General features: G+C 70.8%; 48 protein-coding genes, 2 tRNA genes and 2 pseudogenes. 12 read left to right on the top strand and 40 right to left on the bottom strand.

The annotated features are described in order from the left end of the window. Positions 1-69 precede the first annotated feature (69 nt). The 10 genes from GTY56_RS08480 to GTY56_RS08435 all read right to left on the bottom strand — a co-directional run bounded on the left by GTY56_RS08480 (position 70) and on the right by GTY56_RS08435 (position 10,301). Positions 70-435: a hypothetical protein gene (locus tag GTY56_RS08480; RefSeq protein WP_161364060.1), complete on the bottom strand. Its 366-nt coding sequence runs from the start codon at positions 433-435 to the stop codon at positions 70-72. A 51-nt stretch (positions 436-486) separates the two neighbouring features. After that, positions 487-1,314, bottom strand: coding sequence for a shikimate dehydrogenase (locus GTY56_RS08475; RefSeq protein WP_161364057.1), 828 nt, complete (start codon positions 1,312-1,314; stop codon positions 487-489). 11 nt (positions 1,315-1,325) lie between these two features. Next, positions 1,326-3,053, bottom strand: coding sequence for an endolytic transglycosylase MltG (gene mltG / locus GTY56_RS08470; protein ID WP_161364055.1), 1,728 nt, complete (start codon positions 3,051-3,053; stop codon positions 1,326-1,328). Between the two features lie 121 nt (positions 3,054-3,174). Next, the gene (gene ruvX, locus GTY56_RS08465; RefSeq protein WP_107458321.1) at positions 3,175-3,639 is read right to left on the bottom strand and encodes a Holliday junction resolvase RuvX; all 465 of its coding nucleotides are present in this window, start codon (positions 3,637-3,639) and stop codon (positions 3,175-3,177) included. Between the two features lie 17 nt (positions 3,640-3,656). After that, the gene (gene alaS / locus GTY56_RS08460; protein WP_161364054.1) at positions 3,657-6,326 is read right to left on the bottom strand and encodes an alanine--tRNA ligase; all 2,670 of its coding nucleotides are present in this window, start codon (positions 6,324-6,326) and stop codon (positions 3,657-3,659) included. Beyond that, a complete protein-coding gene (locus GTY56_RS08455; RefSeq protein WP_033309654.1) occupies positions 6,326-6,679 on the bottom strand; it encodes a hypothetical protein in 354 nt (117 codons plus the stop codon). Before GTY56_RS08455 ends, alaS begins: the two co-directional genes overlap by 1 nt. A 9-nt stretch (positions 6,680-6,688) precedes the next feature. Then, positions 6,689-7,129: a DUF948 domain-containing protein gene (locus GTY56_RS08450; RefSeq protein ID WP_161364051.1), complete on the bottom strand. Its 441-nt coding sequence runs from the start codon at positions 7,127-7,129 to the stop codon at positions 6,689-6,691. Between the two features lie 177 nt (positions 7,130-7,306). After that, the gene (rpsD, locus tag GTY56_RS08445) at positions 7,307-7,921 is read right to left on the bottom strand and encodes a 30S ribosomal protein S4 (RefSeq protein WP_010046470.1); all 615 of its coding nucleotides are present in this window, start codon (positions 7,919-7,921) and stop codon (positions 7,307-7,309) included. Between the two features lie 314 nt (positions 7,922-8,235). After that, positions 8,236-9,588 (bottom strand): AAA family ATPase, encoded by a 1,353-nt coding sequence (locus tag GTY56_RS08440; RefSeq protein ID WP_161364049.1) that lies wholly within the window; start codon positions 9,586-9,588, stop codon positions 8,236-8,238. 56 nt (positions 9,589-9,644) lie between these two features. Then, positions 9,645-10,301: a vitamin K epoxide reductase family protein gene (locus GTY56_RS08435; protein WP_161364069.1), complete on the bottom strand. Its 657-nt coding sequence runs from the start codon at positions 10,299-10,301 to the stop codon at positions 9,645-9,647. A gap of 141 nt (positions 10,302-10,442) precedes the next feature. Here GTY56_RS08435 and GTY56_RS08430 point away from each other — a divergent pair. Both GTY56_RS08430 and GTY56_RS08425 read left to right on the top strand, forming a co-directional pair. Then, positions 10,443-11,066, top strand: a pseudogene (locus GTY56_RS08430) (ATP-binding cassette domain-containing protein); the annotation flags it as partial. Next, positions 11,062-11,283 (top strand): annotated as a pseudogene (locus GTY56_RS08425) (ABC transporter permease); the annotation flags it as partial. The pseudogenes GTY56_RS08430 and GTY56_RS08425, both read left to right, overlap by 5 nt. A gap of 74 nt (positions 11,284-11,357) precedes the next feature. Here GTY56_RS08425 and hisS read toward each other — a convergent pair. Both hisS and GTY56_RS08415 read right to left on the bottom strand, forming a co-directional pair. Further along, positions 11,358-12,620 (bottom strand): histidine--tRNA ligase, encoded by a 1,263-nt coding sequence (gene hisS, locus GTY56_RS08420; RefSeq protein ID WP_107458313.1) that lies wholly within the window; start codon positions 12,618-12,620, stop codon positions 11,358-11,360. 11 nt (positions 12,621-12,631) lie between these two features. Next, positions 12,632-13,339, bottom strand: a complete 708-nt coding sequence (locus GTY56_RS08415) for an MBL fold metallo-hydrolase (RefSeq protein ID WP_161364047.1) — start codon at positions 13,337-13,339, stop codon at positions 12,632-12,634. A 167-nt stretch (positions 13,340-13,506) separates the two neighbouring features. Between GTY56_RS08415 and GTY56_RS08410 the strand changes: the two genes are divergently transcribed. Together GTY56_RS08410 and GTY56_RS08405 are read left to right on the top strand one after the other, a co-directional pair. Then, on the top strand, positions 13,507-14,352 hold the full coding sequence (locus GTY56_RS08410) for a peptidylprolyl isomerase (RefSeq protein WP_161364045.1): 846 nt from the start codon (positions 13,507-13,509) through the stop codon (positions 14,350-14,352). A gap of 137 nt (positions 14,353-14,489) precedes the next feature. After that, positions 14,490-15,719 carry a DUF349 domain-containing protein gene (locus tag GTY56_RS08405; protein ID WP_161364043.1) on the top strand — a complete coding sequence of 410 codons (1,230 nt, stop codon included), beginning with the start codon at positions 14,490-14,492 and terminating at the stop codon, positions 15,717-15,719. Positions 15,720-15,793: 74 nt separating this feature from the next. On the opposite strand, the gene relA is transcribed toward GTY56_RS08405, so the two are convergent. The 15 genes from relA to pgsA all read right to left on the bottom strand — a co-directional run bounded on the left by relA (position 15,794) and on the right by pgsA (position 31,134). After that, the gene (gene relA / locus GTY56_RS08400; protein WP_161364041.1) at positions 15,794-18,316 is read right to left on the bottom strand and encodes a GTP pyrophosphokinase; all 2,523 of its coding nucleotides are present in this window, start codon (positions 18,314-18,316) and stop codon (positions 15,794-15,796) included. Between the two features lie 193 nt (positions 18,317-18,509). Next, entirely contained in the window at positions 18,510-19,049 is a 540-nt protein-coding gene (locus tag GTY56_RS08390; protein ID WP_161364039.1) for an adenine phosphoribosyltransferase, read from the bottom strand. Then, positions 19,046-20,158: a protein translocase subunit SecF gene (gene secF / locus GTY56_RS08385; protein WP_161364037.1), complete on the bottom strand. Its 1,113-nt coding sequence runs from the start codon at positions 20,156-20,158 to the stop codon at positions 19,046-19,048. Before secF ends, GTY56_RS08390 begins: the two co-directional genes overlap by 4 nt. 1 nt (position 20,159) lies before the next feature. Continuing rightward, positions 20,160-21,914 (bottom strand): protein translocase subunit SecD, encoded by a 1,755-nt coding sequence (gene secD / locus GTY56_RS08380; RefSeq protein ID WP_161364035.1) that lies wholly within the window; start codon positions 21,912-21,914, stop codon positions 20,160-20,162. Between the two features lie 132 nt (positions 21,915-22,046). Then, positions 22,047-22,532 carry a preprotein translocase subunit YajC gene (gene yajC, locus GTY56_RS08375; RefSeq protein ID WP_161364033.1) on the bottom strand — a complete coding sequence of 162 codons (486 nt, stop codon included), beginning with the start codon at positions 22,530-22,532 and terminating at the stop codon, positions 22,047-22,049. Positions 22,533-22,717: 185 nt separating this feature from the next. Next, complete coding sequence (ruvB, locus tag GTY56_RS08370) at positions 22,718-23,788, bottom strand: Holliday junction branch migration DNA helicase RuvB (RefSeq protein ID WP_161364030.1); 1,071 nt, start codon at positions 23,786-23,788, stop codon at positions 22,718-22,720. Positions 23,789-23,810: 22 nt separating this feature from the next. Further along, entirely contained in the window at positions 23,811-24,416 is a 606-nt protein-coding gene (gene ruvA, locus GTY56_RS08365; RefSeq protein ID WP_033309639.1) for a Holliday junction branch migration protein RuvA, read from the bottom strand. Further along, positions 24,413-24,952 carry a crossover junction endodeoxyribonuclease RuvC gene (ruvC, locus tag GTY56_RS08360; protein ID WP_161364028.1) on the bottom strand — a complete coding sequence of 180 codons (540 nt, stop codon included), beginning with the start codon at positions 24,950-24,952 and terminating at the stop codon, positions 24,413-24,415. The genes ruvA and ruvC overlap by 4 nt, the downstream gene beginning before the upstream one ends. 105 nt (positions 24,953-25,057) lie before the next feature. Then, on the bottom strand, positions 25,058-25,810 hold the full coding sequence (locus GTY56_RS08355; protein ID WP_033309637.1) for a YebC/PmpR family DNA-binding transcriptional regulator: 753 nt from the start codon (positions 25,808-25,810) through the stop codon (positions 25,058-25,060). A 48-nt stretch (positions 25,811-25,858) separates the two neighbouring features. Beyond that, positions 25,859-26,467, bottom strand: a complete 609-nt coding sequence (gene pdxT, locus GTY56_RS08350; RefSeq protein ID WP_161364026.1) for a pyridoxal 5'-phosphate synthase glutaminase subunit PdxT — start codon at positions 26,465-26,467, stop codon at positions 25,859-25,861. A 13-nt stretch (positions 26,468-26,480) separates the two neighbouring features. Then, complete coding sequence (gene pdxS, locus GTY56_RS08345; RefSeq protein ID WP_030843057.1) at positions 26,481-27,386, bottom strand: pyridoxal 5'-phosphate synthase lyase subunit PdxS; 906 nt, start codon at positions 27,384-27,386, stop codon at positions 26,481-26,483. 136 nt (positions 27,387-27,522) lie between these two features. Then, a complete protein-coding gene (locus GTY56_RS08340; RefSeq protein ID WP_161364024.1) occupies positions 27,523-28,065 on the bottom strand; it encodes a LemA family protein in 543 nt (180 codons plus the stop codon). Positions 28,066-28,307: 242 nt separating this feature from the next. Continuing rightward, entirely contained in the window at positions 28,308-29,471 is a 1,164-nt protein-coding gene (locus GTY56_RS08335) for a glycosyltransferase (protein ID WP_161364022.1), read from the bottom strand. After that, on the bottom strand, positions 29,468-30,376 hold the full coding sequence (locus tag GTY56_RS08330) for a phosphatidylinositol mannoside acyltransferase (protein ID WP_161364020.1): 909 nt from the start codon (positions 30,374-30,376) through the stop codon (positions 29,468-29,470). Before GTY56_RS08330 ends, GTY56_RS08335 begins: the two co-directional genes overlap by 4 nt. After that, complete coding sequence (pgsA, locus tag GTY56_RS08325) at positions 30,373-31,134, bottom strand: phosphatidylinositol phosphate synthase (RefSeq protein WP_202509896.1); 762 nt, start codon at positions 31,132-31,134, stop codon at positions 30,373-30,375. Before pgsA ends, GTY56_RS08330 begins: the two co-directional genes overlap by 4 nt. Positions 31,135-31,352: 218 nt before the next feature. Here pgsA and GTY56_RS08320 point away from each other — a divergent pair, with 218 nt between their 5' ends. Continuing rightward, the gene (locus GTY56_RS08320; RefSeq protein ID WP_161364018.1) at positions 31,353-33,551 is read left to right on the top strand and encodes an elongation factor G-like protein EF-G2; all 2,199 of its coding nucleotides are present in this window, start codon (positions 31,353-31,355) and stop codon (positions 33,549-33,551) included. A gap of 171 nt (positions 33,552-33,722) precedes the next feature. After that, positions 33,723-35,390 carry an AbeC-like domain-containing protein gene (locus GTY56_RS08315; protein WP_161364016.1) on the top strand — a complete coding sequence of 556 codons (1,668 nt, stop codon included), beginning with the start codon at positions 33,723-33,725 and terminating at the stop codon, positions 35,388-35,390. Positions 35,391-35,533: 143 nt separating this feature from the next. On the opposite strand, the gene GTY56_RS08310 is transcribed toward GTY56_RS08315, so the two are convergent. The 4 genes from GTY56_RS08310 to GTY56_RS08295 form a co-directional block, all read right to left on the bottom strand. Beyond that, a complete protein-coding gene (locus GTY56_RS08310) occupies positions 35,534-36,091 on the bottom strand; it encodes an HIT family protein (protein ID WP_161364015.1) in 558 nt (185 codons plus the stop codon). Positions 36,092-36,157: 66 nt separating this feature from the next. Then, entirely contained in the window at positions 36,158-38,134 is a 1,977-nt protein-coding gene (gene thrS, locus GTY56_RS08305; protein ID WP_161364013.1) for a threonine--tRNA ligase, read from the bottom strand. 92 nt (positions 38,135-38,226) lie between these two features. Then, the gene (locus tag GTY56_RS08300) at positions 38,227-39,456 is read right to left on the bottom strand and encodes a hypothetical protein (RefSeq protein ID WP_161364011.1); all 1,230 of its coding nucleotides are present in this window, start codon (positions 39,454-39,456) and stop codon (positions 38,227-38,229) included. After that, a complete protein-coding gene (locus GTY56_RS08295; protein WP_161364009.1) occupies positions 39,453-40,019 on the bottom strand; it encodes a DUF4365 domain-containing protein in 567 nt (188 codons plus the stop codon). Before GTY56_RS08295 ends, GTY56_RS08300 begins: the two co-directional genes overlap by 4 nt. Before the next feature lie 169 nt (positions 40,020-40,188). Between GTY56_RS08295 and GTY56_RS08290 the strand changes: the two genes are divergently transcribed. Then, complete coding sequence (locus GTY56_RS08290) at positions 40,189-40,917, top strand: 3'-5' exonuclease (protein ID WP_161364065.1); 729 nt, start codon at positions 40,189-40,191, stop codon at positions 40,915-40,917. 68 nt (positions 40,918-40,985) lie between these two features. Here the strand turns inward: GTY56_RS08290 and GTY56_RS08285 are convergent. Both GTY56_RS08285 and GTY56_RS08280 read right to left on the bottom strand, forming a co-directional pair. Continuing rightward, positions 40,986-41,057, bottom strand: a tRNA-Val gene (locus GTY56_RS08285). Positions 41,058-41,096: 39 nt separating this feature from the next. Next, a complete protein-coding gene (locus GTY56_RS08280; protein WP_161364007.1) occupies positions 41,097-41,543 on the bottom strand; it encodes an SRPBCC family protein in 447 nt (148 codons plus the stop codon). A gap of 97 nt (positions 41,544-41,640) precedes the next feature. Between GTY56_RS08280 and GTY56_RS08275 the strand changes: the two genes are divergently transcribed. The 4 genes from GTY56_RS08275 (at position 41,641) to GTY56_RS08260 (ending at position 47,574) form a co-directional block, all read left to right on the top strand. Then, positions 41,641-44,025 carry an SCO7613 C-terminal domain-containing membrane protein gene (locus tag GTY56_RS08275; protein WP_237524448.1) on the top strand — a complete coding sequence of 795 codons (2,385 nt, stop codon included), beginning with the start codon at positions 41,641-41,643 and terminating at the stop codon, positions 44,023-44,025. Positions 44,026-44,128: 103 nt separating this feature from the next. After that, positions 44,129-45,790, top strand: coding sequence for a helix-turn-helix domain-containing protein (locus tag GTY56_RS08270; RefSeq protein ID WP_161364003.1), 1,662 nt, complete (start codon positions 44,129-44,131; stop codon positions 45,788-45,790). 249 nt (positions 45,791-46,039) lie between these two features. Next, entirely contained in the window at positions 46,040-47,356 is a 1,317-nt protein-coding gene (locus tag GTY56_RS08265) for a type III PLP-dependent enzyme domain-containing protein (RefSeq protein ID WP_161364001.1), read from the top strand. Between the two features lie 11 nt (positions 47,357-47,367). Continuing rightward, positions 47,368-47,574 carry a hypothetical protein gene (locus GTY56_RS08260; protein WP_161363999.1) on the top strand — a complete coding sequence of 69 codons (207 nt, stop codon included), beginning with the start codon at positions 47,368-47,370 and terminating at the stop codon, positions 47,572-47,574. Between the two features lie 54 nt (positions 47,575-47,628). Here GTY56_RS08260 and GTY56_RS08255 read toward each other — a convergent pair whose 3' ends face one another. The 7 genes from GTY56_RS08255 to GTY56_RS08225 form a co-directional block, all read right to left on the bottom strand. After that, a complete protein-coding gene (locus GTY56_RS08255; RefSeq protein ID WP_161363997.1) occupies positions 47,629-50,373 on the bottom strand; it encodes an exo-rhamnogalacturonan lyase family protein in 2,745 nt (914 codons plus the stop codon). 116 nt (positions 50,374-50,489) lie between these two features. Then, the gene (locus tag GTY56_RS08250) at positions 50,490-51,080 is read right to left on the bottom strand and encodes a hypothetical protein (protein ID WP_161363995.1); all 591 of its coding nucleotides are present in this window, start codon (positions 51,078-51,080) and stop codon (positions 50,490-50,492) included. Positions 51,081-51,087: 7 nt separating this feature from the next. After that, positions 51,088-52,014 (bottom strand): carbohydrate ABC transporter permease, encoded by a 927-nt coding sequence (locus tag GTY56_RS08245; RefSeq protein WP_161363993.1) that lies wholly within the window; start codon positions 52,012-52,014, stop codon positions 51,088-51,090. Continuing rightward, positions 52,011-53,018, bottom strand: a complete 1,008-nt coding sequence (locus GTY56_RS08240) for a carbohydrate ABC transporter permease (protein ID WP_161363991.1) — start codon at positions 53,016-53,018, stop codon at positions 52,011-52,013. Before GTY56_RS08240 ends, GTY56_RS08245 begins: the two co-directional genes overlap by 4 nt. Next, positions 53,018-54,307 (bottom strand): extracellular solute-binding protein, encoded by a 1,290-nt coding sequence (locus GTY56_RS08235; RefSeq protein WP_161363989.1) that lies wholly within the window; start codon positions 54,305-54,307, stop codon positions 53,018-53,020. The genes GTY56_RS08240 and GTY56_RS08235 overlap by 1 nt, the downstream gene beginning before the upstream one ends. Positions 54,308-55,960: 1,653 nt before the next feature. Then, a tRNA-Val gene (locus tag GTY56_RS08230) sits at positions 55,961-56,032 on the bottom strand. A gap of 46 nt (positions 56,033-56,078) precedes the next feature. Continuing rightward, complete coding sequence (locus GTY56_RS08225) at positions 56,079-56,537, bottom strand: TIGR02611 family protein (RefSeq protein WP_161363987.1); 459 nt, start codon at positions 56,535-56,537, stop codon at positions 56,079-56,081. A gap of 191 nt (positions 56,538-56,728) precedes the next feature. On the opposite strand from GTY56_RS08225, the gene GTY56_RS08220 reads away from it, so the two are divergent. Beyond that, positions 56,729-57,142 (top strand): SsgA family sporulation/cell division regulator, encoded by a 414-nt coding sequence (locus GTY56_RS08220; protein WP_004002642.1) that lies wholly within the window; start codon positions 56,729-56,731, stop codon positions 57,140-57,142. Positions 57,143-57,318 lie beyond the last annotated feature (176 nt).

Below are 57,318 nucleotides of genomic sequence, written 5' to 3'. Positions count from 1 at the left end.
CGGGTGCGCGGCCCGGTCCGCCGTCTCCGATCCTCCCACGCCGGGGCCGCCTCCCCGGCGGCCGGTCCATCAAGCGGACGCGTTCGCGGACGGGCCGTCGGCCTGACGCTGCTGCGGCGCGTACGCCCCGAGGAAGTCGGCACCGCTCGGCTGCTGCACGGAACGCTCCGGCTGCGGCACGGCCTGCGGGGGTGCGTACTCCCCGAGGTAGTCCGCTCCGCGTCCCTGCCCGTACTGGGCCGCCGCGTGGACGGGCTGTCCGGTGCGGACGGCACGCCGGTGGGCGATCTTGCGCTTGATCTTGACGCCCCAGGACGCCACGACGGCGAGCACGATCAGGGCGAGCACCGTGATCTGCACCCAGTCGGGCAGGAACCCGAGCAGGGACTCGAATATCTGGGACTTGACGGATGCCTGAGGCAGGCCTGCGGACATGACGGACGTTCCCCTCCCCTGTTCCGCCCCCTGCGGAACCGAGAGCGGATCTTATCGGTCGGCCAGCGCCCGCTCGCCCGCTTTTCGCATGGCGTCCAGGGGCGCCGGAGCCAGCCCCGTCATCTGCTCGACCTGGAGCACGGCCTGGTGCACCAGCAGGTCGAGACCGCTGACGACGGCACCGCCGTACGCCGACCAGCGGGCTGCCAGGTCGGTCGGCCAGGGGTCGTAGAGAACGTCGAAGAGGGCTGCCGGGCGCTCCGGCACGGACCGGGCGAGGGCGTCGGTGACACCGGCCGGCGTGGTGCTGATCACCAGAGGGGCGCGCAGGGCCTGCTCGGCGTCCGCCCAGTCGGCGACACGGACGGAGACGTCGAGCCGCTCCGCCCACTGCCGCATCTCGGCCGCCCGGGCCTCGCTGCGCACGTACACGGCGATCTCCCCCGGGCAGATCCGGGACAGCGCGGCCAGCGCGGAGGAGGCGGTGGCGCCGGCGCCGAGGACGGCGGCGGAGCCGACCTCCTCGATGCCGTGCTCGCGCAGGGCGGCGACCATGCCGGGGATGTCGGTGTTGTCCCCGACCCGGCGCCCGTCCTCCCTGAAGACGACGGTGTTGACGGCGTCGACCGAGGCGGCGGTCTCGCTGATCCCGTCGAGCAGCGGGATCACGGCCCGCTTCAGCGGCATGGTCAGCGAGAGCCCGGCCCACTCGGCCCCGAGCGTCTCGAAGAACGCGGGCAGCCCGCCCTCGTCGACCTCGAACCTGTCGTACGTCCAGCCGGCCAGGCCCAACTCCTGGTAGGCAGTGCGGTGCAGGACCGGGGAGAGGGAGTGGGCGATCGGGGAGCCGAGTACGGCGGCCCGGCGTGCTGCGGCCATCAGGGTTTTCCTCAGTTGTTCCGCGAGGCGTTGAACTGGTCGACCAGCTTCTGGTGTTCGGCGTTCGTCTTCGTGAACTTGCTGGTCTTGCCGTCGAGCGAGATGAAGTAGTACCAGCCGTCGTCCGTCGGCTTGAGGGCGCCCTTGATGGCGTCCTCGCCCGGGTTGTCGATCGGACCGGGCGGCAGACCCTTGTGGAAATACGTGTTGTACGGGTTGTCGTACGTCCGCAGCTCTTCCAGAGTCAGGTCGATCTTGCTCTGGTTCTTGATGTAGTTGTAGGTGGAGTCGAACTCCAGCATGCCGTTGGTCTGCGGGTTCGCCGGCTTCATGCGGTTGTAGACGACCTCGGCCATCTTGCGGAAGTCGGCGTGGCTGGTGCCCTCAGCCTGGACAAGGCTGGCGATCGTGATGAGCTGCCACGGGTCTTCGAGTCCGAGGCTCTCGGCCTTCTTCTCGACCCCGAGCTTCTCGTACGTCACGGTGGCCCGCCGGACCATCTGCTTCAGGACGGCCTCGGGCTTCTGCCCCTCGCTCACGCCGTAGCTGGAGGGGTAGAGGAAGCCCTCCAACGGGTCCTTCACCTCGGCGTGGTTCTGCGCCCATGCGGGCAGGCCCAGCTTCTTGTAGTCCTTTTTGGCGACCGCGGCGGTGGTGCCGTCCTTGACCTTGAGGCGCTTGTCGATGAGCCGGTAGATGTCGGCGTTGCGCTTGCCCTCCGCGATGATCAGATTGTCGCGGCTCTTGGGACTGAGCATCAGTTCGACCGCACTGTCGGCCGACATTTGCTTCTGCAGCGTGTACACACCGGCTTGGATCGCCCGGCCGTCGGGGTTGTCCGCCTGGGCCGAGACAAAGGCGTCGACGCTCTTGACCACACCGGCGGACTTCAGCGCCCGCCCGATCGCGTAGCCGTCCGCGCCCTCGGGGATCTCGACGGACACCTGCTGCCCGTTCCCCCCGCCCGCGAAGTCCGGAGCGTCGCCGAAACGATCCTGGTAGAACTGGTAGCCGAAGTAGCTGACACCGGCCAGGCCGCCGCCGAGGATCACGACGACCAGCAGGCAGGCCATGCCGTTGCGGCGCTTCTTCGGTTTGCCGCCGCCGCGCCCGCGCTTGTCGTCGCGCCCGCGGCGCTCCCCCGGCTCGTCGCCGTCGTCATCGTCGTCGCCGCCCGCGAAGAAGGCGTGTTCGCCCTGGTCGGGGCCGGGATCCCAGTCGGTCGCCGGTTCCTGGGCGGGCTCCTGAGCGGGCTCGACCCCGCGCCGGCCGGGCGGCTCCGGGGGTGGGTACGCGTCGGGCGTGCCGTAGTAGTCCTGCTGGCCCCCGCCGTACGAACCGGCCTGCTGCCCGTACGGATCTCCCGGGTCGCCGGGGTACGAGGCCTGCTGGTGGGGGTCGTTGGCCCAGCCGCCGGTGTCGTACTGCTGCTGGTGGTAGCCCTGGGCCTGCTGGTGTCCGGGGTCCTGCTGGCCGGGGTACTGCTGGTGCCCGTGGGCCTGTGCCGCGTACTGCTGGTCGTACGGGTACTGCTGCTGCGCCTGGCCGTATCCGGCCTGGTCGCCGGTGCCCCAGTCGCCGTACTGCTGCTGCGGCTGCTCTGGATAGTGCTGCGGCTGGCCGCCGTAGGGGGGCTGCTGACCCTGATGGGCCTGCTGCCCGCCCCATCCGCCGTCCCCGTACAACGGGTCCTCCGGATGCCACGGTTCGGAGCCTTGGCCCCGGCCATACTCAGTCATCGATCCCCTAGAGCCGCGAGGCGGCGGTCGCGCGGCTTCCGGCTCGGCTCCCGTCCCGCCTCTTGCTGTGCGGCGGCTGTTCGAATGCCGCCGCATCGCGCGGAACGTTACCGTATCGCGATCAGATGACCACTTCGACGCCTTCGCCGGGTGCTTTACCTGACACCCGTTCGGATTCGAGGGCTTGTTGCAGGATGACGACTGCCGCTGCCTGGTCGATGACGGACCGGCCCTTCTTGGACTTCACGCCTGAGGCGCGCAGTCCCTGACTTGCCGTCACCGTTGTCATGCGTTCGTCGACGAGTCTCACCGGAATCGGGGAGATCATGCGGGCCAGTTCCTGGGCGAAGCCCCGGACCTTGACCGCGGCCGGGCCCTCGCCCCCCTTGAGGGAGCGCGGAAGACCGACCACGACCTCCAGGGGCTCGTACTCTTCGACGAGTTGCTTCAACCGTCGCTGAGCTGCGGGGATGTCACGCCCCGGGACCGTCTCCACCGGGGTGGCGAGGATCCCGTCGGGGTCGCACGAGGCGACCCCGATGCGGGCGTCCCCGACGTCGATCGCGAGTCGACGTCCTCTGCGCATGCTGTCCGACCCGTCTCTTACTTGGCGGTCTCGGTGACCAGGCGCTCCACGGCGTCCACGGCGTCACCGATGGCGGCCGGGTTCTGGCCGCCGCCCTGGGCGACGTCCGGCTTGCCGCCACCGCCGCCGCCGAGGGTCTTGGCGGCGGTGCGGACCAGGTCGCCGGCCTTGAGGCCACGCTCGCGGGCGGCCTCGTTGGTGGCGATGACCGTCAGCGGCTTGCCGTTCGCCACCGTGAACAGGGCGACCACGGCAGCCCGTCCGCCCTGGATGCGTCCGCGCACGTCAAGGACCAGCTTGCGCAGGTCGTCGGCGGTCGTGCCGTCCGGGACCTGACCGGTCACGACGGCAACGCCACGGATGTCCTTGGCGGACTCGGCGAGACCGGCGGCGGCCTGGAGGACCTTCTCGGCGCGGAACTTCTCGATCTCCTTCTCGGCGTCCTTCAGCTTGCCGAGCATGGCGGAGACCTTCTCCGGGAGCTCCTCCGGGCGGCCCTTGATCAGCTCCTGGAGCTGGGCGACGACCGTGTGCTCGCGGGCGAGGAAGTTGTAGGCGTCCACGCCGACCAGGGCCTCGATGCGGCGCACACCGGAGCCGATGGAGGACTCGCCGAGCAGCTTCACCAGGCCGAGCTGGGCGGTGTTGTGCACGTGGGTGCCGCCGCACAGCTCCTTGGAGAAGTCGCCGATGGTCACGACGCGCACGCGCTCGCCGTACTTCTCGCCGAACTCGGCGATGGCGCCCTGCTTCTTGGCCTCGTCGATGCCCATGACGTCGGCACGGACGTCCAGGTCGCGGGCGAGCACCTCGTTGATCTTCTGCTCGACGTCGGTCATCACGGCCGTCGGGACGGCGGACGGGGAGCCGAAGTCGAAGCGGAAGCGGCCGGGCTGGTTCTCGGAACCGGCCTGGGCGGCCGTCGGGCCGAGGGCGTCGCGCAGGGCCTGGTGGGTCAGGTGGGTGGCCGAGTGGGCGCGGGCGATGGCCTTGCGGCGGCGGTCGTCGATGGAGGCGTGGGCCTTGGCGCCGACGGTCACCTCGCCGACCTGCACGACGCCCTTGTGGACGTAGACGCCCGGGACCGGCTTCTGGCAGTCGCGGATCTCGATGACGGCACCGGAGTCGACCTTGATCCTGCCGGTGTCGCCGATCTGGCCGCCGCCCTCGGCGTAGAACGGGGTGCGGTCGAGGACGATCTCGACCTCGTCGCCCTCGGTGGCAGCAGGCGAGGAGGCGCCGTCGACGAGGATGCCGACGATCGTGGACTCGCTCTCGGTGTCGGTGTAGCCGATGAAGTCGGTGGCACCGGCCTGGTCGGCGATCTCACGGTAGGCACCGGCGCCGGCGTGCCCGGTCTTCTTGGCCTGGGCGTCGGCCTTGGCGCGCTCCCGCTGCTCCTTCATCAGGCGGCGGAAGCCGTCCTCGTCCACGGAGAGGCCCTGCTCGGCGGCCATCTCCAGGGTGAGGTCAATCGGGAAGCCCCAGGTGTCGTGGAGCAGGAAGGCCTTGTCGCCGGGCAGGACGGTGCCGCCGGCGGCCTTGGTGTCGGTGACGGCCGTGTCGAGGATGTTGGTGCCGGCCTTCAGCGTCTTGAGGAAGGCGTTCTCCTCGGCGAGGGCGACCTTCTCGATGCGCTCGCGGTCGGTGATGAGCTCGGGATACTGCTGCCCCATCATGCCGATCACGACGTCGACGAGGTCCTTGACGACCGGACCGGTGGCCCCGAGCAGGCGCATGTTGCGGATGGCGCGGCGCATGATGCGGCGCAGCACATAGCCGCGGCCCTCGTTGCCGGGCGTGACGCCGTCGCCGATGAGCATCACGGAGGTGCGCATGTGGTCGGTGACCACGCGCAGGGAGACGTCCGAGCCGTGGGCGTCGCCGTAGCGGACGCCGGTCAGCTCGGTGGCCTTGTTGATGACGGCCATGGAGGTGTCGATCTCGTACATGTTCTGCACGCCCTGCAGAATCATGGCGAGGCGCTCAAGGCCGAGGCCGGTGTCGATGTTCTGGCTCGGCAGGTCCCCGAGGATCGGGTAGTCCTTGCCCGGCCCCTCGCCCCGCTCGTACTGCATGAAGACCAGGTTCCAGATCTCCACGTAGCGCTCGTCGTTGACGGCGGGGCCGCCCTCGGCGCCGAACTCGGGGCCGCGGTCGTAGTTGATCTCGGAGCAGGGACCGCAGGGGCCGGGGACGCCCATGTCCCAGTAGTTGTCCTTCTTGCCCAGGCGCTGGATGCGCTCCTTCGGCACGCCCACGACCTCGTGCCAGATGCGCTCGGCCTCGTCGTCGTCCTCGTAGACCGTGATCCACAGGCGCTCGGGGTCGAGGCCGTAACCGCCCTTGTCCTGGGCGCTGGTGAGCAGCTCCCAGGCGAGCTTGATGGCGCCTTCCTTGAAGTAGTCACCGAAGGAGAAGTTGCCGCACATCTGGAAGAACGTGCCGTGCCGGGTGGTCTTGCCGACCTCTTCGATGTCCGGCGTGCGCACGCACTTCTGCACGCTCGTGGCGCGGTCGAAGGGCGGCTTGACCTCACCCAGGAAGTAGGGCTTGAAGGGCACCATGCCGGCCGGGACGAGGAGCAGAGTCGGGTCGTCCGCGATGAGCGACGCCGAAGGGACGACGGTGTGACCGCGCTCCTCGAAGAAGCTCAACCAGCGGCGGCGAATCTCAGCCGACTCCATCAGTGGTCCTCATTCCGGTTGTACGGGTACGTCTGGTACGCCGAACCCTCGACGTACTTCGGGTTGTTGCGGTTCTCGATGGCGGCGAACCGCCGGGGGCCGGGGAGTTCGGGATTCTCGTTGATCCCGAGGGCGTCGCCCAGCTCGGCCTCCCGCACGGCCATGTTGTCCCGGACGTCGAGCGCGAAGCCGACTGCACGGTCCTTGATGCGGTGACCGGCCTCGATCGCCTTGTTGCCGGCGGTTCTGGCGAGGCTCTCGGGGGTCAGCTGCTTCAGCTTGCGATTGACCTTGGTGGTGGCCCACACACCGGCGGCGACGCCCGTGGTGAACCAGAAGGTGCGGCGGAACATCGCTGGCTCTCAGTCCCTCTTGTCTCGGGCGCTGCGCCGGGTGACCGTGCGGCCCACGATCACGGTACGCCTGGACGCCTTGGCGGGCACGTCCTCCTTGCGGCCGCCCAGGGCCCGGCGCACGCCGTAGCCGAAGGCCGCGACCTTGACCAGGGGGCCGCCGAACGTGGAGGCGACGGTCGTCGACAGCGCCGAGGCGTTCGACGTGACCTCCTGGACGTCGGAGGCGATCGAGTCGACCCGGTCGATCTGCGTCTGCGCGGAGCGCACCGCCGCGGAGGCGTCGGCCAGCAGCGGGACGGCCTGGTCGGTCACGTCCGCCACGAGCTTGGTGGTCGCCTTGAGCGTCTGGGCCACCCTCGCCAGCGCGACGGCGAGGAAGGAGACCAGAATCGCCCAGAAGACGGCCACCAGGATCCCGGCAACCTCTCCACCGGACACTGTGTGCACCCGCTCCCTGAAACGTGCCTGAACATCAAAAAGTCGTGCGACGAGCCTATCGCGCCGGAGGTTGCGCTCCGTACCGGTTTCCCGCGCGGGAGCAGGGGAATCGCGAAAGCCCGCCGCCTCGCCCACCCGGACAGGTGGAGAGACGGCGGGCCTGAGATACCGCGTGCCTGCCGAGGATCAGCGGGCGTAGTACTCGACGACGAGCTGCTCGTCGCAGATCACCGGGATCTCCTTGCGGTTCGGCTCGCGGTCCAGGCGGAACGCCAGGGCCTTGAGGTTCACCTGGAGGTAGCGCGGGGTCTCACCGTCGGGGGCGAAGCCACCCTCACGGGCGATCGTGAAGAGGGTCTTCTCCTTGGAACGCTCGCGAACCTGCACGACGTCGTCCGGACGGACACGGAAGGAGGGCTTGTCGACCTTCTTGCCGTTGACCGCGATGTGGCCGTGGACGACCATCTGGCGGGCCTGGTAGATCGTGCGGGCGATGCCCGAACGCAGCACCAGGGCGTCGAGACGGCGCTCCAGCTCGATGATCAGGGCCTCACCGGTCTTGCCCTGGACCTTGGAGGCACGCTCGTAGGCGCGGACGAGCTGGCGCTCGGACACGTCGTACTGCGCGCGCAGACGCTGCTTCTCGAGCAGACGGACCTTGTAGTCCGAGTTCTGCTTGCGGCCACGGCCGTGCTCACCCGGCGGGTAGGGGCGGGCCTCGAAGTACTTGACGGCCTTCGGGGTCAGCGCGATGCCGAGCGCACGCGACTTCTTGACCTTGGGGCGGGACTGGTTCGCCACTGTTTCTCTTTCCTTGTTTTCCGGCTTGTCAGGGTTGAGGGAGGTCGCATCCGCAGCCGGGAAAACCCTCCTGGATCCTGGTGGACCCCGGTGGGCAGCCGCTCCCCTGGTCTGGGCACATACGTGCAGCACGCGAGTGGCCCACCGACCGGTTCCGTCGTGCGAAAGCGGTGGTGGGCTGCCCGCGACACCGTTCGACGGTGCGCGACGCTCCTGGAGCCGGTCCCGGAGGGCTGTGCCCCCGGACTGGCTCCGGCCGACTGTCCCGTTCTGACTGCACGGGACGCGGCACTCCGGACGAGTTTACAGGGTGCTCAGGACCGCTTTCGACCGAGGTTCTTCCGGGTCCACTCCACCGCGTCCGCGTAGCGGGCCTCCGAACCGTGCCGGGTCGGCTCGTAGTACTCGCGGTCCTTCAGTTCGTCGGGGGCGTACTGCTGGGCCGCGATGCCCTCGGGCAGGTCGTGCGGGTAGACGTAGCCCTGGCCGTGGCCGAGCTTCGTCGCGCCCTTGTAGTGGCTGTCGCGCAGGTGGGCGGGCACGGGGCCGGCGTGGCCCTTGCGGACGTCCTCCAGGGCTGCGCCGATCGCCGTGGTCGCGGCGTTGGACTTGGGGGCCAGGGCGAGGGCGATCGTGGCGTGGCTGAGGGTGAGGGCGGCCTCGGGGAAGCCGATCATGGCGACGGCCTGGGCGGCGGCGACGGCCGTCTGCAGGGCGGTCGGGTCGGCCAGGCCGATGTCCTCGCTGGCGGAGATCATCAGGCGGCGGGCGATGAAGCGGGGGTCCTCGCCGGCCTCGATCATGCGGGCCAGGTAGTGCAGGGCGGCGTCGACGTCGGAGCCGCGGATGGACTTGATCAGGGCGCTCGCCACGTCGTAGTGCTGGTCGCCGTCCCGGTCGTACTTCACGGCGGCCCGGTCGACCGTCTCCTCCAGGGTGGTCAGGCCGATCTCCGCCTCGCCCTTGTCGAGGGCGGCTCCGGCGGCCGCCTCCAGAGCGGTCAGGGCACGCCGGGCGTCACCGCCGGCGATGCGCAGGAGATGGCGCTCGGTCTCCTCGGGGAGGGTGACCGCCTCCTTGAGGCCGCGCTCGTCGGTGAGGGCGCGGCGGACGAGGCTCCTGATGTCGTCGTCCGTGAGCGGTTCGAGGGTGAGCAGCAGGGAGCGGGACAGCAGCGGGGAGATGACCGAGAAGTACGGGTTCTCCGTCGTCGCCGCGATGAGCGTCACCCAGCGGTTCTCGACGGCGGGGAGCAGGGAGTCCTGCTGGGCCTTGCTGAAGCGGTGGATCTCGTCGAGGAAGAGGACGGTCTCCTTGCCGTACCCGCCGGAGGCGCGGCGGGCGCCGTCGATGACCGCGCGGACCTCCTTGACGCCGGCGGTGATCGCGGACAGCTCCACGAAGCGGGCGTCGGTGGCTTTGGAAACGACGTAGGCCAGGGTTGTCTTGCCGGTGCCGGGCGGGCCCCAGAGGAGCACCGAGGAGGGGCCGGCCGGGCCGGAGGCCTCTCCGACCAGTCTGCGCAGGGGGGAGCCCGGCTTCAGCAGGTGCTGCTGGCCCACGACCTCGTCGAGGGTGCGCGGGCGCATGCGCACCGCCAGGGGGCTGCTGGACGGCTCCTTCTCCTGGCGTTCTTCGGCTGCGGCGGTGAACAGGTCGGGCTCCACGTCAGAAACCCTAGTTCACGGCACTGACAATCCGGCCGGGCCCCGCGACCGGGGGCTCAGCTGAGCCAGAAGTCCCACCAGCGGGTCAGGATCAGCATGCCGATGATGCCGATGTGCAGCACGGGCATGACCCACGTGAACTCGCCGAAGAAACTCTTGAGCCAGCTCGGGGCGGGCAGGAAGCCCTTGCGGATGTTGAACGACGTCACGTACCAGAACATCAGGATCGTGGCGACCCAAGCCAGGCTGCACCACAGGCAGAGCGCGTTGATCCGGTACAGGGACTGGAACATCAGCCAGGCGCAGAAGCTCACGCCGAACAGGCAGCCGGCGTTGAAGGTGAGCCAGTACCAGCGCGGGAAGCGGGCGCCGGCGAGCAGGCTCACGCCGACGCCGATGACGATGGCGTAGGTGACGAGGCCGAGCATCGGGTTCGGGAAGCCGAAGACCGCGGCCTGCTTGCTCTCCATGACGCTGCCGCAGGAGACGACGGGGTTGAGGCTGCACCCGGGCGTGAACGTCGTGCCCGCGACCTTGGCCTCGAGGATCTTGAACTTGTCGATCGTGATGACCCACGCGGCGAGTAGTCCGGCCGCGCCGGTGATCACCAGCAGCAGGGCCAGGGCCCGGCTGCCGCCCTCCGTGCGGGGCGCGGGCTCGGCGCGCTCCGGCTCGGACTCCGTGGAGACGTCCCTGACTGTCGTCTTGCTCATCACGCCGATTCCGTCACTTGAGGCCTGAACATCTTCGGGCAGGGCCATTGTGCCGCACAGGGCCCGTGTCCACCGTTCAGTGGACATAAGGATGGCCGCCCGGTCGTCCCTGAGGGTTGCGTTCCGGCCGACGCTCGTCGCATGACAGCACAGGGGTACGAAGTCGCCGTGCACGTACGGGGGCTGCGCGAGCGCTACGGGGGCGTGACCGCCGTGGACGGCATCGATCTCGGCATCCGCCGTGGCGAGGTGTTCGGCCTGCTCGGACCCGACGGGGCGGGCAAGAGCACCACGGTGGAGATCCTCCAGGGCAACCGGGACCGGGACGCGGGCGAGGTGTCCGTCCTCGGGCCGGACCCGGCGACCGGCACGCGTGCGTGGCGATCGCGCGTCGGGATCGTCTGGCAGGACGAATCGGCGCCCGCCGAGTTGACGGTCCGCGAGACCGTGCGGCACTTCGCCCGCTACTACCCCCGGCCGCGCGACCCGGAGGAGGTCATCGCCCTGACCGGTCTGGCGGCGAAGGCGGACAGCCGGATCAAGGCGCTGTCGGGTGGCCGGCGCAGGCGTCCGGACGTGGCGCTCGGCGTCGTCGGAGGCCCCGACCTGCTGCTTCTGGACGAGCCGACGACCGGGTTCGACCCGGCTGCCCGGCGCCGGTTCTGGTCGCTGATCCGCGCCCTGGCCGACGACGGCACGACCATCGTGCTGACCACGCACTACCTGGAGGAGGCGGAGGCCCTGGTGCACCGGCTGGCCGTCGTTCGCCTTCCCCGTCGTCCTGTTGTTCCTGTTCGCGTCGATCTTCCGGGACGACGTGGAGGGCGCGGGCACCACCGCCTCGCGGCTGTACGTGCCGGCGATGATGGCCGCCGGGATCATGTCGACGAGCTTCCAGGCGCTCGGCATCTCGATCGCGATCGAGCGGCAGGACAAGGTGCTGCGCCGGCTGCGGGGCACGCCGATGCCGCCGGCGGCGTACACGCGATGCGGTTCGGGCTCCTGGCGGAGTGCGGAAGGCGCCGGGCCGCGGCGCCTTCCGCCCCGCCCGGTGCCTCAGCCGAGCCGTGCCTCCAGCTCCGCCACGATCTCGTTCACGCCGACCGCCGTCTGCTCACCCGACTCCATGTCCTTGAGCTGGACGACGCCCTCGGCGAGGTCGCGTTCGCCGGCGACGACCGTGTAGCGGGCGCCGCTGCGGTTGGCGTTCTTCATCGCGCCCTTGAGGCCCTTGCCGCCGTAGGAGAAGTCGGCCGCGATGCCGTTCTTGCGCAGTTCCGTGACCTTGGCGAACAGGACCCGGCGGGCCTCCTCGCCGAGCGGGACGGCGAAGACGCTGGTGGTGGCGGGCAGTTCGAGCTCGACGCCCTCCGCCTCCAGGGCGAGGACCGTGCGGTCGACGCCGAGGGCCCAGCCGACGGACGGCAGCGCGGGGCCGCCGATCATCTCGGAGAGGCCGTCGTAGCGGCCGCCGCCGCCCACCGCGGACTGCGAGCCGAGACCGTCGTGGACGAACTCGAAGGTGGTGCGGGTGTAGTAGTCCAGGCCGCGGACCAGCTTCGGGTCGTCCTCGAAGGTGACGCCCGCCGCCGTGATCAGCTCGCGGACCTCCTCGTGGTACGCCTTGCAGGCGTCGCACAGGTAGTCACGCAGCAGCGGTGCGTCCCCGAGCTGCTTCTGGACCGACTCGCGCTTGTCGTCCAGGACGCGCAGCGGGTTGATCTCGGCGCGCCGCAGGGTGTCCTCGTCCAGATCCAGGCCGCGCAGGAACTCCTGAAGTGCCGACCGGTACACCGGGCGGCACTCCTGGTCGCCGAGGCTGTTGAGCAGGATCCGGAAGTCGCTCAGGCCCAGCGAGCGGTACGCCTGGTCGGCCAGGATGATCAGTTCGGCGTCGAGCGCCGGGTCCTCCGCGCCGATCGCCTCGGCACCGACCTGGGAGAAGTGCCGGTAGCGGCCCTTCTGGGGGCGCTCGTAGCGGTAGTACGAGCCGGAGTACCAGAGCTTGACCGGGAGGTTGCCGGCCTTGTGGAGGTTAGCCTCCAGCGCGGCGCGCAGGACGGAGGCCGTGCCTTCGGGACGCAGGGCGAGCCTGTCGCCGCCCTTGGTCTCGAAGGCGTACATCTCCTTGGTCACGATGTCGGTGGACTCACCGACCCCGCGCGCGAAGAGCTCGACGTTCTCGAAGCCGGGCGTCTCGATGTAGCCGTAGCCGGAGTTGCGCAGCGGAGCGGCGATCGCCTCGCGCACGGCGAGGTACTTGGCGCTGTCCGGCGGGATCAGGTCGTACGTGCCCTTGGGGGCCTTGAAGGTGCTCACGGAAGGTCTCGTCACATTCCTCGTCGGGGAGCCTGAGCGGGTCCCTGGCCGGCGGCCACCTGCCGCAGATACGGGTTGGTGGAACGCTCCTGGCCGATGGTCGTCTGGGGGCCGTGGCCGGACAGCACCACGGTCGAGTCGTCGAGCGGCAGGCACACGCGGGCCAGCGAGTCGAGCATCTCGGCCATGTCACCGCCGGGCAGGTCGGTGCGTCCGATGGAGCCGGCGAACAGCAGGTCGCCCGAGAAGAGGATCGGCGGGATGTCCGCCGCCTCGGGCATGCCGAAGGTCACCGACCCCTTGGTATGGCCCGGCGCGTGGGCGACGGACAGCTCCAGGCCCGCCAGCTCCAGCTTCGCTCCGTCGGCCAGCTCCTTGACGTCATCGGGCTCCCCCACGGTCAGCTCGCCCATCAGCGGCATCCCGATGGAACGGCCGATCCCCTTCTCGGGGTCGCTCATCATGTACCGGTCGTCGGGGTGGATCCAGGCCGGCACGTCGTGCGCGCCGCACACCGGGACGACCGAGGCCACGTGGTCGATGTGGCCGTGGGTGAGGACGACGGCGACGGGCTTGAGCCGGTGCTTCGCGATCGCCTCCGCGACGCCGTCGGCGGCCTGATGGCCGGGGTCGATGATCACGCACTCCTCACCGGCGGCGGGGGCGACGAGGTAGCAGTTCGTCCCCCAGGCCCCGGCGGGGAACCCGGCAATGAGCACGATCGTCCTTCGTTGTGTCGATACGGGCGGCTACGGCTGCTCACAGAGCCTACCGGCGCTGCCGATTCCTCAGCGAACCCATATACGGTACGGGGCACACGCAGGCGGTCGGCACACAGGACGCACGCGTACCGGTCGACGTATCAGACCCATGAGGAGAGAACCCGGTGGTCAGCCAGGAACAGCGGCGGCGTCAGCTCGCCCGGGAGAAGTTCTTGCGACAGCAGCAGCGACGCACTGACGCACGACGCAAGGCCCGTATCCGCAACTCCGTGATCGCCTCGGCCCTCGGCGTGATCGTGGTGCTCTCGGTGACGGTCTTCCTGACCAAGCCGTTCGAGGACGACGGCAAGACGGACAACGCGAGCGCGGACGTCACCCCGAGCGCCACCCCGAGCAAGGCCCCGGACCCGTGCGAGAAGCCGGCTCCGGGCAAGGTCAAGTCGGAGACCTGGAAGAAGGAACCGGCCATGACCATCGACGAGTCCGCGAAGTACACGATGAAGCTGGACACGACCTGCGGCGAGATGGACATCGCGCTGAAGGCGTCGGCGGCACCGCACACGGTGAACTCGTTCAACTTCCTTCTCGGCAAGGGCTACCTGGACCACAGCAAGTGCCACCGGCTCACCGACCAGGGCATCTACGTCCTGCAGTGCGGCGACCCGAAGGGCACCGGCATGGGCGGACCGGGCTACACCATCCCGGACGAGAACCTCAAGGACAAGAGCCTCAAGGGCGGGATCTACCCGGCGGGCACGGTCGCGATGGCGAACCAGTACAACGCGCAGACGAAGCAGGGCCGCAACAGCGGCGGAAGCCAGTTCTTCCTCGTCTACCAGGACAGTCAGCTGCCGCCCGACTACACACCGTTCGGTACGGTGTCCGAGGCGGGCATGAAGGTCCTGAAGAAGATCGCCGCCGCCGGAGCACAGGCCCCCGACCCGCAGACGGGTAATACGGCGCCCAACGCGACGGTCGTGATCAACAAGGCCACGATCACGAAATCCTGACCCCTCAACTGCGAAATTTCGGTCGCGCGGGATGCGGACAGGCCCCCCGCCGGTCGCCTATGTTGGCCGTGACGAAACTGTGGACGATGCCCGGGGGAGCTTCAGGCCCCTCGCAGGCATCATGTGGAGGAGGCGCTGTGAGCAGCGACCCGTGGGGCCGCGTCGACGAGACGGGGACCGTGTACGTGCGTACGGCCGACGGCGAGCAGGTCGTCGGTTCCTGGCAGGCGGGCTCCCCCGAGGAGGCGCTGGCCTATTTCGAGCGCAAGTACGAGGGCCTGGTTGTCGAGATCGGCCTCCTCGAGAAGCGAGTGAAGACCACCGACCTGTCGGCGAAGGACGCCCAGGCCGCCATCGACCACATCCGGGAGCAGGTCGACGCGCACCACGTGGTGGGCGACCTGGACGCCCTGCGGGTCCGGCTGGACAAGCTCGTGGAGCTGGTGGAGGCGCGCCGCGAGGAGCGCAAGGCGCAGCGGGCGAAGCAGTCCGACGAGGCGCGCAGGTCGAAGGAGGCTCTGGTCGCCGAGGCGGAGGAGCTGTCGCAGTCCGACCAGTGGCGGGCGGCCGGTGAGCGGCTGCGGGCTCTGGTGGACACCTGGAAGGGCCTGCCGCGCCTGGACCGCAAGTCCGACGACGAGCTGTGGCACCGGTTCTCGCACGCGCGGTCGGCGTTCTCCAAGCGGCGCAAGCAGCACTTCGCGCAGCTGGACGCGCAGCGCGAGGAGGCCCGCAAGACCAAGGAGCGGCTGGTCTCCGAGGCCGAGGCGCTGTCGAACTCGACGGACTGGGGCGTGACGGCGGCGCGCTACCGCGAGCTGATGTCCGAGTGGAAGGCCGCGGGCCGCGCCCAGCGCGAGCACGAGGACGACCTGTGGAACCGCTTCCGCGGCGCCCAGGACGTGTTCTTCGCGGCCCGCAGCTCGGTCTTCGCCGAGCGGGACGCCGAGCAGTCGGAGAACCTCAAGCTCAAGGAGGAGCTGGCCGAGGAGGCCGAGAAGCTCCTGCCGATCACGGACCTCAAGGCGGCCCGGGCCGCCTTCCGGAACGTGAACGAGCGCTGGGAGGCCATCGGTCACGTACCGCGCGACGCCCGGCCGAAGGTCGAGGGCCGGATGCACGCGGTCGAGCGGGCCATCCAGGAGGCCGAGGAGGCCGAGTGGCGCCGGACGAACCCGGAGGCACGCGCGCGTGCCGAGGGTCTGACCGGCCAGCTCCAGGCGGCCGTGGACAAGCTGCGGGGCCAGATCGACCAGGCCCGTGCGCAGGGCAACAACGCCAAGGCCGACAAGCTCCAGCGTGAGCTCGACGGCCGGCAGGCGCTGCTGGACCAGGCTCTGAAGGGCCTGCAGGAGTTCGGCGGCTGAGCAGTCGAGGCGAAAGGGGGGGCTTTCCGTACGCGCCGTACGGAAAGCCCCCCTTCGTGTGACCGCTGGGGGCGCTACGACCTGCTGCGCGCCGACGTCACCCGGTACACGTCGTAGACGCCCTCCACGCCCCGGACCGCCTTGAGCACGTGCCCGAGGTGCTTCGGGTCGCCCATCTCGAAGGTGAAGCGGGAGGTGGCGACCCGGTCGCGGGAGGTCTGGACGGCCGCGGAGAGGATGTTGACGTGCTGGTCCGACAGCACGCGGGTGACGTCCGAGAGGAGCCGGGAGCGGTCCAGGGCCTCGACCTGGATGGCGACCAGGAAGACCGAGGACTGGGTGGGCGCCCACTCGACGTCGAGGATCCGCTCCGGCTCACGGGACAGCGAGTCCACGTTCACGCAGTCGCTGCGGTGAACCGATACGCCACTGCCGCGGGTGACGAAGCCGATGATGGGGTCGCCCGGCACGGGCGTGCAGCAGCGGGCCAGCTTGACCCACACGTCCTCGACGCCCTTGACGACGACGCCCGGATCGGCGCTGGTACGGCGCTTGCGGCTGCGGCCGGGAGCCGGCGGGACCGACTCGTCGATCTCCTCGGTGGCGGCCTCCTCGCCGCCGAGGGCCTGGACCAGCTTCTGCACGATGTTCTGCGCGGAGACATGGCCCTCGCCGATCGCCGCGTACAGCGCGGAGATGTCGGCGTAGCGCATCTCGTGCGCGAGGGTCACCAGGGAGTCGCCGGTCAGGATGCGCTGGATCGGCAGGTTCTGCTTGCGCATCGCTCGGACGATGGCGTCCTTGCCCTGCTCGATGGCCTCGTCGCGGCGTTCCTTGGAGAACCAGGCCCGGATCTTGTTGCGGGCGCGCGGTGACTTGACGAAGCCGAGCCAGTCGCGGGAGGGGCCGGCGCCGGCCGCCTTGGAGGTGAAGACCTCCACCAGGTCTCCGTTGTCCAGGGTGGACTCCAGCGGGACCAGGCGGCCGTTGACGCGGGCGCCTATGGTGCGGTGCCCGACCTCGGTGTGCACCGCGTAGGCGAAGTCCACCGGGGTGGCACCGGCCGGGAGAGCTATGACGTCGCCCTTGGGGGTGAAGACGAAGACCTCGTTGCGGGACAGGTCGAAGCGCAGGGACTCCAGGAACTCGCCCGGGTCCTCCGTCTCCTTCTGCCAGTCCAGCAGCTGGCGCAGCCACGCCATGTCGTTGAGATGGTCGTCCTTGCCCTTGCCGGACGACTTGGGGGCATCGCTGCGCACCTTGGAGGCGCCGGCGACGGCCTCCTGCTTGTACTTCCAGTGCGCGGCGATGCCGTACTCGGCGCGGCGGTGCATGTCGAAGGTGCGGATCTGCAACTCGACGGGCTTGCCGCCGGGGCCGATGACCGTCGTGTGCAGCGACTGGTACATGTTGAACTTGGGCATCGCGATGTAGTCCTTGAACCGGCCGGGGACCGGGTTCCATCGCGCGTGCACCGTGCCGAGGGCCGCGTAGCAGTCGCGGACGGTGTCCACGAGGACGCGGATGCCCACCAGGTCGTAGATCTCCGCGAAGTCCCGGCCGCGGACGATCATCTTCTGGTAGACGCTGTAGTAGTGCTTCGGGCGGCCGGTGACGGTCGCCTTGATGCGGGCCGCGCGCAGGTCCTGCTGGACCTCGTCGGTGACGATGGCCAGGTACTCGTCGCGCTTGGGTGCCCGCTCGGCCACCAGCCGGACGATCTCGTCGTACATCTTGGGGTAGAGGATCGCGAAGGCGAGGTCCTCCAGCTCCCACTTGATGGTGTTCATGCCCAGGCGGTGGGCGAGCGGCGCGTAGATCTCCAGGGTCTCGCGCGCCTTCTTCTCCTGCTTCTCGCGCTTGAGGTAGCGCATGGTGCGCATGTTGTGCAGGCGGTCGGCGAGCTTGATGACCAGGACGCGGGGGTCCTTGGCCATGGCGACGACCATCTTGCGCACCGTCTCGGCCTGCGCGGCCTCACCGAACTTGACCTTGTCCAGCTTGGTGACGCCGTCGACGAGCAGGGTGACGACGTCGCCGAAGTCGCGGCGCAGGTCGTCCAGGCCGTACTCGGTGTCCTCGACGGTGTCGTGCAGCAGCCCGGCCATCAGCGTGGCCGGATCCATGCCGAGCTCGGCGAGGATGGTGGTGACGGCGAGGGGGTGCGTGATGTACGGGTCGCCGCTCTTGCGCTTCTGCCCGCGGTGCCAGCGCTCGGCGACCTGGTAGGCGCGCTCGATCTGGCGCAGCGTGGCTGTCTCGATCTTCGGGTCGTTGCTGCGCACTATCCGCAGCAGCGGTTCCAGCACCGGGTTGTACGGGTTCGCGCGCTGCACCCCGAGCCGGGCCAGTCGGGCGCGGACGCGGTTGGAGGAGCCGGACCGGGCCGGCTGTCCGGCGGGCTGACGTACCGCGGGCGGCGGGGTGGGCTTGGGCCGCGACTGCTCCGCGGGTTTGTCGACCGGCGCCGCCTGGGCGTGCTCGACCGGCCCGCGGGTGTCGTTCTTCGCGTGGGGCGCGTTCGGCGCGGGCTTCGCCGCGGCTGCCGAGGCGGACTCGGGCTTGGCGGCGGTCAGGTGCTGGGCCTCGTCTGGCAAGAGGGCTCCTCGTGCGCGATCCGGTTCCCCCGGTCAGGCTCCGGACCCCCATGGTAGCGATCCCGAGCCCCGGGATCGCCTTCAGGCCAATGTGAGGACCGTCTACCCGGGGAACGCATGAGGCGGGCACCGGGTCGTCCGGTGCCCGCCTGTGCGGTGTCGTGCCGGTGTCCACCGGCCCGCTGCGCGGTTGCTAGACCGTGAGCAGGGCCTCCAGCGGAGCGCCTTCCAGGGCCGGTTCCAGGCGGGCGCGGCCGCTCAGGAAGCCGAGTTCCATGAGGACGGCGAGGCCGGCGACCTCTGCGCCGGCCCGGCGGATGAGCTGGACCGAGGCCTCGGCGGTGCCGCCGGTGGCGAGGACGTCGTCGACGACGAGCACCCGGTCCCCGTCGGTGAGGTCCTCGGCGTGCACCTCGATCTCCGCCGAGCCGTACTCCAGGTCGTACGCCTGCGCGAGGGTGGCTCCGGGGAGCTTGCCCGCCTTGCGCACGGGGATGAAGCCGAGACCGGCGCGGACGGCGACCGGGGCGCCGAGGATGAAGCCGCGGGCCTCCAGGCCGACGACCTTCGTGGCGCCGGTGCGCTGGGCGATCTCGGCGAGGGCGTCGGTCAGCGCGGTGAACGCCGCCGGGTCCGCCAGGAGCGGGGTGATGTCCTTGAACATCACGCCCGGCTCCGGGTAGTCGGCCACGTCACGGATGCGGCCGAGCAGCAGTTCCCTGATGTCGGTCATCGGCGCTTCCCCGAGGGACGGCCGCGGCCACGTGTGCGCGAGGCGGGCTGGTTGCGCGGCCCGACCACCGCGGGTGCGGCGTCCTCGGGCTCGTCCGCGTACGTCTCCTCGTCGTGGGCCTCGGCGCCTCCCTGGGAGGCGGACTGGGCCCGCTTGGCCAGGACGCGCTTCTTCAGGGCCTTCATCGCCGGCTCGCGCTCCTTGAGGTCGGCGACGAGCGGCGTGGCGATGAAGATCGAGGAGTACGCACCGGCGGCGAGACCGACGAACAGCGACAGCGAGATGTCGTTCAGCATGCCGGCGCCGAGGACACCGCCACCGATGAACAGCAGGCCCGCGACCGGCAGCAGCGCGACGACCGTGGTGTTGATGGAGCGGACCAGCGTGCTGTTGATCGAGCGGTTGGCGACGTCGCTGTAGGTCCAGCGTGTCTGCTTGGTGAGGTCCTTCGTCTGTTCCTTGAGGCTGTCGAACACCACGACCGTGTCGTAGAGCGAGTAGCCGAGGATGGTCAGCAGACCGATCACCGTGCCCGGTGTGACCTCGAAGCCGACGAGGGCGTAGATGCCGACCGTGATGGTGATGTCGTGGATCAGCGCGATGAACGCCGCGACGGCCATGCGCCACTCGAAGGCGATCGCCAGGTAGATCACCACGAGGACCATGAAGATCCCGAGACCCTGCCAGGCCTTGTTCGCGATCTGCTCGCCCCAGCTGGGGCCGACCAGCTCGGCGTTGATCTGCTCCGAGTCGATCTTGAGGTCGTCGGCGAGCGTGCTCTTGATCTCGTTCGCGGCACCGGTGTCGATGCCGGCGACCTGGATGCGCATGCTGCCGTCGCCGAGCTTCTGGACGATCGCGTCGTGGCCGGAGGCCTCTTCCGCGTACCGCTCCGCCTGGGACACCGAGACGCTGGTGTTCTTGGGGGTGTTGAAGACCGCGCCGCCCTGGAACTCGATGCCCATGTTCAGGCCGCGGACCGCCAGACCGGCGATGGCCACGATGGTGATCAGGATGGAGAGGCCGTACCAGATCTTGCGGTTCTTGACGAAGTCGTAGCCGATCTCGCCGCGGTGCAGCCGGGCGCCGAGGTTGCCGAGTTTCGACATCTCACGCCTCCTTCGTCTCGACGGGGGCGGAGGGACGGCGGGTGCGGCGCAGCGGCGGCTGGGCACCCAGGCTCTTCGGGTCGAGGCCTGACCACTTGTGGCCGTTCGCGAAGAACGGGCGGCGGGCCATGAGCGTCAGCAGCGGCTTGGTGAAGAGGAACACCACGACCACGTCGAGCAGGGTGGTCAGGCCGAGCGTGAACGCGAAGCCCTGGACCTTGCCGACGGTGACGAGGAAGAGCACCGCGGCGGCCAGGAACGACACGAAGTCGGAGACCAGGATGGTGCGACGGGCGCGCGGCCAGGCCCGCTCGACGGCGGGGCGCAGCGAGCGGCCCTCACGGATCTCGTCACGGACGCGTTCGAAGTACACGATGAACGAGTCCGCGGTGATGCCGATGGCGACGATGGCACCGCACACGGCCGGCAGGTTCAGCGCGAAGCCGATGGCCGGGCCGAGCAGGGCCATGAGCGTGTAGGTGAGGGCGGCGGAGACCAGCAGCGAGAGGATCGCGATGAACGACAGGCCGCGGTAGTACGCCAGCAGGTAGATGACGACCAGCGCCAGACCGATCGCGCCGGCGATCAGACCGGCCTGCAACTGGTCACCGCCCAGCGCGGCGGTCACGGTCGTCATGCTGTCCACCTTGAAGGTGAGCGGGAGCGCGCCGTAGCTCAGCATGTTCGACAGGTCCTGGGCGGACTGCTGGTTGAAGTTGCCGGAGATCTCGGCGTTGCCGCCGGTCAGGGCCTGCTTGACGTACGGGTCGGAGACGACCTCGCCGTCCAGGACGATCGCGAACTGGTTCTGCGGGGACTGGTTCTGCGCCAGCTTGCCGGTGATGTCCGCGAACTTCTTGGCTCCGCCGTCCGTGAAGTCCATCGTGACGGTCCAGCCGGCACCGGTCTGGGTGTTGAGGACGGCCTGGGCCTTGTCGACGTCCGTGCCGTCGACCTCGGCGGGGCCGAGGATGTACTTCTGCCACTGGCCCTGCGAGTTCTTGCCGCACGCGAGGGTCGGGTCGGAGGCCTTGGTGTCGTCACCCACGGTGGAGCGGGTCTTCTCGTCGGTGCAGTCGAGCTTGGCGTACTTCGCCTGGAGCGCGTTCGCGTCGCCCTGGGCGGTGCCGCCGCTCCCCGACGGGGAGGGGCTCGACCCGGGCTTGTCCGAGGCGCTCGCCGACGGCGTGGCGTCGGCCTTCAGCGCGTCGGTGACCGCGCGGCCCTGGGTGGTGGGCGTGGCGGACGGCGAGGCGGAGTTCTTGTCGGTGACCTCGGGCTTGCCTGACGGCTGGTCCGAGGGCTTGCCGGTGGGGCTCGGGGAGGGGCTGGCCGTGCCCTTGCCGCCGGCGATCTCGGTGGCGATGACCGGACGGAAGTAGAGCTTGGCGGTGGTGCCGACCTGCTTGCGGGCCTGCTCGGAGTTCGTGCCCTTGGGGATGTTGACGACGATGTTGTCCCGGCCCTGCGTCTGGACCTCGGACTCGGAGACGCCCAGACCATTGACACGGCGCTCCATGATGGAGACGGCGGTGTCCATGTTGGTCTTGTTGATCGCCGCCTCGTTGCCGGCCTCGGGGACCGCGCGGAGCGTGATGCTCGTACCGCCGGCAAGGTCGATGCCGAGACGGGGCTTCGTGTGCCCCGAGGCGAACATCCCACCGGTGAGCGCCGCGATGGCGATCAGGATCAGGGCCAGCGAGCGCCCCGGCTTGCTCTGGGCGCTCGCGTTCCTGCCCTTTTTAGGTGTGGCCACCTTCTCGTACTCCCTCTCGGGCCACCTCGCTCCGGATCGGCGGACGGGCGGCCATGACATGGTGTCGGGACTCCGTGCGAGCTGGGCGTGTCCCGGGGCGCGCGGGCAGGGCCCGCGCACCCCGGGACACGACTACTTCGCCTCGGAGTCGCCGTCGGTCTTCTTCGGCTCTGCGTCCGGCTTGGCCTCGGCCGCCTCGTCGGCCGGCTCCTCGGCCGCGTCCTTCTTGCCGAGGTCGACGGCCTTGTCGTCAGCGGGGGCGGCGGAGTCGTCGGTCTCGGTGAGGGAGGAGGCGTCGTCCGGGACGATGTCGGCGTCGGACTTCAGGTCGTGCTCGACGCCGTGGACGATGCGGTTGTACTCGTCGTCGGTGAGGACGGCACCGATGGCGTTCTTGGCGAAGAGGAGCTCGACGCCGGGACCGGCGTCGACGAGGACGGTGTCCTCGTTGACCTCCTTGACCGTGGCGTACATGCCCCCGATGGTGCGGATACCGCTGCCGGGCTGCATTTGGTTCCGCATCTCCACGGCCTGCTGCTGCTTCTTCTTGGCCGACCGGGTCATCAGGAACATGGCCCCGATGAGCACGATGAACGGGAGGAGGGTCAGGAGACTCACGGGTCGGTACTTCCTTCACACGACCGCGCTGTGAGCGGCCAGATGGTTGGGGGTGTGTACGCCGCCGACAAAGGCGGCATCGGCGGAGTCTAAGCGAGTCCGCGCGCATGGAACAACGCTCAGCATGGCACCGGGGTTCCTGCTCCGGCCACTGACCTCGCCGCCCCGGAGCCGTGACGGCGGCGTCACGCCCCGAACAGGTCCTGTTGTCCGTTTCCGGCGGTCTGGGACCGTGGCGGGGTCAGGCCGAGATGCGCCCATGCGGCGGGGGTGGCGACCCGGCCGCGGGGGGTGCGGGCCAGCAGCCCCTCCCGGACGAGGAAGGGTTCGGCGACCTCCTCCACGGTCTCACGTTCCTCCCCGACCGCGACAGCGAGCGTGGAGAGGCCGACCGGGCCGCCGCCGAACAGCTTGAGCAGGGCTTCCAGCACACCCCGGTCGAGGCGGTCGAGGCCGCGCGCGTCCACCTCGTACACGGCGAGGGCCGCCGCGGCGATGTCCCTGGTGATCAGGCCGTCGGCCTTGACCTGCGCGTAGTCGCGGACGCGGCGCAGCAGACGGTTGGCGATACGGGGCGTGCCGCGGGAGCGTCCGGCGATCTCGGCGGCGCCCGCCGGCTCGATCTCGACTTCGAGGAGGTTCGCCGAGCGGTGGATGACCCGCTCCAGTTCGGCCGGTTCGTAGAACTCCATGTGCGCGGTGAAGCCGAAGCGGTCGCGCAGCGGGGGCGGCAGCAGGCCGGCGCGGGTGGTGGCTCCGACCAGGGTGAAGGGGGGCAGCTCCAGGGGAATGGCCGTGGCGCCGGGGCCCTTGCCGACGATGACGTCGACGCGGAAGTCCTCCATCGCCATGTACAGCATCTCCTCGGCGGGCCGGGACATGCGGTGGATCTCGTCGAGGAAGAGGACCTCGCCTTCCTGGAGGGAGGAGAGGATCGCGGCGAGGTCGCCCGCGTGCTGGATGGCGGGGCCCGAGGTGATGCGGATGGGGGCGCCCATCTCGGCCGCGATGATCATCGACAGGGTGGTCTTGCCGAGACCGGGGGCGCCGGAGAGCAGCACGTGGTCGGCCGTCGCGCCGCGCGCGCGTGCGGCGCGCAGTACGAGGTCGAGCTGCTCGCGGACCTTCTCCTGGCCGATGAACTCGTCCAGGTCCTTGGGGCGCAGGGCGGCCTCGACGGCCTGGTCCTCACGGTCGGCGACGGAGTCCACCAGCCGCTCTGCGGCGTCGGCGTCGGTGGTGTCGTCCCAGTTCATGTGATGTGCCTCAGGGTGGGGGTCAGCGGGCGCGGTTCAGGGTCTGGAGGGCCGCCTTCAGCAGCTGGCCCACCTGGGGCGTGCCCCCGGCGGCCTCGGCCTGGGGGGCCACGGCCGTCACGGCCTCGTCGGCCTCGCGGGTCGCGTACCCGAGGCCGATCAGGGCCGCGTGCAGCTGGTCACGCCAGCCGCTGCTGACCGGTGCGCCGACGGCGGGTGCGCCGACCGGCGCGCCGAGCCGGTCCTTCAGCTCCAGGAGCAGTTTCTGGGCGCCCTTCTTGCCGATGCCGGGAACGGCGGTGAGCGCCTTCTCGTCGGCGGTGGACACCGCCCGGCGCAGCGCGTCGGGGCTGTGCACGGCGAGCATGGCCTGGGCGAGTCTCGGCCCCACGCCGCTCGCGGTCTGGAGCAGCTCGAAGACCTGCCGCTCGTCGTCGTCCGCGAAGCCGTAGAGGGTGAGGGAGTCCTCGCGGACGACCAGGGAGGTGTGCAGCTTGGCCGGCTGGCCCATGCGGAGCGTGGACAGCGTGTTCGGCGTGCACTGGACGGCCATGCCGACGCCGCCGACCTCGACGACCGCGGCGTCCGGAGCGAGTGCGGCCACTGTGCCGCTGACGAAGGCGATCATGCCGTCCGGCCTTTCCGTGCTGGGGCGGTGTGCAGGGCGACGGCCTGCTGGAGTCGGTTCTGCGCGGGGGCGCGCCAGATGTGGCAGATGGCGAGGGCGAGGGCGTCGGCCGCGTCGGCGGGCTTGGGCGGGGCGCTGAGCCGGAGCAGGCGGGTGACCATGGCGCCCACCTGTGCCTTGTCGGCGCGGCCGCTGCCGGTGACGGCGGCCTTGACCTCACTGGGGGTGTGCAGCGCGACGGGGATGCCGCGGCGGGCGGCGCAGAGCATGGCGACGGCGCTGGCCTGCGCGGTGCCCATGACCGTACGGACGTTGTGCTGGCTGAAGACGCGCTCGACGGCGACGCATTCGGGCCGGTGCTCGTCGAGCCACTGCTCGATGCCCTGTTCGACGGCGACGAGGCGTTGACCGAGGTCGGCGTCCGCCGGCGTGCGGACGACGCCGACGCCGATCATCGTGAGCGGCCGTCCGGCGACGCCCTCGACGACGCCGACACCACACCGGGTCAGTCCCGGGTCCACCCCCAGTACGCGCACGCGCCCTCCCTTTCGCTCACCTGTTTGTGCAGGCTATCGGGTGCCACCGACAACGCGACGGGCCGACGGGGTGTGTCCCGTCGGCCCGTCGCTCTCGTGCGCGTGTCAGGCGTCGACCTTCTCCATGACCTCGTCGCTGACGTCGAAGTTGGCGAAGACGTTCTGCACGTCGTCGCTGTCCTCCAGCGCGTCGATCAGCTTGAAGATCTTCTTGGCGCCCTCCTCGTCCAGCTCGACCTGCATGGTCGGGACGAAGTTGGCGTCGGCGGAGTCGTAGTCGATGCCGGCGTCCTGGAGGGCGGTGCGGACCGCGACCAGGTCGGTGGCCTCGCTGAGCACCTCGAAGCTCTCGCCGAGGTCGTTGACCTCCTCGGCGCCCGCGTCGAGCACGGCGGCCAGCACGTCGTCCTCGGTCAGCTCGCCCTTGGGGACGATCACGACGCCCTTGCGGTTGAACAGGTACGACACCGAGCCCGGGTCGGCCATGGAGCCGCCGTTGCGGGTCATGGCGACGCGGACCTCGGAGGCGGCGCGGTTGCGGTTGTCGGTGAGGCACTCGATGAGCACGGCCACGCCGTTCGGGCCGTAGCCCTCGTACATGATCGTCTCGTAGTCGGCGCCGCCGGCCTCGAGACCGCCACCGCGCTTGACCGCGGAGTCGATGTTCTTGTTGGGAACCGACTGCTTCTTGGCCTTCTGGATGGCGTCGTAGAGCGTCGGGTTGCCCTCGATGTCGACGCCGCCCATGCGGGCCGCGACCTCGATGTTCTTGATCAGCTTCGCGAAGAGCTTGCCGCGCTTGGCGTCGATCACGGCCTTCTTGTGCTTCGTCGTAGCCCATTTAGAGTGGCCGGACATCTGCCTGTCTCCTTCGCGTAACCCATCTCAGCAACGAACGCAGGAATCCTACAAGGACTCGGCTGCCCGGTCCGCCCGCACCATGTCGACGAACAGGGCGTGGACGCGGTGGTCGCCGGTCAGTTCCGGATGGAACGACGTGGCCAGCGCGGTGCCCTGACGGACCGCGACGATGTGGCCGTCGTGCTCGGCGAGCACCTCGGCCGCGGCGCCGACGGACTCGACCCATGGGGCGCGGATGAAGACGCCCTCCACCGGGTCGCCCTCGATGCCCTGGACGCCGACGGCGGCCTCGAAGGACTCGTTCTGCCGTCCGAAGGCGTTGCGGCGCACGATCATGTCGATGCCGCCGACGGTCTCCTGGCCCGAGCGCGGGTCGAGGATCTTGTCGGCGAGCATGATCATGCCGGCGCAGGTGCCGTAGACGGGCATGCCGTCCCGCACACGCGCGCGCAGGGGCTCCATCAGGCCGAACAGGACGGCCAGCTTGGAGATGGTGGTGGACTCGCCGCCGGGGATGACGAGACCGTCGACCTCGGCGAGTTCTTCGGGGCGCCGCACCGGCCTGGCCACGGCATCGGCCGCGGCCAGGGCGACGAGGTGCTCCCGTACGTCGCCCTGGAGGGCCAGGACGCCTATCACGGGGGTGTCGCTCATGGATTCCTGTGCCTTACCAGCCGCGGTTGGCGTAGCGCTCGGCCTCGGGAAGGGTGTCGCAGTTGATGCCGACCATGGCCTCGCCCAGGTTGCGGGAGGCATCCGCGATGATCTTCGGGTCGTCGTAGAAGGTGGTGGCCTTCACGATGGCGGCGGCGCGCTTGGCCGGGTCGCCGGACTTGAAGATGCCGGAGCCGACGAAGACGCCCTCGGCGCCGAGCTGGCGCATCAGGGCCGCGTCGGCCGGGGTGGCGACGCCGCCGGCGGAGAACAGCACCACGGGGAGCTTGCCGAGCTCGGAGACTTCCTTGACCAGCTCGTACGGGGCGCGCAGCTCCTTGGCGGCGGCGTACAGCTCGTTGTTGTCGTAGCCGCGCAGGCGGGCGATCTCGTTCTTGATCTGGCGCAGGTGGCGGACGGCCTCGACGACGTTGCCGGTGCCGGCCTCGCCCTTGGAGCGGATCATCGCGGCGCCCTCGGCGATGCGGCGCAGGGCCTCGCCCAGGTTGGTGGCGCCGCAGACGAAGGGGGTGGTGAAGGCGAACTTGTCGCTGTGGTTGACCTCGTCGGCCGGGGTGAGGACCTCGGACTCGTCGATGTAGTCGACGCCGAGGGACTGCAGGACCTGGGCCTCGACGAAGTGGCCGATGCGGGACTTGGCCATGACCGGGATCGAGACGGCGTCGATGATGCCCTCGATCATGTCCGGGTCGGACATGCGGGCGACGCCGCCGTCCTTGCGGATGTCGGCGGGGACCCGCTCCAGGGCCATGACGGCGACGGCGCCCGCGTCCTCGGCGATCTTGGCCTGCTCCGGCGTGACGACGTCCATGATGACGCCGCCCTTGAGCTGCTCGGCCATGCCGCGCTTCACTCGGGCGGTGCCGGTCTCGGGAGCCTGGTTTTCGGAGATGGACACGGGTGACCTCACTGATGGGAAAGAGGGTTTTCTGCAGCACTGAGGAAACGTGAGAGAACCAGGCCACAGCAAGGGCCAATGGGAACGCCGTGGATCCTTTTGCGACGGACGGCCGGAAAACGACAGGTGAACGGGGTCAGGCGGCCCGGTCCACCAGGGCCGCCGGGGGCTCGTCGTCCATTTCGAAGGCCATCGGGAAGGGCGCGTGACCCGCCAGGCGGAACCAGCGCACCTTGCGGTGCCGGCGCAGGGCCCGGGCCGCCCGTACGGCGTCGTTGTGGAACCGGCGGGCCATCGGCACCCTGCGGACCGCCTCGGTGAGCTCCCGGGCCGCCTCCTCTCCCCCGGGCGCCTCGCGCACCGCCTCGACCTGTGGGGCCTCCCCGAAGACGGCCCTCAGCGCCTGGCTCAGTTCACTCTCCGCGATCTCCCGCTGCTCCTGCTCGGCCTGCCGGGCGGCGTGCGCGGCCTCGTACAGCACGATCGAGGCGGCCGGGTCCAGGACGCCTGAGGTCGCCAGTTCCTGCGCCACCGAGGCCCGGCGCAGCAGCTGCGCGTCCAGGGCGGCCCGGGCGGCGTCGATCCGGGCGTGGAGACGGTCGAGCCGGCCGGCGGTCCAGCTCAGGTAGAGCCCGATCGCGGCCAGGGCGACGGCGATCCAGATGAGAGTGGTGGTCACGGGCGGCAAGGCTAGCGGCCCGCAGGGCGACGCCGTTCATCCCGCCCCGCTGGTGGCCTCCGGCTGCGGGGGCCGTGGCGGCCGGCTTTGGTCCCGGCCGGTTCGAATGGCCCACCGCCCGGCCCACCGGCCGAAACGACCGGCCCGTCCACCCCACCCTCACAACCGGCCGGTCCAGGCGACCCACCCGGTCCTGGCCCCCCGAACCGGCTGGCCCGAGCAGGTGGCCGTCGACCCGGCCCTCAATCCCGGGCGAACCCCAGCCGCCCCCACCACCCGGTCGTCCGCTCGTCCTCGGCGACCGCCGCCGCTCCGGCCGTCACCGTCTCGTAGACGGACAGGATGTCCGCACCGACGGTCGACCAGTCGAAGCGCCGCACGTGGGCGCTCCCCCGCTCGCGCAGCTCCGCCCGCCGCTCCGGGTCGGCCAGGAGCCGTACCGCCGCCCCGGCCAGGGCGTCGGCGTCCTCGTTGGGGAACAGCTCGCCGGCCGCCCCCCGGTCCAGGACCTGGGCGAAGGCGTCCAGGTCGGAGGCGAGGACGGGGGCTCCGGCGGACATGGCCTCGACGAGGATGATGCCGAAGCTCTCGCCGCCGGTGTTGGGCGCGACGTACAGGTCGACGCTGCGCAGGAAGCGGGCCTTGTCCTCGTCGCTGACCATGCCGAGGAACTCGACGCGGGAGCGCAGGTCGGCCGGCAGGGATTCCACGGCCTCCTCCTCGTCACCGCGCCCGGCGACCAGCAGCCGGGTCTGCGGGCGCGCGGCGAGGATCTGCGGCAGGGCCTTCATCAGGACCGGCAGTCCCTTGCGGGGCTCGTCGATGCGCCCGATGAAGCCGATCGTGTCGCCCTGCCACTCCGCCTTGGGCTCGGCGCCGGCGAAGAAGTCGACGTCGACGCCGTTGGGGATCACGACCGCGTCGCCGCCGAGGTGCTCCACCAGCGTGCGGCGGGCGTACTCGCTCACCGCGATCCGGGCGCTGATCTTCTCCAGGGCGGCCTGGAGGATCGAGTACGCGGCGATCATCGCGCGGGAGCGCGGGTTGGAGGTGTGGAACGTGGCCACGATCGGCCCCTGCGCCGCCCAGCAGGTCAGCAGGCCCAGGGAGGGCGAGGTCGGCTCGTGGATGTGGATGACGTCGAACGAGCCGTCGTGCAGCCAGCGGCGCACCCGGGCGGCGCTCAGGAAGCCGAAGTTCAGCCGGGCCACCGAGCCGTTGTACGGCACCGGCACCGCGCGCCCGGCCGAGACGACGTACGGCGGCAGCGGGGTGTCGTCGTCGGCGGGGGCGAGCACGGACACCTCGTGACCGAGGCGGATGAAGTACTCGGCGAGGTCCCGGATGTGGAACTGGACGCCGCCCGGTACGTCCCAGGAGTACGGGCAGACGATGCCGATTCTCACGAGTGCCCCTTCTCGGGGTCGAGGTCCGCGAGCCACAGGCGTTGCAGCATGTGCCAGTCCTCCGGATGGTCGGCGATCCCGGTGGCGAAGGCGTCGGCCAGCGCCTGTGTCATGACGGACGTCCTCTCGGCGCGCGTACCCGACTCGGGCACCTCGACCGGCGGGTGGACGCGGCCGCGCATCACGGGCGAGTCGTCGTACCAGAGGGTCACCGGCAGCAGCAGGGCTCCCGTCTGCTGGGCGAGCAGGGCCGGTCCGGCCGGCATGCGGGCCGTATCACCGAAGAAGTCCACCTCGACCCCGGAGGCGGACAGGTCGCGATCGGCGACCAGGCAGACCAGGCCGCCGTCGCGCAGCCGCCGGGCCAGGGTGCCGAAGGCGGTGCCGCCGCTGTGCGGCAGGACCTCCATGCCCAGGCCCTCGCGGTAGGCGACGAACCGGTCGTAGAGCGTCTCGGGCTTCAGGCGCTCGGCGACCGTGGTGAAGGGGATGCCGAGCTTCGTGGTGACCCAGGCGCCGGCGAGGTCCCAGTTGGCGAGGTGCGGCAGGGCGAGTACGACGCCCTTGCCGGCGGCCATGCCCTCGGTGAGGTGGTGCAGGTCCTTGGGGTCGAAACCGGCCTGGATCCGTTCCCTGTTCCAGGCCGGGAGGCGGAAGGACTCCATCCAGTAGCGCAGGTAGGAGCGCATGCCCGCGCGGGACAGCTCGGCCAGGCGCTCGGGGCCCGCGTCCGGCACCACGCGCGCGTAGTTGCTCTCCAGGCGCTGCACCCCCTTGCCGCGCTGCTTCCAGGCCAGGTCGGCGATGGTCCGGCCGAGGCGCACGGCGGCCGGCTCGGGGAGCTTCTTGACCGTGCTCCAGCCGAGGCCGTACAGCGCGTCCGTCAGCCGGTCCTGTGCGCTCACGTGGCCGCCTCGCTCCCGTGGGAGGCGTTCTGCTGCTCGTCCTCGTCGTCATTCTGCTCGCCCCGCGCGGCCGCCTCGGCCTCCGCGGACTCCCGGCGGACCGTGACGACCCGCTGGATGAGCGTCACGAGGCTGCCGACGGCGACGATCCACAGGGCCACGGGCAGCAGGTACTGGATGCCGGGCACGCCGAACTTGTGCAGGCCCGCGAAACCGGCCGCGACCAGGGAGATCACCAGCCGCTCGGCCCGCTCGACGAGCCCGTTGACCGCGACCGGCAGACCGATCGACTCGCCCCGGGCCTTGGTGTACGACACCACCTGGCCGCTGGCCAGGCAGAAGATCGAGACGGCGCACAGGACGAGATCGTCGCCACCACCGGCGTACCACAGGATGAAGCCGCCGAAGATCGCGCCGTCGGCGACCCGGTCGAGCGTGGAGTCCAGGAAGGCACCCCAGCGGCTGGAGCGGCCGAGCTGACGGGCCATGTTGCCGTCGACGAGATCCGAGAACACGAAGAGCGTGATCACGACCGTGCCCCAGAAGAACTCGCCCATGGGGTAGAAGACCAGCGCGCCCGCCACCACACCGGCGGTACCGATGAGCGTGACGGTGTCGGGGCTGACGCCCCGCCGGATCAGAAACGCGGCGAACGGTGTGAGGACACGCGTGAAGAATGCACGCGCGTACTTGTTCAGCATGGCCTTCCCGAGGGTCGGTGTCGCCGTCTGGCCCCTGCTGGCCACCGGCTGGCCCATCGTAGTCACGCGCGCGCGTGGGCGAGGTGCGGGCACCCGCACCCCTTTCGGGGGAACCCGCGAGCTGCTGGTGGGCGGCGCGATCACGTCGTTCGTATGGACGCACCGTGACGGGAGTGGGAAGGTCGAATGACCGCGGGCGACGCCGGAGCCGCCACGCACGCGGACTCCGCGTGTCCGCGCCCACAGTGACCTCACCGTGCACGGGAGGCAGGACCATGGGCGACAAGGCACAGACCCACCCTGGGGCCGCCGGCAGGGCACAAGCGGCCGACCACCCTCAGTCCGTACGGAATGTGGTGCTGGTCGGCCACTCCGGATCGGGCAAGACCACGCTGGTCGAAGCCCTCGCGCTGACGGCGGGGGCGGTGAACCGGGCGGGCCGCGTCGAGGACGGCGGCACCGTCTCCGACTACGACGACATCGAGCACCGGCAGCAGCGCTCGGTACAGCTCTCCCTGGTGCCCGTCGAGTGGGACGGCATCAAGGTCAACCTTCTCGACACCCCCGGATACGCCGACTTCGTCGGTGAACTCAGGGCCGGTCTGCGCGCGGCGGACGCGGCCCTCTTCGTCGTCTCGGCCTCGGACGGCGTGGACGGCTCGACCCGCATGGTGTGGGAGGAGTGCGCGGCCGTGGGCATGCCCCGGGCCATCGTCGTCACGCACCTGGAGTCGGCACGCTCCGACTTCGAGGAGATGACCCGCAGCTGCGCCGAGGCCTTCGGCGCGGACGACCCCGACGCGGTCCTGCCGCTCTACCTGCCCCTGCACGGCCCCCAGGCGGCCGACGGGCACGCACCCGTGACCGGGCTGATCGGGCTGCTGTCCCAGAAGCTGTTCGACTACTCGACCGGCGAGCGCAAGGAGTCCGAGCCGGGCGAGGACCAGCTGCCGCTGATCGAGGAGGCCCGCAACCGGCTCATCGAGGGGATCATCGCGGAGAGCGAGGACGAGACCCTCATGGACCGCTACCTCGGCGGGGAGCCCGTCGACGTCAAGACGCTCATCGAGGACCTGGAGCGGGCCGTCGCGCGCGGGGTCTTCTTCCCCGTCCTGGCCGCCGCCCCCGCGGGTGAGGGCGCCCGGCAGGGGCTCGGCACCCTGGAACTGCTGGAGCTGATCACGCGGGGCTTCCCGACGCCGCTGGAGCACGAGACGGTGCGCGTGACGACCATCGACGGCACGCCGCGCGAGCTCAAGCCGTGTGATCCGGACGCTCCGCTGGTCGCGGAAGTCGTGAAGACCTCCTCGGACCCGTACGTGGGCCGGCTGTCGCTGATCCGGCTGTTCTCCGGCACCCTGCGCGCCGACCAGACGGTCCACGTCTCCGGGCACGGGCTGGCCGACCGCGGGCACGAGGACCATGACGTCGACGAGCGGATCGGCGCCCTGTCCACGCCGTTCGGCAAGCAGCAGCGCCCGGTGTCGCACGTCATCGCGGGCGACCTGGCCTGCGTGGCGAAGCTGAACCGTGCCGAGACCGGCGACACCCTGTCCGCCAAGGACGACCCGCTGCTCATGGAGCCGTGGCAGATGCCCGACCCGCTGCTCCCGCTGGCCATCCAGGCGCACAGCAAACCCGACGAGGACAAACTGTCCCAGGGCCTGGCCCGGCTGGTGGCCGAGGACCCGACGATGCGGCTGGAGCAGAACCAGGACACCCACCAGGTGGTCCTGTGGTGCCTGGGCGAGGCGCACGCCGACGTCGCCCTGGAGCGGCTGCGCAGCCGGTACGGCGTCCAGGTCGACGTCGTCCCCCACCGGGTCTCCCTGCGCGAGACGTTCGCGAGCAAGGCGGCCGGCCGGGGCAGGCACGTCAAACAGTCCGGCGGGCACGGGCAGTTCGCCATCTGCGAGATCGAGGTCGAGCCGCTGCCCGGCGGGTCCGGCATCGAGTTCGTCGACAAGGTCGTGGGCGGCGCGGTGCCCCGGCAGTTCATCCCGTCGGTGGAGAAGGGCGTCCGGGCCCAGGCGGCCAAGGGCGTTGCGGCCGGGTATCCGCTCATCGACGTACGGGTGACCCTCCTGGACGGCAAGGCGCACTCGGTGGACTCCTCCGACGCCGCGTTCCAGACGGCCGGCGCGCTCGCGCTGCGGGAGGCCGCGGCCGACGCGAAGATCCATCTGCTGGAGCCGGTCGCCGAAGTGTCGGTGCTGGTCGGCGACGACTTCGTGGGCGCCGTGATGAGTGACCTGTCGGGACGGCGCGGCCGGGTGCTGGGCACCGAGCAGACACCGGGCGGGCGCACCCTGATCCGGGCCGAGGTGCCGGAGATCGAGATCGGCCGGTACGCGATCGACCTGCGGTCGATGGCGCACGGCACGGCGGGGTTCAGCCGCCGCTACGCACGCCACGAACCGATGCCGCAGCAGGTCGCGGACCGGGTGCGTGAAGAGGAGCGCAAGGCCTCGTAGTTGGCGCCGGGCGCCACCAAGTGCCCTCCTGACGGCTCCCTTCCGCGGGGGCGGGCGGCTTGACAGGCCGGCCGCCCCCGCCTGACGGTCCGGACGGATACGCTGATGACCTGATCAACAGGTGTGCGGAGAGCGGAAGTCGGGAAGGCCGCAGATGCGGATGCGGCAGCGATGGGGGCGGCAGTGACGGACGGATTCGACTTCAGCCCTGGGGCCCAGGTGCCCCTGGCGGGTGCGAGCGGCCAGACGGCGGCGACCTATGCGCTGGCCGCGGCGGCGTACCGGGACGACGAGGTCACCAAGATCCTGGCCGCCGACAACGAGTGGCACCAGTCCAAGGTGACTCCGCCGCGCCCCTGGGCGAAGATCTTCCGCCCCCGGTTCGGCGAGGCCTTCTCCCGCGCGGTGATCGACCGGATGCTGGGGGCCGGGCGCAAGCCGGTGATCCAGTCCTTCGGCATCGAGCCCCAGGTCGTCGTGGAGCACTGCCTGGCGGCCCACCGCATCCGCCGCGACCGCGACAACTGGCTCTCGGCGATCACGGTGATCTGCGGGGTGCTCTTCCTGCCCGGCTTCCTCGTGTGGCTGCTGGTGTTCACGCTGCGCACCACCATGGCCAAGCGCGAGGACAAGCGCGCGGGCGCTCTCGCCACGACCCTGCTCGTCGCCGTGGGCGCGCTGGCCGTGCTGTTCCTGATCCGCATGCCGTTCACGGGATTCTGGGCCCTGTACGGACGGGCGGCCGTGATCATGCCGGTCGTCGGCTGGTTCTGGGCCAAGCAGATCTGCGAGCGGACCGCCCGCGACCTGCGGGAGCGCTGGTCGAGCCTGCTGTCGGGGGGTGGCGTGGGCGCCAAGATCCCCGAGGCCGTCCCCGGCAACCCCGGTGACGCGGCCGAGCAGGTCCGCAAGGAGCTGGCCCGCCTGGCCGCCGAGCAGCGGTCCAACTCGGTCTTCTACGCCGGTCCCAAGGGGATACTCGGCATGGGCACGCGATGGGGCAGCTGGCAGCTGGCCGAGGAGCTGGTCTCCGCCGAGCCGGGCAAGGAGTTCCATCCGTTCCGCAGCTGGGACGTCATCGTGGCGATCCAGGGCGGTCTCGGCATGCTGGAGCGCACCTCGATCAACACCGGCGGCTTCCCCAAGCCGTCCATCACCCATTGGATCGTCTCGCCGATCGGCGAGAAGGCGACGGAGGTGTCCCGGCCGAGCGGCACGGACGTCGACGCGTACACGGTCCGGACGCACGCCGTGCAGGACATCTGCAACAAGCAGCAGTTCGGCAGCGGCGACCGGCACTACCTGGGCGTGCAGTGGACCCTGTGGGACGGGCATCTGGTGATCACGATGCTGATCACGGTGACCGTGCTGCACGACACGCTGCGCATCGAGGTCACCGGGCACGCCCTGGGGCCGGTGAACCCCCTGTTCAACGAGAAGCCGGCGGCCAAGGAGAAGGCGGTGCAGAAGGCCTTCCGGTTCTGGGAGACCCGCACCGTGAAGCTCCCGCTGATCGACGCCGACGAAGTGGTGCGGCTGGCCGCGCGCGCCCCGCTGACCTGGTACCCGCCGCTGCTGAAGTGGCTCGGCGGCAGTCTGACGCTGCCGGAGCCGTTCGGTCTGCGGCACGCGTGGGCCGACCAGCCGTGGCGGCACCGGTTCATGGCCGACGACGCGCTGCGGGCGGCGACGCCTGTGCTGCGGGTGGTGCATGCGGCGGCGCTGAAGGTACTGCGGGAGAACGGGGTGGACGTGGAGAAGTTCGGCTCCAGGTCGGCGGCGCTCAGCGGGGCGGTCCAGGACGCGGCGCCGAAGAAGGCGGACGTCTACGACGCCTAGGCTGTGAGGTGCCCGGCGCTGTAACCGGGGCGGGGCGTGCACACCTCGGTGCTGCGAGGTGGCGCCGCGCCCACCCTCCCCCGATCTCTCGGCTTCGCTCCGGCAGGGGCCCCATCACCCCGGGCGGCACGCATGCCCGCGGTCTACGACGGCCAGGACTCCGCCAGCATCTTCCGCGTGTCCGCGAGCAGCTGCGGCAGCACCCGCGTGTGTCCCACCACCGGCATGAAGTTCGTGTCGCCACCCCACCTCGGCACGATGTGCTGGTGCAGGTGCGCCGCGATGCCCGCCCCGGCGACCGTCCCCTGGTTCATGCCGATGTTGAAGCCGTGCGCGCCGGAGGCGGTGCGCAGGGCCGTCATGGCCTGCTTGGTGAGTTCTCCGAGCTCGGCGGTCTCGCCCGCCGTGAGGTCGGTGTAGTCGGCGACGTGCCGGTAGGGCACGGTCATCAGGTGGCCGCCGTTGTACGGGTAGAGGTTGAGCACCGCGTAGACCTGCTCGCCGCGCCGGACGACGAGCCCGTCCTCGTCGGACTTGGCCGGGATCGAGCAGAAGGGGCAGCCGTCTCCGGCGCCCGGGCCGGTGGGCTTGTTCTCGCCCTGGATGTAGGCCATCCGATGGGGCGTCCACAGACGCTGGAACGCGTCCTGCGTCCCCACTCCCAGCTGCTGCTCCGGCTCACTCGTCATGCAGTGCAGCATATGGCGTCGAGCTGGGGGGACGGCAAAGGCCCCCGGGTTCTCCCCGGGGGCCCGAACGCCGTGTGATCAGACCTGCGCGCGCTCCTCGACGATCTTCTGGATCTTCGCGATGGCCTCGTCGAAGGGGATGCCGTTCTCCTGCGAGCCGTCGCGGTAACGGAAGGACACCGACTCGTGGGACATGTCCTCGTCGCCCGCGATGACCATGAAGGGCACCTTCTGCTTCTGGGCGTTGCGGATCTTCTTCTGCATACGGTCCGAGGAGGAGTCGACCTCGACGCGCAGGCCCTTCTTCCTGGCCGCGGCGGCGAACTTCTCCAGGTACTCGACGTGCGCGTCGCCGATCGGGATGCCGACGGCCTGGACGGGGGCGAGCCACGCCGGGAAGGCACCCGCGTAGTGCTCCAGGAGCACCGCGAAGAAGCGCTCGATCGAGCCGAACAGCGCGCGGTGGATCATGACGGGGCGCTGCTTGGAGCCGTCGGGACCCGTGTACTCCAGGTCGAAGCGCTCCGGCAGGTTGAAGTCGAGCTGGATCGTCGACATCTGCCAGGTGCGGCCGATGGCGTCCTTGGTCTGGACGGAGATCTTCGGGCCGTAGAAGGCGGCGCCGCCCGGGTCGGGCACCAGGGGCAGGCCCTGCTTCTCGGCGACCTGGCGCAGCGTCTCCGTGGCCTCCTCCCAGGCCTCGTCCGAGCCGACGAACTTCTCCGGGTCCTTGGTGGACAGCTCCAGGTAGAAGTCGGTCAGGCCGTAGTCGCGCAGCAGGCCGAGGACGAAGGTGAGCGTCTTGTCGAGCTCCTCCGACATCTGCTCGCGCGTGCAGTAGATGTGCGCGTCGTCCTGGGTGAAGCCGCGGGCCCGGGTCAGGCCGTGCACGACGCCCGACTTCTCGTACCGGTACACCGTCCCGAACTCGAAGAGACGCAGCGGCAGCTCACGGTAGGAACGCCCGCGCGCGTCGAAGATCAGGTTGTGCATCGGGCAGTTCATGGGCTTGAGGTAGTAGTCCACGCCCTCGTCGAGCTGCATGGGCGGGTACATGCCGTCGGCGTACCAGTCCAGGTGGCCCGAGGTCTCGAAGAGCTTCCCCTTGGTGGCGTGCGGGGTGTAGACGAACTCGTAGCCCTCCTCCTCGTGGCGGCGCCGCGAGTAGTCCTCCATGACCCGGCGGATGACACCGCCCTTGGGGTGGAAGACGGCGAGGCCCGAGCCGATCTGCTCCGGGACGGAGAACAGGTCGAGCTCGCTGCCGAGCTTGCGGTGGTCGCGCTTCTCGGCCTCGGCGAGGAACTCCAGGTGGGCCTTCAGCTCGTCCTTGGTGGGCCAGGCCGTGCCGTAGATGCGCTGGAGCATCGGGTTCTTCTCGCTGCCGCGCCAGTAGGCGGCCGCGTTGCGCATCAGCTTGAACGCCGGGATGTTCCGGGTGGTGGGCAGGTGGGGGCCCCGGCAGAGGTCCTTCCAGCACAGGTCGCCGGTCTTGGCGTCCAGATTGTCGTAGATCGTCAGCTCGCCGGCGCCGACCTCGACGTCCGCGCCGTCGTCGGAGGAGGCGGAGCCCTTGAGGCCGATCAGCTCCAGCTTGTACGGCTCGTCGGCCAGCTCCTCGCGGGCGGCCTCGTCGGTGACCACGCGGCGGGAGAAGCGCTGCCCGCGCTTCTGGATCTCCTGCATCTTCTTCTCGATGGCCTTGAGATCCTCGGGCGTGAACGGCTTCTCGACGTCGAAGTCGTAGTAGAAGCCGTCCTTGACGGGCGGGCCGATGCCCAGCTTGGCCTCGGGGAAGAGCTCCTGCACGGCCTGCGCCATGACGTGCGCGGTGGAGTGGCGCAGGATGTTCAGGCCGTCCTCGGAGGAGATCTCGACGCCCTCGACCTCGTCGCCCTCGGACAGGGCGTACGACAGGTCCCTGAGCTCGCCGGCCACGCGCGCGGCGATGACCGAGCGCTCGCCGGCGAAGAGCTCGGCGGCCGTAGTGCCCGTCGTCACCACGCGTTCTTCCCGCTCGGAATCGCGCTGGATGATCACACGGACGTCTGACACCGGTCTCTCCTGACTGAAGGGGGCCGCGGGCGCCATACCGGAGCGCGCGCACGAGTAAGGATCGTACCGACCCGGGGCGGCCCTTCGCGAAATCAGTCCCCGCAGTCCCCTCCGCAGGCCTCCTCGAAGAAGGCCGCCACCCCGGCGTTCTCCTGGAGCGCCTTCATCAGCCGGTCCCGTTCGGCGTCGTCGAGCTGGACGGGGACGACCCCGTGGGCGCCGGCGAGGCGGCGGAATCCGCCCCGGCTCTCCAGCCGCCCGTGCACCCGCACCGGGAGTCCGACGAGGTGGGCGTGCCCGGCGATCCGGTAGGCCTCCTCGTCGAGGGTGATCCGGACGTATCGCACGTCGGCCCCGGCCAGCACGCGCAGCCGTACGGTGCCGTCGCCGCGCGGTCCGGACCTGCGCAGCCGTACCACCGCTCCCGTGATCCGCACCGGGACGGCGGGTTCCTCGCGCAGGTAGCGGGCGCCCGCCTCGCGGAGCACGGCCAGGTCGCCGGGTGAGAACTCGACGGGCTCGGCGGCGGGCGCGCAGCCCTCGGGCACACCGGCGGCCGGGGCCCACTCGACGGCGATCCGGGCGCCCTCCGTGCCGCGGACGAGGGCGACGAGCGCCTCGGTGAGCTCGTGGCTCACTCCCGCCTCGACGGCGGCGTCGAAGGCGTCCATGCCGCCGGTGGCCCGCTGGTAGTCGATGGCCTCCCGGGCGGCGAACAGGGCCTGGTGGAGGCGTACGGCCAGGGGGCGGCCGCCGGCGACGGGCACGAAGGCGGTGAGGCGGCCGTCGGTGGCGGAGCCGACCAGGACGTGCCGCAGGGCCGCGGCGGCGGAGCGCCGGTGGCGGGCGCCGTGGTAGCCGGCCCGGGCGCGGGTGGCGAGGGCGGCGGCGAGCAGCATCCGGCGGGCGGCGCCGCGCAGCCGGTCCTCGACGGTCCAGGAGGCCGCGCCGGCGGGTCCGGCGGGGACGTCGTGCCACCAGCGGATCTCGTCGCTGGGCACGGCGAGGGAGACGAGGACCTCGCGGGCGGAGGGCGAGCCGCTGTGGGACAGGGCGAGCAGGGCCTCGCCGAGCAGGTCGTCGCTGTCGGGGAAGGCGCGGGTCTCGGGTACCAGGAGGCTGGTGCCGCTGCCGCCGGGGCCGGGCGGGGTCCAGCGGCCGTAGCGTCCGGGGGCGCCGCCGCGCCGCTGCCAGCCGTGCCGGCGCAGCAGGGCGCTCAGCACGGCCGGGTCGACCTCGGCGGGTTCGGGTGAGGGGCCGGCCGGGTCGACGGGGTGGGGCCGCACGGGCCTCAGGGGTTCCTCGGTCGGGCGGTGCGTCACGGTTTCCCTCCCGTCCCGACCCGCGTCATGATCTCGCACAGGGCCCGGTCGTCGAAGATGCGTGCGGTCGGTATCCGCACGGTGGTGCGGCGGCGGCCGGTGACCGGCTGTCCGGCGAGGTTGATCCAGTAGCAGCAGTGCCTCAGATCGAGCCGGTCGTGGCCGGCGCGCAGCCAGTCGTCCCGGGCGCGCGGCACCAGCATCACCACGAGGATCTTGTGCACCGACACGGGTGTGCGGGCGAGCTTCGCCAGGTGGTCGTTGTCGAGCGTGAAGGAGAAGGTGCGGCCCGGCGGGTTGGGCGGGACCTGGTACGTGGCCTTGAGCTGCACCTTGATGGTGACCTCGTCGTCGACCGTGTGCCCGGGGGCGCTGTGGCTGACGTGCCAGTCGATGCCGTTGTCGGGGAAGGGCTGGGACAGCGAGCAGCCGGCGGCCGCCGCGACGGCGTGCAGATAGCCGACCTGCAGTGTCTCCATGCAGGCGGTGGTGGCGAGAGTGCCGCGAGAGGGAGCCGTGCGCTCGGGCAGCAGCCCGCCCCGTTCGGGCTGCGCTATGGCCATGGCCAACAGCCTTCCAGAACAAGTGATTCCCCGCTGCGGGCCGCTGAACTGCAACGACCCGTACTCCTGTTGTCTCCTTCCGGCGTACGGCGCAAACAGCCCGGGTATCACCGGATCGGGCAGCGGACGGTGCGTCAACTGCCGAAGGTGAACGAGGGGTTGTATGGCTATGACGACGAACTGGTTCGAGGGGCCGCTGGCCGCCTTCGACACGGAGACGACGGGCGTGGACGTCGAGACCGACCGGATCGTGTCGGCCGCCGTCGTCGTCCAGGACGCGCCGGGCATCCGGCCGCGGGTGAGCCGTTGGCTGGTGAACCCGGGGGTGCCGGTGCCGGCCGAGGCGACGGCGGTGCACGGGCTGACGGAGGAGCACCTGCGGCTCAACGGCCGGTGGCCGGCGCCGGTGATGTACGAGATAGCGCAGGCGCTGGCCGAGCAGGCGCACGCCGGGCGCCCGGTCGTGGTGATGAACGCGCCGTTCGATCTGACCATGCTGGACCGGGAGTTGCGCCGGCACCGCGCCTCGGCGCTCGGCCGCTGGTTCGAGTCGGCGCCGCTGTCCGTGCTGGACCCGCGGGTCCTGGACAAGCACCTGGACCGCTACCGCAAGGGCCGCCGCACCCTGACCGACCTGTGTGCGCACTACGGCGTCGCCCTGGACGGCGCGCACGACGCGGCGGCCGACGCCGTGGCGGCGCTGGAGGTCACGCGGGCGGTGGGCCGGCGGTTCGCGTCCCGGCTGGAGCGTCTCGCCCCGGGTGAGCTGCACACCCTTCAGGCCGTGTGGCACGCGGCGCAGGCGCGGGGCCTGCAGGCGTGGTTCGCGCGCAGCGGCGTGGACGAGGTGGTCGACCCGGCGTGGCCACTGCGTCCGGACCTGCCGGCGGCGGCCTGAGCACCCGGCACGGGGCCCGCGAGGGCATGAAAAAACCGGTCCGTCTGTGACGGACCGGCTGTTTCCGGTGGGCGATACTGGGTTCGAACCAGTGACCTCTTCGGTGTGAACGAAGCGCTCTCCCACTGAGCTAATCGCCCGGGAACGCACTGAACCATACAGGTCCGGGCACGCTTCCTTCAAACCGCTCCGAGGTGCCGGAGGAGTCCGCGCCGCCCGGAGCGCATCATCAGCGCGTGGTTGGCGCGGAAGACGGGCCGCCCCGGTACGGCGAACCGCCGCAGCAGCGGCTTGCACACGCTGACGACCTGGTCGTAGCGCGCCAGACTGCCCGTGCCCTGCGGTGTGACGGTCCAGCCCGCCCAGCCCTCGATGTCCCCGGACAGGGCGGTCTCCAGCACACCGGCCGCGCGGTCGCGCCGCACCTCCCGCGCCGTGAAGGTCATGTCGTACGGCAGGGCGGAGCGGATGCGGATCACCCCGGTGGTGTCGTCGAGCCGGGTCACCTCCCGCACCTGGGGCCACCAGCGCGGGTAGTCCTCGGGGCGTTCCAGCACGTCGTAGACGGTGGCGGGCGGCGCGGGCAAGGGCCACAGAGTGCGGAAGCGGTAATGGTTCCAGTCCATTCCGAAAGTCTGCCCATGCGCGGCGCGGACTGTCTGAGTACGCGCCTGAGTACCCGCACTCATGCCGTGCCGGGTGACGCGGACCACACTGCGATCCATGACCCACTATCCGCCCCCGGCCGAGGAACTGCGGCTTCTCGACACCGAACTCCGGCAACTGGACGCCCGGCGTTCCCAGTTGCTGACCCGTCGCGCCTGGCTGATCGCGGCACTCCAGCAGACGCAGCAGCAGTCACGGCCCTGGGCCTCGTCACAGCCCCCGATCACCGCATCGCCGCGTCCCGAGACGGCGGCACCCAGCGTGCAGAACGTGCTGCTGGTCCTCGGCGGTGTCCTGCTCACGCTCGCGGCGGCGGTGTTCACGCTGGTCAGCTGGGGGCAGATGGGGATCGCCGGGCGGGCCCTGGTGCTCGGCGCGGTCACCCTGGCCACGCTCGCCGCACCCGTGGCCCTGCTGAAGCGCGGGCTGCGGTCGACGGCCGAGTCCGTGGCGGGCCTCGGGCTCGCCCTGACCGTCCTGGACGCCTACGCACTGCACGCGGCGGCCCTCTCCGGGACGGACGGCACCGGGTACGCGGCGGCCGCGTCCGCGGCGCTGGCGGTGGCCTGGTCGGCGTACGGCCTGCTGCCGGTCACGGCCGCGCTCCGTCTGCCCCTTCCGTGCGCCCTGGCCGCGGCCCAGTTCCCGCTGTTGCTGTGGGCCGTGTCCGCCGACGCGGGTGCGTATGCGATCACGGCCGCGCTGCTGGTGACGGCCGGGCTCGACGCGGTGGCGGTGGTGCGGCTGACGGCCGGGGCCCCGCGGATCACCACCGTCGTCGGTGCGTACGGCATGGGTGGCTGGGGTGTTCTGGGGGCCGGCTGGCTGTCCTTGACGGCAGGGGGTCCGGGCGACGCTTCCCGCGCCGGGGCGCTGCTCCTGCTGGCGGCGGCGATCGCCCTGGGTACGGCCCGGCAGGAGCCGGGCAGGAAGCACGCCCTCGGTCTCGCGATCACGTCCGGGCTGCTCGTGGTGGCCGCGCTCGGCGGACTGGCCCGCTCGGCGGTGCCCTCACAGTGGGCCGTTCCGGCTCATCTGGTCGTCGCTGTAGCCCTGTTGGGGGCGGTGCGGGCCGAACGGCTCCCGGACGCGATACGCCGGGGCTTCGCCTGGGCCTCCGGTGCCGTACAGGCGCTGGCGGTGCTGTGGACGCTGCCCGTCGTCGCCGTGGTGCTGCTGGGTCCGGCCGTCCGGCTGGACCGGGTGTGGAGCGGTGCTCCGGCGGACGCCCGTGCGGCGGTGACCGCCGGTGTGCCCTGGCCACCGGACACGGCACCGGCTCCCCTGGTGCTGGTGGCCGTCGCCGCCGTGCTCGCCCTGGCGGTCCGCGCGCAGGAGTGGCGTGGGCGGGCCCGGCTGGGTGCCGCGGGGCTGCTCTGGGCCACGGCTCTGATACTGCCCGCGGTCTTGGAGGCTCCGTATCTCGCGGGCATGCTGCTCCTGGGCGTCGTCACGGCGGTCGCGCTGTACGCGTGCCGGGTCACGCAGGGGGCGGCGCAGGTCACGGCCCTCGTCCTCGCCCTGGTCACGGCCGCCGGCCTCACCCTGGGCGCGCTCCCATCCCAGTCCGCGACCCTGGTCGTCCTGTCCGCGCTGACGGCGCTGTTCGCAGCGGCCTCGTGGCGGGCGGGTGTCGCCCCCTTCACCGCTCCGGCCGCTCTCGTGCACGCGGCCGCGCTGGCCGCCGCGTCCGGTGCGGCAGCGGACTGGCCGCCTGCCCGGACCGCCCTGCCGGTGCTGGCCGTCGCCGGTGCCGCCGCTCTGCTGGCGGCGCGCCTGGGCGCATCCCGGGCGACGGTGCCCGTCGAAGCCGTGGGGGCCGGCGTCGGCCTGTTCGCCGTGACTCTCGCCGTCACCGACCCGCCGATGCTCGCCCTGGTGCTGGCCCTGTGCGGGGTGATCGCCGCCGGCACGGCACTGCGCGAGGGGCGCCGCCCCGTCGGCTACCCGGCCACGGCCCTGTTCGTACTCGCCGCATGGGTACGCCTGGCGGCCTGGGACGTGGGCACGCCCGAGGCGTACACGCTCCCGGTGACCGTCCCGGCGCTGCTCGTCGGCGCCCTGCGCCGGCGCCGCGACCCGCAGGCCTCCTCCTGGACGGCGTACGGCGCCGGCCTCACCGTCACGCTCCTGCCGAGCCTGGTCACGGCCTGGGCCGACCCGTACTGGACCCGGCCGCTGCTGCTGGGCGGTGCGGCCCTGCTGGTCACGCTGCTGGGTGCCCGGCACCACCTCCAGGCACCGCTGGTGCTCGGCGGCTCGGCGCTGGCCCTGGTCACCCTGCACGAACTCGCCCCGTACGTCGTGCAGGTGACGGGGGCGCTCCCCCGCTGGGCGCCTCCCGCCCTCGCCGGGCTCCTGCTGCTCGCCCTCGGGGCGACGTACGAGCAGCGCATCCGGGACCTCCGTCGGGTGCGGGAGGCCCTCGGGAGGATGGACTAGGTGCGTCGAGGCCGTCTCGACCGGGGGCACGTCCCGTGATGTCATACGTTCTCCGATCGGCCGCCGCGACAGCGGCACGCTCGGGCGGAGGCAGGGGGGCATCATGACGGACCTGGGGGAATCGGTGGGCCGGGGCACGGGCGCCGGGGACGAAGGGACACTGGAGCGCCTGCTCTCGGCGGTGGGGGCGGGAGCGGTGGAGTTGCACACGGCCCCGCAGGGGCTGCGGACGCGGGTCACCGGGGTGCATGTGCTGGATCCCCTGGAACCGGTCATCAGACCGCGGGAGTTACTGCTCGCGGTCGGCGTCGACCCGGGCTCGGCGCACGCGGTCGACGTCGTGCGCCGGGCGGGTGAGGCCGGTGCGGCGGGTGTGGTGTTCGGCCCGGGGCGACCGGAACCCACCGCGCGGGCTCTGCAGGCGGCCGCGGAGGAGGGCGGCACGGCGGTGCTCTTCCGTACCGCCTGGTGCACCTGGGCACAGCTCGTGGGGGTGCTGAGGGCCGGGCTGGCCGCTGCGGGTGCTCCCCCGATGCCCGCCACCAGCGGCGTACCCCTGGGCGATCTGGACTCCCTGGCCGATGCGGTGGCCGCCCTGGTGGGAGGCTCGGTGACGATCGAGGACACGGAGTCGCGGGTGCTGGCGTACTCGTCCACCGAGGAGAACGTGGACGAGATGCGCCGCCTGACCATCCTCGGCCGCCGGGTGCCGCCCTGGCGGGTGGCGGCGATGCGGGAGGCGGGGTTCTTCCAGGCGCTGTGGGGTGCGGGCGATGTGCTGCACCGGCCCGCCCACGGGCAGGACCCGGAGCGTCTGGTGGGCGCCGTGCGGGCGGGCGGAGAGGCGCTCGGGTCCATCTGGGTGGCGGCGGTGGCCGGCCGCCCGCTGGCGCCGAACGCCGCGGAGACGCTGCGTGCGGCGGCCCGGACCGCCGCCGCCCACCTGCTCCACCACCGCACCCACAGCTCGGACGGCCGGCTGGTGGAGGACGCGGCCCGGGCGCTGCTGGAGGACCGTGGGTCCGTCGAGGTGCTCGCGGAGCGGGCCTCACTGCCGCCCCGGGAACCCTGTGCCGTCCTTGCGGTGGGCATCAGGACCGGCCACTTCGCGGACGACGGCCCGTCCGGGCTGTACGGCCTGCTGACCCTGCACTGCGCGGCCCTGGGCCACCGCGTCGTGGTGGTCCCGGCGGGCGGCGGTGCCTGGGTGCTGGTGAGCGGGCTGGAGCACGACGCCTCGCGCGCCGACGGCCAGGTGAGGCGGCTGGGGAGCACACTGGCCGACCAGCTGTCGTCGACGACCGGCTCGCCGGTGAAGGCGGGGCTCGGCGACGTGGTCCCCGGCCTGGCGGGAGCGCCCGCATCACGCCGGTCGGCCGAGCGGGCCCTCCAGGCGCTCCTCACGACCGACGGACCGCACACCGTGGCGCGGAGCGAGGATGTCGCGGACACCGTGGGCATCCTCCAAGTGGTCGAGGCACTGCGCGGGGTGACGCTGCCGCCGCGCACCTCGGTGGCCCGGCTGAGGGAGTTCGACGCCGATCACGGCAGCAGTGGCCTGGTGGAGACCCTGCGCGCCTACCTCGACCACTTCGGTGACGTGTCGGCCGCCTCGCGCGCGCTGGGCGTGCACGCCAACAGCCTGCGCTACCGGTTGCGCCGGATCAGGCAGGTGTCGGGGCTGGACCTGGAGAGTCCCGACGCCCGGCTACTCGCCCAGGTGCAGCTTCGCCTGGGCGGAGAGGCGGACGGCGCACGCCCCTGAGGGCCGGGCACCGAGAGGTGAGCTGGCGCCGATCGGCCGCCGTTCGGCCGGAGCCACCATCGCAGGGCCCCGCTTTTGTCGTATCGCCCAACGCCATTGCCCGGACGGGGAGTTGTTGCTCCCAACCGCCGTGGGTGAGGGATGCCTCTTTGACGACTCGACGAAGACGCACCCCCGGTGCCGGCCGCAGCCTGGTGTTCCCCCCGGGACGGTCCCGGGCGCCGCGCGTACGACACCGGAAGGCTCACCATGACCGGACTTACCCCCGCCGCCGAGCGGCGGACACGGATCCTCCAGGAAGCGGTACGGCAGGGACTGCTGGACGCCGGACGGTACCGGCTGGCCGCCTTCGTCGACCTCGACGGCGTCGCCGCGACCGTCGGATCCCTGCACCGCGCTTTCCCCTCCGCACCACGGGTGCTGCACGCCTTCGCCGCCAAGGCGAACTGCCTGGTGCCGGTACTGGCGGAGCTGCGGCGGCTGGGCATGGGCTGCGAGGTGGCCACCGCGGGTGAGCTGGCCCGCGCGCTGGCAGCGGGATTCACGCCGGACCGGATCGTCTTCGACTCCCCCGCCAAGACGGAGGCAGAGCTGCGGCACGCCCTCGATCTGGGGGTGGCCGTCAACGCGGACAACTACCAGGAACTGGCGCGCATCGACCGGGCGCTGGGCGGCCGCGTCCCGGTCTCGCGGATCGGTGTGCGCGTCAACTCCCAGCTCGGCGGCGGCAGCATCGCCGCGATGAGCACGGCGACGAGCACCTCGAAGTTCGGCGTCCCCCTGGCGGACCCGGGAAGCCGGCAGCGGCTGCTGCGCGCCTACCACGACCACCCGTGGCTCACCTGGGTGCACACGCACGCCGGTTCGCAGGGCTGCCCGCTCGACCTCATGGCCGGCGGAGTCGGGCAGGCCGTGGCGTTCGCCGAGGAGGTCAACGCCTCGCTCGGGCGGCGCCAGGTCGTCGGCATCGACATCGGCGGCGGACTGCCCGTCAACTTCGCCGACGACGAGACCACGCCGACCTTCGCCATGTACGTCGGGCAGTTGCGCGCCCAGGCCCCGGCCCTGTTCTCCGGCGGGTACGAGATCGTCACCGAGTTCGGGCGGTCCGTCCTCGCCAAGAACGGGTTCACCGCCGCGTACGTCGAGTACACCAAGAGCATGGGCGGCCGGCCGATCGCGGTCACCCACGCCGGCGTGCAGGTGGCCACCCGGACGGTGTTCAACCCCGACGCCTGGCCGCTGCGGATCGAGGCGCACGACGGGAGCGGCAGGGCCAAGCGGGGCGGACCGGTCCGGCAGGACGTCGCGGGGCCCGCCTGTTTCGCGGGCGACCTGCTGGCGCGTGACCGCGCGCTGCCGCTCCTGGAACCGGGCGACCTCATCACCGTCCCGGACACCGGCGCCTACTACTTCTCGACGCCCTTCCACTACAACAGCCTGCCGGAGCCCGCCGTGTACGGGGTCAGGACGAGTGATGACGGCGGCGTCGGCTTCGAGCTCCTGCGTCCCGCGCAGGACCCGTGGGACGTACCCGTGCACGAGCCCGCCCTCGGGACCAGGTAAGGAGCACCGAGGTGGCACAGGCCAACCGCCGGCGGCCCGGCGGGGACGGACCGCTCCTCAGCCAGCGCACCGCGATCGTCTTCCTGCTGGCAGCCCTGGCAGGCATCGGTGCCACTGTCCTGGCGGCGCTGGCCGGCAACGCGTGGCCCGTCGCGGTGAGCGCCGGAGGCGGGGTGGCGGCCCCGGCCGTCCTGTTCTTCAACCAGATCATCGACTAGGACGAGCGGTTCCCGCCGGGGCGTGACCGCGGGAACCGCTCGGCCGGCCTCCTCCTACGGCATCTTGTCGCCGAGCAGCGCCAGGTTCTCGATGGCGGCGAGGCCGTACAGCGCGGTGTCGTTGGTGGACACCCAGGTGGCCTCGCTGCCGGGCACCAGCGCCACGGGGCCGCTCAGCTTCTCCGCCCGCCAGGGCGCCGACTCCTTGTAGCCGTCGGAGTTGTAGAACTTCTCCCACGCCCGCTTGGCGAGCTTCTCGTCCCCGGTCTTGACGGCCGCGTACGCGTCGAGGCGCGAGTGCCCCTGGAAGAGCAGCAGCGAGCCGAAGTTGGAGCCGTAGCGTGCCGCCTGTTCGGCCTTGGTGGCGTTGAAGTACCGGCAGTAGTCGAAGTACGCCTCGTTGAACTTCGGCATGTCGACCAGGTCGATGAGCTCGGCGCACAGCTCGTTGAGGCCGAAGACGGCCGACAGGTGCGAGACCTCCACCTTGGCCTTGTCGGCGACGGCGAACTTGCCGGTGTCCAGGTCGTACAGGCCGCTGCCCTGGACGAAGCCGTTGGGCTGGGCGGCGATGGTCTCCATCGTGGACAGTACGCGGGCCTTGGCCTTCTCCCACTTGGGGCCCTTGCGCTCCCACTCCGTCAGCCAGGCCGACACCAGGCCGCTCCAGTCCGTGCCGAAGCCGATCGACAGGGCGTGCCGGTCGGGGGTGTACGGCTCCGTGCGGATCTTGCGCAGCGGGTCGAGGGCGAGGAACGTCTCGTCGGAGTCGACGTTGGCGTGCATGAGGTCGCCGACGCGTTCGTCCGCGGTGAGGAAGTAGTAGTAGCGCCGGTAGGTGGTGTTGGCGATCCGCTGCTGCTTGGCACTGTCGGCGAAGTGCTGCACGCCGTGCCGGGTGCCGAGGCCCGCCCATGTGCCCAGGTGGTAGACGTCGACCTCGCCGGTGTGCCGGGTCATCGCCTCGGCGAATCGGAAGATGTCGGCGCGGCCGGAGCGCAGGTAGGCGAACCAGAGCCACAGGTCCGGCGACAGCTCGGAGTTGTCCCAGGCGTAGCCGCCGATGTCGTAGCGCCACTGGTGCCGGACGGTGTCGTAGGTGTGCATGATGTCGCCGTAGTCCCAGAAGCCGTACCAGCGGCGCTGCTCCACCTGGTCCTTGTAGTAGGTGAAGAGGAAGTCGAGGTGGTCCTCGATCTTCGCCTTGGCCGGGGTGGAGCGGTCGGGCTCGGAGTACAGGCCCGGTCCGAAGACCTTGGCCCTGATGAGCTGCTTGGGCGGGGCGGCCAGCTGCGGCAGAACGCGGACGGCTTCGACCTGCTCGGCGAACCGGTCCGGGCTCGGCGTCGACTCGTTGGCCCAGAAGAGGAGTTCGGAGGTGCGGGCGATGCCGTACGGGGTGCCGAACTCCGGCTCGTAGTCCTCGTAGGTGATGTTGAGGCCTTCGATCTGCTCCGGGTAGGTGTCCTGGCCCATGCCGTCGTGGTAGAAGCGCAGGTCCATGGGCTGCGCCTCGGGCGACCAGAGCCATAGGGTGACCTCGGCCTCGTCGGTGTGGGCGTCCCGGATGTCGAGCTGGGCGGGGAACTTCTCCCAGAAGTCCCGCAGCCCGAAGGAGAATCCGCCGCTCGCGCCGCCGACGTAGCCGAAGCCCGAGGCGCGCCGGCCACCGCCCGCCGCGACCCAGCCGTGCCCCTTCTTGGTGCGCTTGCGCAGCGTGAAGCCGTCGGCGGACAGGTGGGAGAGGGTGTAGTCGCCCCACTCGGGGATGTACTGCAGCCGGGTCGTCACCCGCTGGTCCCAGGTGGCGGGGTCGGGCAGCTTCGTGCCCTCGAACTGGGCCGCCTGCACGGCCGCGCCCGGGTCCCGGCGCAGTCCGGTGATGCCCTTGACGGCTTCGCGCAGCAGTCCGGTGCCGTCGCCGCCGATGCGGATGTGGCGGTCGTAGGACTCGTCCCGCATCGGCACGGTGAAGCGGACACCGAGGCCGCGGATGAAGTCACCACTGGCCTTGCCCGGCTCCTGCTTGCCGTCGTAGGTGATGGTGTGCACCATGCGGAAGGAGTCGGCGCCCGCGTAGAAGTAGAGCCTGATCGAGAAGGGCAGCCAGCTGCGGCCGCCCTTGCGGTGCTTGCCGTCGATGCGGACGACCGCGCGGACCGGGCCCGCCTGCTCGACCTCGACCTTGGAGATCGCGCCGTCGAAGCGCTCGGTCCTGACCGCGCCCTGGTCCTCGTCCTCGATCTCGGGCTGGCGGATCAGCACGAGCCGGCCGTTCTTCGCGATCTCCGTGGAGCCGCGGGTGACGGACTTGACGAGGGTGGAGCCGGACTTGCCGATCCTCGCGGTGATGACGCCGGTGGAGATGTCGATGGTGCCGCCGCGCTTCTCGACGGTGACCTTCTTCTCGGGGGCGGCGGGTGTCCCGGCGGCGAGGGTGAGCTTGCCGTCGCCCGCGGCGACCGCGTGCGCGGTCCACTTGAGGGAGCCGTCGGGCCAGTAGGCGATCGGCCAGGACTGCACGGGCACGGCCTTGCCTGCGGCGTCCGTCAGCGCGAAGGTCTGGTCCTTCTGGTACGCGCCCTTGGGCCAGGGCACACCGACGGTGGAGCCGGGTGCGGCGCCGAGGCCGCCGTCCTCCAGCCAGTCGAGGGTCACCGGGTCCGCGTCGGCGGGTTCGGCGCCGGGCGCGGCCTGGGCGGCCTGGGCGTCCTGGGCACCCAGCGCCCAGCTGAACTGGGCGGCGGCTCCGGTGACGGCGGCCGCCTTGAGGAGGGATCTGCGGGGGATGGGAGACATGGCGATGCTGCCTTTCCTCGTCCGTGCGGGAACCGCATTCGTACGCTGGTCAGGGGCATGACAGAGAGAGGTGCGGCGCGCCGGGGCGCCGACCTGGAACATGGGGGCACCGCCGTTCAGCGGTGCCGGTACCGCTCCTCCACGGCGACGGCCGCCGCCGCGACGGCACCGAGGACCGCGACCGCGAGCGGCGCGGCGAACCAGGCGGACACGGCCACCACGGCCAGCCCGCCGACGATCAGGAACGACCCGGCCGGATCGAGCACCGTCCGCCGCACGGCGGCGGCCAGCAGCCTCCGCCAGCGCGCTCCCGGCGCCCAGACCGCCGCCGCACGCAGCCCGGCCACGACGAGCCCGATCAGCGCGACGACCCCGACGGCCCCGGCGAGCGGCCCGCCGGGAATCCCCGCCCGGGCCGCCTGCACATCCACCCAGACGGCGGCCACCGCCGCCCACCCGGCGAGCCCGGCGAGCCACCCGCCGCGCAGGGCCGTGCGGAAGTCCGCGGTGAACTCCCGCCAGCCACCGCCCTCATGAGCGGTGCGGCGCCGCAGATGCCGCGCCCCGGCGGCGAACGCCGCGGGATAGGTGACGACTCCCAGTGAGGCCACCGCGATCCACACACCGGTCAGCAGACACTCGGCGAACACCGCGAACCTCTCGGCCGATGCCGACTCCCCCCGTGCCTTCACCCGTGTCCCTGCCATGCCCGCCTCAGCCCTTCAGACCCGACGTGGCCATACCGTCGATCAGATACCGCTGGAAGGCGAGGAAGAAGGCGAGCACCGGCAGCAGAGCCACCAGCGACATGGCGATCATGCCGCCGTAGTTGGCCAGCCCTTCCTGGTCGACGAACATCTTCAGGCCGAGCGAGACCGTGTACTTGTCGGGCTCGTTGAGGTAGATCAGCGGGCCCATGAAGTCGTTCCACGAGTTGATGAAGGTGAAGATCGCGCTGGTGATCAGGGCCGGCCGGCTCAGCGGCAGGACGACCGACCAGTAGATCCGGAAGTGCCCGCAGCCGTCGAGACGGGCCGCCTCGTCCAGCTCCTTGGGCATGTTGCGCATGAACTGCACCATCAGGAAGACGAAGAACGCCTCGGTGGCCAGGTACTTCCCGAGCAGCAGCGGTGTGTAGGTGTTGATCATCTCCATGTTGCGGAACAGCACATACTGCGGGATCAGCAGTACGTGGTACGGCAGCAGGAGCGTCCCGATCATCAGCGCGAACAGCAGATTGCGGCCCGCGAACCTGATCCTCGCGAAGGCGTAGGCCGTCAGCGAGCAGGACACCAGGATGCCGATGACCGAACCGACGGCCAGGAAGAGCGAGTTGAAGAAGAACGTGGAGATCGAGATGTCGGCGATGCCGTCGGCGAGGCTCCTGTAGTTGTCGAAGACCGGGGCGCCCGGGAAGAGATCCAGGCTGCCGACGATGTCCTCGCTCTTCTTGAAGGACCCGCCGACGACCCAGATCACCGGGTAGAGGATCACTGCGAGGATCAGCAGGGACCCGAGGTGCCAGGCGAGGGAACCGGGCAGCCTGTGACGGAGCGCTCCGCCTCCGGTGGCGGGTTCGCCGTCGGTGGCCGATGGGGGTGCCCCCTGATCGAGCGAAGTCGAGAGACGGGGGGAAGTCATCGGGCGCCCTCCTCGTAGTGCACCCAGCGCTTCTGGGACCAGAACAGCACCGCCGTCACCAGGGCGACCGCGACGAGCAGCAGCCAGGCCATCGCGGAGGCCAGACCCATGCGGCTGTTCTCGAAGCCCTGGACGTAGAGGTAGCAGGTGTAGACCATCGAGCCGTCGGCCGGGCCGCAGGCGTTGCCCCCCGCGCCGCCGCCGACGATGTACGCCGAGCTGAAGATCTGGAAGGAGTGGATCGTCTCCAGCAGGACGTTGAAGAAGAGGACGGGGGAGATCATCGGCAGCGTGATGTTCCAGAACCGCCGCATCGTGCCGGCTCCGTCGACCTCGGCCGCCTCGTACAGCTCACGCGGGACCTGCTTGAGACCGGCCAGGAAGATGACCATGGGGGCGCCGAACTGCCAGACCGTGAGCGCCACCAGGCTGTAGATGATCATGTCCGGGTCGCCGGTCCAGCCGCCGACGTCGATCCCGAAGAGCTTCTGGGTACGGTCGACGACCGCGTCGTCCGAGAAGATCGCCTTCCACACGATCGCGACGGAGACGCTCGCGCCGATCAGCGACGGCGCGTAGAAGGCGGCCCGGTAGAAGGCCTGCCCGCGCCGGCTCTGGGCGAGCAGCAGCGCCACACCGAGGGCGGCGAGCAGCTTCAGCGGCGTGCCGACGGCGACGTACCAGAGCGTCACCTGCACCGAGTGGCGCCAGCGCGGATCGCCGAACATCTCGGAGAAGTTGTCGAGACCGATCCACTGGGGCGCGTCGAACAGGTTGTAGTCGGTGAAGGCGAAGTAGAGCGAGGCGATCATCGGGCCGGCGGTCAGGAGCAGGAACCCGGCGATCCAGGGGGACATGAAGAGATAGCCGGCCAGGTTCTCCCGGCGCCGCCGCCGCTTGAGGGCGGCGGGGCGCGGGGAGTCCACCGGACCGTGCCGCGGCTCGGAGCCCTTGCCCTGGGGCAGGTCCTCCATCGCAGGGGCGTGTGTCACGGTGGTTCCCATCAGGTGCCGAGAGCCGTCTTCGACTCGGTGAAGAACTGCTGGACGGCCTCGCCCACCGACCTCTTGCCCAGGCCCATCTCCTCGGCGATGCGCAGGAACGCCGATTCGCAGATGTCCGCGCCGTTCGGGTGCGGAGTGATGGGCTCCAGGACTCCGGCCTTGACGATGGACTGCTCGTAGGCGGCGATCGCCTGGTTGACCGGGTCGGTCGGCTTGTACGCGTCGAACTGCGCCTGGGTCGCGGGCACACCGCGGTCGTAGCCCATGATCTTGGCGACCTCGGGGTCGTGCACCATGAAGTCGATGAACTGGGCGACTTCCTTCGGGTGCTGGGTGCGCTTGGAGGCGCTCAGCATCAGGGAGCCGAGGTACTGCCCGGTCTTCTTGCCGTCCGTCGTCGGGATGGGAGCCAGGCCGTACTCGCTCTTGCCCTCGGAGGTGTAGCGGACGGTGAAGTTGTCCCAGGTGAACTCGCCGCCCGAGAGCTCCGCGGCGAGCGCGGACTTGGGCTTGATCTGGGCGACCTTCTTGGGGTCGGAGTAGATGCCCCCCTCGACGCCCTTCCTGGCCTTCGTCCACCAGTCCGTCAGGTCAGCCTCGGTGAAGCCGAGTCCGCCCTCGGTGAAGAACGCCTTGCCGTTCTGGCGCAGGTAGAGGTCGTAGAGGTACATCGTGCCGTACATGCCGCTGTCGCCGGCGCGCCCGGTCTTGTCCCGGATCTTCTTCATGCCGGCTTCGAAGTCGTCCCACGTCCAGCCCTGCTCCGGCTTCACGCCTGCGCGGGTGTAGACGGGCTTGTCGATGACGAGGGCCATGGAGTTCGAACCGACCGGAACACCGAGGAGCTTGCCGTCGACCTCGCCGAACTTCTCCAGGCCCGCGCGGAATCCTTCCATCCGGAGGTTGCCCGCCTTCGCCTGCTCACTCAGATCCAGCAGTACGTTCTTCGCGTCGTATTTACGGAGGAAGCCGATCGCATTCTGGAACACGTCCGGCGGATTTCCTCCGGAGGCCTGGGTGTTGAACTTCTTCCAGAAGTCGAGATAAGGCTGGAAGTCCGTTTTCACCTTGATCTTCGGGTACTTCTTCTCGAAGAGCGCGATGGTCTTGTTGATTCTCTGGGCGCGGTCCTCCGCACCCCACCACGCGTAACGGATCGTCACCGTCCCGTCCGCGGAGGCCCCTCCGTCACCACCGCAGCCGGTCGTCGCGGCCAGCCCCAGCGTGGCTGCCGTGGCACCCGCCGCCTTGAGGATGGTTCGTCTCTCAACATTCCCGCCGTTCACCACGGTTGGCCCTCCCCGCACGTCGTCCCGCTCGCATGAATCGTTTCAAGTAAGCGCTTGCTGGCACAAGGTACGGAGGGGCTGAGGGTGCGTCAATGATTCGGACAAGAATTTCTTACCGACGGGGCGGGCGGCGGAGCGGGCCGAGAGGGCGGGGCCGGAAGCGGAGCAGGTCGAGGTCCCTGGTGACGGCCCCACGTCCGAAACGCCGAACGGAGAGGGGTGGGACGGGTCGATTCTGGGCGCGACCGAAAGGCGACGGTGGTGTCAGGGGTGGGATCGCGGAGGACAGGGGTCGAATTCGGCCATGTGACGTCGGGGGGAAGGGTTTTGGGGGTGCGGGGATCGGTTCTGGCCATGTGTCGTGGGGGTGGGGGGCGTTGTAGGGGTGGGTCGGTGAGGAGGGTCTGCGACCGAAAGTGACGGGCGTGTGGCTGGAGGGAGGAGGCAGGGGGTGCGCGGGGCTGCGGCCGAGGGGGCGGCATGGGTGAGCCGATGTCCGCAGCTCGGTGATCAGGAGGGCTGACCGGAGTCGGCGGCGGGACTCAGAGGCATCGACCCGTCCTGGCCGGGGCGCGGGACTCACCACCAGCCCACTCCGGCCGGGGGGGACCGCATGCTCGGCCTGTGACAACTCGGCCCCAGCCCGCCGCCGCTCGACGGTCTCGGCACCAGCCGCCCCAGCCCGCCGCCGCCCGGCTCGGCACGCGACGGAGAGAGCGGCTGGCCGGGCAGGGGTCCTGACAGGCTCAGACCGGCGATATGCGGCCACCCAGCGGGACCGACGGGCAGAGGCAACACCGGTCAGCTCGACGACGGGGACAGCGACCTGGCTGCCTGGTACACCTCTGCCCGGTGCATCGCACTGTCAGCGCCGGGGGATCTCGCCCCTGCCCGGTGCACGCGGGCTCGCTGGGCAAAGAACCCGGCAGGCTTCACCGGATCGGATCCCGGCGAGGCACGCGCTGGTCAGCGCCGATTGCCGTCCGTCTGTCGGCCAATGGCAGCTCCTCCTCACCAGTCGGCCGGGCGGGGGCGCGGGGCCGGGTAGCCCACTGACACGGGCTGCCCGGCACACCCCGGCCCAAGGCGGCACCGGCGCCGGCCGGTCCGAGGGTCCGGCGCCCGACACACGGGGCAGGGATCACCCCGGTACGCCTGGCCCTGGCGAACCTCGGCCCGGCGGCCCTGCTCCGTGCGTAGCTCTGTCCGTCCGCGGGCCGAGGACACCTGCCCACCACCAGTCGGCTCGACGGGGCCGGGCAGCCCGAGCTGCCCAAAGGGCCCGGGTGCCCGGCATACCGCCCCATGGCGGAGAGCTCGCGGTAGCAGACCCGCCTGGCAGGCGTATCTCAGCGCTTACCGGCTACTCAGCGATCTCGGCAGCACATGCGCCTCGTGGCTCGGCAGAACGGCAGCGCCGTACAGCTGAGCCCGGAGCCCGGTACCCGCCGTCGGACGGCGACCCAGAGGGCACGAGCGGCCCCGCCGGATCCCGGCATCACCAGCGGCCGGAGCGCAGAGACCGCCGCACGGCACTTCGGCCTGGCGTGCGGCCACGAGCCACCCCACGCGCACGGCCCCACGACCGCGGCGGCCCACCCCGCCAACGCCGGCGGCCCACCTGCGCAATCGCAGATGGGCCGCTGGTCCGGGTGGGCGATACTGGGTTCGAACCAGTGACCTCTTCGGTGTGAACGAAGCGCTCTCCCACTGAGCTAATCGCCCGGACGCAGGAAGAACATTACCCCATGTCAGGGGGTGCCTGTGACGCTCACTGGTCCTTGATCTTCCACGGCATGGTGATGCCGAACTTCCACAGGTAGATGCCGGCCAGCACGCCGATGATCACCAGCCCGACCGACGTCAGGATGATGTTGCGGCGCCGCACCTTGGGATCGAGGGCGCGCTGCGCCGCCTCGGTGACCTTCCGCTTGGTCCAGCGCAGCACCAGCTGGGCCCAGACGAACTCCGTCGCCCAGATCGCCATGCCGCCGAAGATCACGACCCACCCCGGTCCGGGCAGGGGCAGCATGATGATGCCGGTCACGACGACCGCGAGTCCGATGATGAAGACGCCGACCTGCCAGCTGAGGTGGAGCGCCCGGCGGGCCTTGATGAATTCCGGCGCACGCGAGCCGAGCCCGCGATCCTGCTCGCCGTGCGCCTCGCCCGTCCCCGTCTCGTTCGCCGCCACGGCCACCTCGGTCGGCTCGTTACTCCCCGTATTCATACGGGGAAACACTACCCGAGCGAAACCAGTCACCGGAATGGACGCAGGACACGAACGATCCCTCGGCCGGAAGAGTTACGTAAAGGCACGCAAAACACTCAGAGGGGTTTACAACGGCACCGTAGGTGGCATGTCGATTTCGCCGACGTGCGAATCCCCGAGCGCACACTGAGCGAAAGGCCCTGGCGCTTATGAACACCACGGTCAGCTGCGAGCTGCACCTGCGCCTCGTTGTGTCGAGCGAGTCCTCCCTGCCTGTCCCCGCAGGCCTGCGGTACGACACGGCCGACCCCTACGCCGTGCACGCCACCTTCCACACCGGAGCCGAGGAAACCGTCGAGTGGGTGTTCGCCCGCGACCTCCTCGCCGAGGGACTTCACCGCCCTACGGGCACCGGCGACGTCCGCGTCTGGCCGTCGCGCAGTCACGGGCAGGGCGTCGTGTGCATCGCCCTGAGCTCGCCGGAGGGCGAGGCCCTGCTGGAGGCCCCGGCACGGGCCCTGGAGTCCTTCCTGAAGCGGACCGACGCCGCCGTGCCGCCCGGCACGGAACACCGGCACTTCGACCTCGATCAGGAGCTCTCGCACATCCTGGCGGAAAGCTAGGGCGAGGCCCCCACAAAGCCGCCCGGCGCCGTCGACTCGGGGAGACGGCTCGGGCCCGGACAACCGCATACGGGATGACACCGGCGCCGGCACCGCGGATCACGCGGAACGGCGCCGGTTCGCGTGAGAGCGCCCTTGCCCCGGTGCGCCTCCCCCGTTGTCCGGCGCTCCGGTGC

Origin of the sequence: Streptomyces sp. SID5643, from assembly GCF_009872555.1 — a bacterium.
Lineage (GTDB): Bacteria > Actinomycetota > Actinomycetes > Streptomycetales > Streptomycetaceae > Streptomyces > Streptomyces iakyrus.
The sequence above is the reverse complement of the archived record's forward strand: the minus strand, read 5'-3'. Positions and strand labels throughout refer to the sequence as shown.

Coding starts and splice junctions, on each gene's coding strand:
- GTY56_RS08310 (WP_161364015.1), bottom strand. CDS start 36,091: ATGCTGCACTGCATGACGAGTGAGCCGGAGCAGCAGCTGGGAGTGGGG.
- GTY56_RS08475 (WP_161364057.1), bottom strand. CDS start 1,314: ATGGCCGCAGCACGCCGGGCCGCCGTACTCGGCTCCCCGATCGCCCAC.
- ruvX (WP_107458321.1), bottom strand. CDS start 3,639: ATGCGCAGAGGACGTCGACTCGCGATCGACGTCGGGGACGCCCGCATC.
- GTY56_RS08225 (WP_161363987.1), bottom strand. CDS start 56,537: ATGAATACGGGGAGTAACGAGCCGACCGAGGTGGCCGTGGCGGCGAAC.
- GTY56_RS08255 (WP_161363997.1), bottom strand. CDS start 50,373: ATGTCTCCCATCCCCCGCAGATCCCTCCTCAAGGCGGCCGCCGTCACC.
- alaS (WP_161364054.1), bottom strand. CDS start 6,326: ATGGAGTCGGCTGAGATTCGCCGCCGCTGGTTGAGCTTCTTCGAGGAG.
- GTY56_RS08390 (WP_161364039.1), bottom strand. CDS start 19,049: ATGACCGACATCAGGGAACTGCTGCTCGGCCGCATCCGTGACGTGGCC.
- GTY56_RS08320 (WP_161364018.1), top strand. CDS start 31,353: ATGGGCGACAAGGCACAGACCCACCCTGGGGCCGCCGGCAGGGCACAA.
- mltG (WP_161364055.1), bottom strand. CDS start 3,053: ATGACTGAGTATGGCCGGGGCCAAGGCTCCGAACCGTGGCATCCGGAG.
- GTY56_RS08270 (WP_161364003.1), top strand. CDS start 44,129: ATGACGGACCTGGGGGAATCGGTGGGCCGGGGCACGGGCGCCGGGGAC.
- GTY56_RS08295 (WP_161364009.1), bottom strand. CDS start 40,019: ATGGCCATAGCGCAGCCCGAACGGGGCGGGCTGCTGCCCGAGCGCACG.
- GTY56_RS08275 (WP_237524448.1), top strand. CDS start 41,641: ATGACCCACTATCCGCCCCCGGCCGAGGAACTGCGGCTTCTCGACACC.
- GTY56_RS08315 (WP_161364016.1), top strand. CDS start 33,723: ATGGGGGCGGCAGTGACGGACGGATTCGACTTCAGCCCTGGGGCCCAG.
- GTY56_RS08245 (WP_161363993.1), bottom strand. CDS start 52,014: ATGACTTCCCCCCGTCTCTCGACTTCGCTCGATCAGGGGGCACCCCCA.
- GTY56_RS08280 (WP_161364007.1), bottom strand. CDS start 41,543: ATGGACTGGAACCATTACCGCTTCCGCACTCTGTGGCCCTTGCCCGCG.
- GTY56_RS08240 (WP_161363991.1), bottom strand. CDS start 53,018: ATGGGAACCACCGTGACACACGCCCCTGCGATGGAGGACCTGCCCCAG.
- GTY56_RS08220 (WP_004002642.1), top strand. CDS start 56,729: ATGAACACCACGGTCAGCTGCGAGCTGCACCTGCGCCTCGTTGTGTCG.
- GTY56_RS08355 (WP_033309637.1), bottom strand. CDS start 25,810: ATGTCCGGCCACTCTAAATGGGCTACGACGAAGCACAAGAAGGCCGTG.
- pgsA (WP_202509896.1), bottom strand. CDS start 31,134: ATGGGCCAGCCGGTGGCCAGCAGGGGCCAGACGGCGACACCGACCCTC.
- ruvA (WP_033309639.1), bottom strand. CDS start 24,416: ATGATCGCCTTCGTCAGCGGCACAGTGGCCGCACTCGCTCCGGACGCC.
- ruvB (WP_161364030.1), bottom strand. CDS start 23,788: ATGAACTGGGACGACACCACCGACGCCGACGCCGCAGAGCGGCTGGTG.
- GTY56_RS08480 (WP_161364060.1), bottom strand. CDS start 435: ATGTCCGCAGGCCTGCCTCAGGCATCCGTCAAGTCCCAGATATTCGAG.
- GTY56_RS08265 (WP_161364001.1), top strand. CDS start 46,040: ATGACCGGACTTACCCCCGCCGCCGAGCGGCGGACACGGATCCTCCAG.
- secF (WP_161364037.1), bottom strand. CDS start 20,158: ATGTCGAAACTCGGCAACCTCGGCGCCCGGCTGCACCGCGGCGAGATC.
- GTY56_RS08250 (WP_161363995.1), bottom strand. CDS start 51,080: ATGGCAGGGACACGGGTGAAGGCACGGGGGGAGTCGGCATCGGCCGAG.
- GTY56_RS08290 (WP_161364065.1), top strand. CDS start 40,189: ATGACGACGAACTGGTTCGAGGGGCCGCTGGCCGCCTTCGACACGGAG.
- GTY56_RS08455 (WP_033309654.1), bottom strand. CDS start 6,679: ATGTTCCGCCGCACCTTCTGGTTCACCACGGGCGTCGCCGCCGGTGTG.
- pdxT (WP_161364026.1), bottom strand. CDS start 26,467: ATGAGCGACACCCCCGTGATAGGCGTCCTGGCCCTCCAGGGCGACGTA.
- GTY56_RS08435 (WP_161364069.1), bottom strand. CDS start 10,301: ATGAGCAAGACGACAGTCAGGGACGTCTCCACGGAGTCCGAGCCGGAG.